The sequence below is a fragment of the Micromonospora sp. NPDC005324 genome, assembly GCF_040607155.1.
Classification (GTDB): Bacteria; Actinomycetota; Actinomycetes; order Mycobacteriales; family Micromonosporaceae; genus Micromonospora; species Micromonospora trifolii.
In genome coordinates this window covers 1-54,875 of sequence record NZ_JBEXGE010000001.1, presented here as the reverse complement: position 1 = coordinate 54,875, position 54,875 = coordinate 1, and the positions used below count along the sequence as shown (strand labels likewise).

General features: G+C 70.6%; 58 protein-coding genes, 2 tRNA genes, 1 other RNA gene and 1 pseudogene. 22 read left to right on the top strand and 40 right to left on the bottom strand.

Annotated features, from left to right (window positions below):
- Positions 1-378: 378 nt before the first annotated feature.
- From ABZS40_RS00310 to ABZS40_RS00300, 3 genes and pseudogenes are all read left to right on the top strand, one after another.
- Positions 379-948 (top strand): annotated as a pseudogene (locus tag ABZS40_RS00310) (hypothetical protein); the annotation flags it as partial.
- 26 nt (positions 949-974) lie between these two features.
- Entirely contained in the window at positions 975-1,952 is a 978-nt protein-coding gene (locus ABZS40_RS00305; RefSeq protein ID WP_354939993.1) for an ArsA-related P-loop ATPase, read from the top strand.
- 53 nt (positions 1,953-2,005) lie between these two features.
- A complete protein-coding gene (locus tag ABZS40_RS00300) occupies positions 2,006-3,157 on the top strand; it encodes an ArsA-related P-loop ATPase (protein WP_354939990.1) in 1,152 nt (383 codons plus the stop codon).
- Positions 3,158-3,163: 6 nt separating this feature from the next.
- Here ABZS40_RS00300 and ABZS40_RS00295 read toward each other — a convergent pair whose 3' ends face one another.
- Entirely contained in the window at positions 3,164-3,484 is a 321-nt protein-coding gene (locus ABZS40_RS00295) for a WhiB family transcriptional regulator (RefSeq protein WP_030328078.1), read from the bottom strand.
- 408 nt (positions 3,485-3,892) lie between these two features.
- Here ABZS40_RS00295 and ABZS40_RS00290 point away from each other — a divergent pair, with 408 nt between their 5' ends.
- The gene (locus ABZS40_RS00290; protein ID WP_354939987.1) at positions 3,893-6,310 is read left to right on the top strand and encodes a transglycosylase domain-containing protein; all 2,418 of its coding nucleotides are present in this window, start codon (positions 3,893-3,895) and stop codon (positions 6,308-6,310) included.
- 112 nt (positions 6,311-6,422) lie between these two features.
- On the opposite strand, the gene ABZS40_RS00285 is transcribed toward ABZS40_RS00290, so the two are convergent.
- Entirely contained in the window at positions 6,423-6,842 is a 420-nt protein-coding gene (locus ABZS40_RS00285) for a GatB/YqeY domain-containing protein (protein ID WP_354939985.1), read from the bottom strand.
- Positions 6,843-6,899: 57 nt separating this feature from the next.
- Between ABZS40_RS00285 and ABZS40_RS00280 the strand changes: the two genes are divergently transcribed.
- The 4 genes from ABZS40_RS00280 (at position 6,900) to ABZS40_RS00265 (ending at position 10,208) form a co-directional block, all read left to right on the top strand.
- Positions 6,900-7,793 carry a metallophosphoesterase gene (locus ABZS40_RS00280; protein ID WP_354939982.1) on the top strand — a complete coding sequence of 298 codons (894 nt, stop codon included), beginning with the start codon at positions 6,900-6,902 and terminating at the stop codon, positions 7,791-7,793.
- A gap of 104 nt (positions 7,794-7,897) precedes the next feature.
- Positions 7,898-7,974, top strand: a tRNA-Pro gene (locus ABZS40_RS00275).
- Between the two features lie 207 nt (positions 7,975-8,181).
- Complete coding sequence (locus ABZS40_RS00270; RefSeq protein ID WP_354939980.1) at positions 8,182-8,745, top strand: SigE family RNA polymerase sigma factor; 564 nt, start codon at positions 8,182-8,184, stop codon at positions 8,743-8,745.
- The gene (locus ABZS40_RS00265; protein ID WP_354939977.1) at positions 8,742-10,208 is read left to right on the top strand and encodes a hypothetical protein; all 1,467 of its coding nucleotides are present in this window, start codon (positions 8,742-8,744) and stop codon (positions 10,206-10,208) included. The genes ABZS40_RS00270 and ABZS40_RS00265 overlap by 4 nt, the downstream gene beginning before the upstream one ends.
- Before the next feature lie 103 nt (positions 10,209-10,311).
- On the opposite strand, the gene ABZS40_RS00260 is transcribed toward ABZS40_RS00265, so the two are convergent.
- Entirely contained in the window at positions 10,312-10,785 is a 474-nt protein-coding gene (locus ABZS40_RS00260) for a hypothetical protein (RefSeq protein ID WP_354939974.1), read from the bottom strand.
- 150 nt (positions 10,786-10,935) lie between these two features.
- Between ABZS40_RS00260 and ABZS40_RS00255 the strand changes: the two genes are divergently transcribed.
- Positions 10,936-12,219, top strand: coding sequence for an MFS transporter (locus ABZS40_RS00255; protein WP_354939972.1), 1,284 nt, complete (start codon positions 10,936-10,938; stop codon positions 12,217-12,219).
- Between the two features lie 247 nt (positions 12,220-12,466).
- On the opposite strand, the gene ABZS40_RS00250 is transcribed toward ABZS40_RS00255, so the two are convergent.
- A complete protein-coding gene (locus ABZS40_RS00250) occupies positions 12,467-14,173 on the bottom strand; it encodes a bifunctional metallophosphatase/5'-nucleotidase (protein WP_354939969.1) in 1,707 nt (568 codons plus the stop codon).
- 280 nt (positions 14,174-14,453) lie between these two features.
- On the opposite strand from ABZS40_RS00250, the gene ABZS40_RS00245 reads away from it, so the two are divergent.
- Positions 14,454-15,251, top strand: coding sequence for an alpha/beta hydrolase (locus ABZS40_RS00245; protein ID WP_354939966.1), 798 nt, complete (start codon positions 14,454-14,456; stop codon positions 15,249-15,251).
- Positions 15,252-15,286: 35 nt separating this feature from the next.
- Here the strand turns inward: ABZS40_RS00245 and ABZS40_RS00240 are convergent, their stop codons facing one another.
- Positions 15,287-15,937, bottom strand: coding sequence for a histone deacetylase (locus ABZS40_RS00240; protein ID WP_354939963.1), 651 nt, complete (start codon positions 15,935-15,937; stop codon positions 15,287-15,289).
- A gap of 9 nt (positions 15,938-15,946) precedes the next feature.
- The gene (locus ABZS40_RS00235) at positions 15,947-16,726 is read right to left on the bottom strand and encodes a phosphodiesterase (RefSeq protein WP_354939960.1); all 780 of its coding nucleotides are present in this window, start codon (positions 16,724-16,726) and stop codon (positions 15,947-15,949) included.
- Between the two features lie 199 nt (positions 16,727-16,925).
- On the opposite strand from ABZS40_RS00235, the gene ABZS40_RS00230 reads away from it, so the two are divergent.
- Entirely contained in the window at positions 16,926-18,335 is a 1,410-nt protein-coding gene (locus ABZS40_RS00230) for a sensor domain-containing diguanylate cyclase (protein WP_354939957.1), read from the top strand.
- 362 nt (positions 18,336-18,697) lie between these two features.
- On the opposite strand, the gene ABZS40_RS00225 is transcribed toward ABZS40_RS00230, so the two are convergent.
- Positions 18,698-19,759, bottom strand: a complete 1,062-nt coding sequence (locus ABZS40_RS00225) for an aspartate-semialdehyde dehydrogenase (protein ID WP_354939955.1) — start codon at positions 19,757-19,759, stop codon at positions 18,698-18,700.
- Between the two features lie 5 nt (positions 19,760-19,764).
- Positions 19,765-21,030 (bottom strand): aspartate kinase, encoded by a 1,266-nt coding sequence (locus tag ABZS40_RS00220; RefSeq protein ID WP_030489892.1) that lies wholly within the window; start codon positions 21,028-21,030, stop codon positions 19,765-19,767.
- Between the two features lie 259 nt (positions 21,031-21,289).
- Here ABZS40_RS00220 and ABZS40_RS00215 point away from each other — a divergent pair, with 259 nt between their 5' ends.
- The 3 genes from ABZS40_RS00215 (at position 21,290) to leuA (ending at position 24,752) form a co-directional block, all read left to right on the top strand.
- Entirely contained in the window at positions 21,290-22,078 is a 789-nt protein-coding gene (locus ABZS40_RS00215; RefSeq protein WP_354939952.1) for a hypothetical protein, read from the top strand.
- Between the two features lie 84 nt (positions 22,079-22,162).
- The gene (locus ABZS40_RS00210) at positions 22,163-22,696 is read left to right on the top strand and encodes a nitroreductase family protein (protein ID WP_354939949.1); all 534 of its coding nucleotides are present in this window, start codon (positions 22,163-22,165) and stop codon (positions 22,694-22,696) included.
- Positions 22,697-23,000: 304 nt separating this feature from the next.
- A complete protein-coding gene (leuA, locus tag ABZS40_RS00205; protein WP_354939946.1) occupies positions 23,001-24,752 on the top strand; it encodes a 2-isopropylmalate synthase in 1,752 nt (583 codons plus the stop codon).
- Positions 24,753-24,781: 29 nt separating this feature from the next.
- Here the strand turns inward: leuA and ABZS40_RS00200 are convergent, their stop codons facing one another.
- On the bottom strand, positions 24,782-26,275 hold the full coding sequence (locus ABZS40_RS00200; RefSeq protein WP_354939943.1) for an MFS transporter: 1,494 nt from the start codon (positions 26,273-26,275) through the stop codon (positions 24,782-24,784).
- 107 nt (positions 26,276-26,382) lie between these two features.
- On the opposite strand from ABZS40_RS00200, the gene ABZS40_RS00195 reads away from it, so the two are divergent.
- Together ABZS40_RS00195 and ABZS40_RS00190 are read left to right on the top strand one after the other, a co-directional pair.
- Entirely contained in the window at positions 26,383-27,039 is a 657-nt protein-coding gene (locus ABZS40_RS00195; RefSeq protein ID WP_238682364.1) for an HNH endonuclease family protein, read from the top strand.
- On the top strand, positions 27,036-27,404 hold the full coding sequence (locus tag ABZS40_RS00190) for a hypothetical protein (protein WP_354939939.1): 369 nt from the start codon (positions 27,036-27,038) through the stop codon (positions 27,402-27,404). Before ABZS40_RS00195 ends, ABZS40_RS00190 begins: the two co-directional genes overlap by 4 nt.
- 20 nt (positions 27,405-27,424) lie before the next feature.
- On the opposite strand, the gene ABZS40_RS00185 is transcribed toward ABZS40_RS00190, so the two are convergent.
- The 7 genes from ABZS40_RS00185 to ABZS40_RS00155 all read right to left on the bottom strand — a co-directional run bounded on the left by ABZS40_RS00185 (position 27,425) and on the right by ABZS40_RS00155 (position 34,616).
- Complete coding sequence (locus tag ABZS40_RS00185) at positions 27,425-28,528, bottom strand: oligopeptide/dipeptide ABC transporter ATP-binding protein (protein WP_354939936.1); 1,104 nt, start codon at positions 28,526-28,528, stop codon at positions 27,425-27,427.
- Between the two features lie 76 nt (positions 28,529-28,604).
- The gene (locus tag ABZS40_RS00180; RefSeq protein ID WP_354939933.1) at positions 28,605-29,618 is read right to left on the bottom strand and encodes an ABC transporter ATP-binding protein; all 1,014 of its coding nucleotides are present in this window, start codon (positions 29,616-29,618) and stop codon (positions 28,605-28,607) included.
- Positions 29,619-29,680: 62 nt separating this feature from the next.
- Positions 29,681-30,643, bottom strand: a complete 963-nt coding sequence (locus ABZS40_RS00175) for an ABC transporter permease (protein WP_272614100.1) — start codon at positions 30,641-30,643, stop codon at positions 29,681-29,683.
- Positions 30,640-31,644, bottom strand: coding sequence for an ABC transporter permease (locus tag ABZS40_RS00170; protein WP_354939929.1), 1,005 nt, complete (start codon positions 31,642-31,644; stop codon positions 30,640-30,642). The genes ABZS40_RS00175 and ABZS40_RS00170 overlap by 4 nt, the downstream gene beginning before the upstream one ends.
- 85 nt (positions 31,645-31,729) lie before the next feature.
- Positions 31,730-33,391: an ABC transporter substrate-binding protein gene (locus tag ABZS40_RS00165; RefSeq protein WP_354939926.1), complete on the bottom strand. Its 1,662-nt coding sequence runs from the start codon at positions 33,389-33,391 to the stop codon at positions 31,730-31,732.
- Positions 33,392-33,705: 314 nt separating this feature from the next.
- The gene (recR, locus tag ABZS40_RS00160; RefSeq protein ID WP_354939923.1) at positions 33,706-34,299 is read right to left on the bottom strand and encodes a recombination mediator RecR; all 594 of its coding nucleotides are present in this window, start codon (positions 34,297-34,299) and stop codon (positions 33,706-33,708) included.
- Positions 34,300-34,307: 8 nt separating this feature from the next.
- Positions 34,308-34,616, bottom strand: coding sequence for a YbaB/EbfC family nucleoid-associated protein (locus tag ABZS40_RS00155; RefSeq protein ID WP_007466279.1), 309 nt, complete (start codon positions 34,614-34,616; stop codon positions 34,308-34,310).
- A 201-nt stretch (positions 34,617-34,817) separates the two neighbouring features.
- Here ABZS40_RS00155 and ABZS40_RS00150 point away from each other — a divergent pair, with 201 nt between their 5' ends.
- Positions 34,818-35,498 carry a DUF998 domain-containing protein gene (locus ABZS40_RS00150; RefSeq protein WP_354939920.1) on the top strand — a complete coding sequence of 227 codons (681 nt, stop codon included), beginning with the start codon at positions 34,818-34,820 and terminating at the stop codon, positions 35,496-35,498.
- 80 nt (positions 35,499-35,578) lie between these two features.
- On the opposite strand, the gene ABZS40_RS00145 is transcribed toward ABZS40_RS00150, so the two are convergent.
- Positions 35,579-38,758 (bottom strand): DNA polymerase III subunit gamma and tau, encoded by a 3,180-nt coding sequence (locus ABZS40_RS00145; RefSeq protein WP_354939917.1) that lies wholly within the window; start codon positions 38,756-38,758, stop codon positions 35,579-35,581.
- 202 nt (positions 38,759-38,960) lie between these two features.
- Positions 38,961-39,050, bottom strand: an RNA gene (ffs, locus tag ABZS40_RS00140) — signal recognition particle sRNA small type.
- A gap of 82 nt (positions 39,051-39,132) precedes the next feature.
- Here ffs and ABZS40_RS00135 point away from each other — a divergent pair.
- From ABZS40_RS00135 to ABZS40_RS00125, 3 genes are all read left to right on the top strand, one after another.
- Positions 39,133-39,217: transfer RNA gene (locus ABZS40_RS00135), tRNA-Ser, on the top strand.
- A 431-nt stretch (positions 39,218-39,648) separates the two neighbouring features.
- Positions 39,649-39,894 (top strand): hypothetical protein, encoded by a 246-nt coding sequence (locus ABZS40_RS00130; RefSeq protein ID WP_354939915.1) that lies wholly within the window; start codon positions 39,649-39,651, stop codon positions 39,892-39,894.
- Between the two features lie 6 nt (positions 39,895-39,900).
- A complete protein-coding gene (locus ABZS40_RS00125; protein ID WP_354939912.1) occupies positions 39,901-40,410 on the top strand; it encodes a hypothetical protein in 510 nt (169 codons plus the stop codon).
- Positions 40,411-40,452: 42 nt separating this feature from the next.
- Here ABZS40_RS00125 and ABZS40_RS00120 read toward each other — a convergent pair whose 3' ends face one another.
- From ABZS40_RS00120 to ABZS40_RS00015, 22 genes are all read right to left on the bottom strand, one after another.
- A complete protein-coding gene (locus ABZS40_RS00120; RefSeq protein ID WP_354939909.1) occupies positions 40,453-41,664 on the bottom strand; it encodes a site-specific integrase in 1,212 nt (403 codons plus the stop codon).
- Between the two features lie 16 nt (positions 41,665-41,680).
- Complete coding sequence (locus tag ABZS40_RS00115; protein ID WP_354939906.1) at positions 41,681-41,890, bottom strand: helix-turn-helix domain-containing protein; 210 nt, start codon at positions 41,888-41,890, stop codon at positions 41,681-41,683.
- 480 nt (positions 41,891-42,370) lie between these two features.
- Positions 42,371-43,930: a hypothetical protein gene (locus ABZS40_RS00110; RefSeq protein WP_354939904.1), complete on the bottom strand. Its 1,560-nt coding sequence runs from the start codon at positions 43,928-43,930 to the stop codon at positions 42,371-42,373.
- Positions 43,927-44,901, bottom strand: coding sequence for a bifunctional DNA primase/polymerase (locus ABZS40_RS00105; protein WP_354939901.1), 975 nt, complete (start codon positions 44,899-44,901; stop codon positions 43,927-43,929). The genes ABZS40_RS00110 and ABZS40_RS00105 overlap by 4 nt, the downstream gene beginning before the upstream one ends.
- 31 nt (positions 44,902-44,932) lie before the next feature.
- Complete coding sequence (locus ABZS40_RS00100) at positions 44,933-45,232, bottom strand: hypothetical protein (protein ID WP_354939898.1); 300 nt, start codon at positions 45,230-45,232, stop codon at positions 44,933-44,935.
- Positions 45,232-45,525, bottom strand: a complete 294-nt coding sequence (locus ABZS40_RS00095) for a hypothetical protein (RefSeq protein WP_354939895.1) — start codon at positions 45,523-45,525, stop codon at positions 45,232-45,234. Before ABZS40_RS00095 ends, ABZS40_RS00100 begins: the two co-directional genes overlap by 1 nt.
- Complete coding sequence (locus ABZS40_RS00090) at positions 45,522-45,839, bottom strand: hypothetical protein (protein ID WP_354939892.1); 318 nt, start codon at positions 45,837-45,839, stop codon at positions 45,522-45,524. The genes ABZS40_RS00095 and ABZS40_RS00090 overlap by 4 nt, the downstream gene beginning before the upstream one ends.
- 147 nt (positions 45,840-45,986) lie before the next feature.
- Entirely contained in the window at positions 45,987-48,116 is a 2,130-nt protein-coding gene (locus tag ABZS40_RS00085) for an FtsK/SpoIIIE domain-containing protein (protein ID WP_354939889.1), read from the bottom strand.
- Between the two features lie 91 nt (positions 48,117-48,207).
- Complete coding sequence (locus tag ABZS40_RS00080; protein WP_354939886.1) at positions 48,208-48,402, bottom strand: hypothetical protein; 195 nt, start codon at positions 48,400-48,402, stop codon at positions 48,208-48,210.
- A 110-nt stretch (positions 48,403-48,512) separates the two neighbouring features.
- Positions 48,513-48,701, bottom strand: a complete 189-nt coding sequence (locus ABZS40_RS00075) for a hypothetical protein (protein WP_354939883.1) — start codon at positions 48,699-48,701, stop codon at positions 48,513-48,515.
- On the bottom strand, positions 48,698-48,850 hold the full coding sequence (locus tag ABZS40_RS00070; protein ID WP_354939880.1) for a hypothetical protein: 153 nt from the start codon (positions 48,848-48,850) through the stop codon (positions 48,698-48,700). Before ABZS40_RS00070 ends, ABZS40_RS00075 begins: the two co-directional genes overlap by 4 nt.
- 239 nt (positions 48,851-49,089) lie before the next feature.
- Positions 49,090-49,275 carry a hypothetical protein gene (locus tag ABZS40_RS00065; RefSeq protein ID WP_354939877.1) on the bottom strand — a complete coding sequence of 62 codons (186 nt, stop codon included), beginning with the start codon at positions 49,273-49,275 and terminating at the stop codon, positions 49,090-49,092.
- Positions 49,276-49,332: 57 nt separating this feature from the next.
- Positions 49,333-49,518: a hypothetical protein gene (locus ABZS40_RS00060; protein WP_354939875.1), complete on the bottom strand. Its 186-nt coding sequence runs from the start codon at positions 49,516-49,518 to the stop codon at positions 49,333-49,335.
- Positions 49,518-49,745 (bottom strand): hypothetical protein, encoded by a 228-nt coding sequence (locus tag ABZS40_RS00055; protein WP_354939872.1) that lies wholly within the window; start codon positions 49,743-49,745, stop codon positions 49,518-49,520. Before ABZS40_RS00055 ends, ABZS40_RS00060 begins: the two co-directional genes overlap by 1 nt.
- Before the next feature lie 83 nt (positions 49,746-49,828).
- Positions 49,829-50,296 carry a DUF3307 domain-containing protein gene (locus ABZS40_RS00050; RefSeq protein ID WP_354939869.1) on the bottom strand — a complete coding sequence of 156 codons (468 nt, stop codon included), beginning with the start codon at positions 50,294-50,296 and terminating at the stop codon, positions 49,829-49,831.
- A 90-nt stretch (positions 50,297-50,386) separates the two neighbouring features.
- On the bottom strand, positions 50,387-50,560 hold the full coding sequence (locus ABZS40_RS00045) for a hypothetical protein (RefSeq protein ID WP_354939866.1): 174 nt from the start codon (positions 50,558-50,560) through the stop codon (positions 50,387-50,389).
- Positions 50,557-51,723, bottom strand: coding sequence for a hypothetical protein (locus ABZS40_RS00040; RefSeq protein ID WP_354939863.1), 1,167 nt, complete (start codon positions 51,721-51,723; stop codon positions 50,557-50,559). The genes ABZS40_RS00045 and ABZS40_RS00040 overlap by 4 nt, the downstream gene beginning before the upstream one ends.
- A gap of 17 nt (positions 51,724-51,740) precedes the next feature.
- Positions 51,741-52,409, bottom strand: a complete 669-nt coding sequence (locus ABZS40_RS00035) for an NUDIX domain-containing protein (protein WP_354939860.1) — start codon at positions 52,407-52,409, stop codon at positions 51,741-51,743.
- Complete coding sequence (locus ABZS40_RS00030) at positions 52,409-52,720, bottom strand: hypothetical protein (protein WP_354940827.1); 312 nt, start codon at positions 52,718-52,720, stop codon at positions 52,409-52,411. The genes ABZS40_RS00035 and ABZS40_RS00030 overlap by 1 nt, the downstream gene beginning before the upstream one ends.
- A 26-nt stretch (positions 52,721-52,746) precedes the next feature.
- Entirely contained in the window at positions 52,747-53,121 is a 375-nt protein-coding gene (locus ABZS40_RS00025) for an RRQRL motif-containing zinc-binding protein (RefSeq protein WP_354939857.1), read from the bottom strand.
- The gene (locus ABZS40_RS00020; RefSeq protein WP_354939854.1) at positions 53,121-53,399 is read right to left on the bottom strand and encodes a hypothetical protein; all 279 of its coding nucleotides are present in this window, start codon (positions 53,397-53,399) and stop codon (positions 53,121-53,123) included. Before ABZS40_RS00020 ends, ABZS40_RS00025 begins: the two co-directional genes overlap by 1 nt.
- A complete protein-coding gene (locus ABZS40_RS00015; protein ID WP_354939851.1) occupies positions 53,399-53,644 on the bottom strand; it encodes a DUF6284 family protein in 246 nt (81 codons plus the stop codon). The genes ABZS40_RS00020 and ABZS40_RS00015 overlap by 1 nt, the downstream gene beginning before the upstream one ends.
- Before the next feature lie 615 nt (positions 53,645-54,259).
- Here ABZS40_RS00015 and ABZS40_RS00010 point away from each other — a divergent pair.
- Both ABZS40_RS00010 and ABZS40_RS00005 read left to right on the top strand, forming a co-directional pair.
- Positions 54,260-54,673: a helix-turn-helix transcriptional regulator gene (locus tag ABZS40_RS00010; RefSeq protein WP_354939848.1), complete on the top strand. Its 414-nt coding sequence runs from the start codon at positions 54,260-54,262 to the stop codon at positions 54,671-54,673.
- A 54-nt stretch (positions 54,674-54,727) separates the two neighbouring features.
- A partial coding sequence (locus ABZS40_RS00005) for a transposase (protein ID WP_354940824.1) occupies positions 54,728-54,875 on the top strand: 148 nt, incomplete at its 3' end.

The following is a 54,875-nucleotide window of genomic DNA, read 5'->3' as shown; positions in this document are numbered from 1 at the left end:
CAGGGGCGACACCGATGCGGTCATCGACCGCTACCCTTCCGGTCGGACGGTCGCGCTGCGCCCGGCCGCCCGCTCGATCACGCTCGGCGCCAGGGGTGGCGGCGGGCGCCGCACCCCTGGGGGAACGACATGACCCACCCGCCCAGCGGCGACCAGGCCGGCAAACCCGCTCACCCGCCGGCCCACCCGGATCCCGCCGGTCAGCCCGGCGCGCCGGGCATCCCCAGCCAGCCAACCCCCGCTCCACCGCCCGGGCAGCTCGCCCTCCCCGCCTCTTCCGCCCAACCGGCGCTCCCCGCCGCCCCCACCTCACCGGCCTTCCCCGGGCAGCAGACCGGCCCCGGCCAGCCAGCCTTCCCCGGCCAGCCCGCTGGCGCGGGGCAGCCGGAAGGGCCTGGCGGCCCCACCTCGGCCACCGCACCGACGCAGCCGGGCGCCCCGAACCCCTCGTCGATCCCCCCGGCCCCGCCGGCCTACCCGCCGTATCAGGGCGCGGCCGAGCCGAAGAAGAAGCGCGGTCTGCTGATCGCGGCGATCGCCCTGGTCGTGATCATGGTGCTCTGCGTGGGCGGCGGGGTGGTGGCCTTCTTGACCCTGCGCGATACCGAGACCGGCGAGGGCGCCAAGGAGCCGGCGGTCGCCGTCGACGAGTTCCTCACAGCGGTCTACAAGGATCGCGACGCGACCAAGGCGGCCAGTCGCGTCTGCGCCGCCTCCCGCGACGACGAGAAGATCGCCGCGAAGGTGGCCGAGGTGGAGAAGTACGCCTCCACCTACCAGAACCCGCGCTTCCGGTGGACCACCCCGAAGGTGGACAACCAGACCGGGGAACGGGCCACCGTCTCCACCCGGCTCACCATGACCACCGCCGACGAGAAGGTAGCCGACCAGGAGTTGCGCTTCACTGTGGTGCAGAAGACGGGTTGGTGGGTCTGCGAGGTCGCCTGACCGCCCAGCCTGGATAGGCTCGACGGGTGTGTGCAGCTGAGCGTCCGATCGATCCGGCCGGTGCCGGATGGCCCGCCCGTCTCCACGTGGTGACCGGCAAGGGCGGCACCGGTAAGACCAGCGTGGCCGCGGCGCTGGCCCTCGCGCTCGCCGCTGGTGGCCGGCGCACCCTGCTGGTCGAGGTCGAGGGGCGGCAGGGCATCGCCCAGCTGTTCGGCATCGAACCGCTGCCCTACGAGGAGCGGCACCTCGCCGACGCGTCGGACGGCGGTGAGGTGCGCGCTCTCGCTGTGGACGCCGAGGAGGCGCTGCTCGAGTACCTGGACATGTTCTACAAACTGGGCGCGGCGGGCCGGGCACTACGCAAGCTCGGCGCCATCGACTTCGCCACCACCATCGCGCCCGGCCTGCGGGACGTTCTCCTCACCGGCAAGGTGAAGGAGGCCACCACCCGCACCACCGGGCAGCGGCGCGCGTACGACGCTGTGGTGCTGGACGCCCCGCCGACCGGGCGGATCGGCCGGTTCCTCAACGTGACGGCGGAGACCGCCCGGCTGGCCAAGGTGGGCCCGATCAAGACCCAGAGCGAGGGGGTCGCCGCGTTGCTGCGGTCCCCGATGACATCGGTGCACGTGGTCACGCTGCTGGAGGAGATGCCGATCCAGGAGACGGTCGACGCGATCGCCGACCTGACCGCCCTCGGCTTCGGCGTCGGGAAGGTGCTCGTCAACGGAGTCCGACCCCCGCAGCCCGCAGGGCCTGCGGTCACCGCCGCGGAGTTGAAGCGCGGGCTGGTCGCCGCCGGGCTGCCGGCCGATCGGGACATCGTGGCCGGACTGCACGATGAGGCGCGTGACCAGCTCATCCGCCGCGAACTGGAGGATTCGCTCCGCGCCGACCTGGTGGAGTTGGGGCTGCCGATGATCGAGCTGCCGTTGCTGCCCGACGGGGTGGATCGGGCGGGGCTCGCGACGCTGGCCCAGGCCCTCGTCCGCGCCGAATGACTCACACCTGAGCGCAGCACGGGCGCGCGGACCCACCGGCCCGTTACGCTCGATTGGTGCCTTCCGAAGACGCGGCGCCGCAGCTGGACGTCGACCAGATCCTCGCCGACCCCGGCGTGCGGATCATCGTGTGCTGCGGTGCCGGCGGAGTGGGGAAGACGACCACGGCCGCGGCGCTGGCGCTGCGGGCTGCCGAGCACCACGGCCGGCGCACAGTGGTGCTCACCATCGACCCGGCCCGCCGGCTGGCCCAGTCGCTGGGCCTGACCGAGCTGGACAACACCCCTCGCCAGGTCAAGGGGATCGACGTCGAGAGCAGCGGCGGCGAGCTGCACGCCATGATGCTCGACATGAAGCGCACCTTCGACGACGTGGTGTTGCAGCACACCGACCCGACGAAGGCCGCGGAGATCTTCGCGAACCCGTTCTACCAGGCGATGAGCTCGACCTTCGCCGGCACGCAGGAATACATGGCGATGGAGAAGCTGGGCCAGCTGCACGCCCGGGGCGAGTGGGACCTGATCGTGGTGGACACTCCACCGTCCCGCTCGGCACTGGACTTCCTGGACGCGCCGGCTCGGCTCTCCCGTTTCCTCGACGGCCGGATGCTGCGACTGCTGCTGGCCCCGGCGCGCAGCGGTGGCCGGAGCATGTTCAGCCTGGTCACGGCATCGTTCGGAATGTTCTCGAAGGTGGTGCAGAAGGTGCTCGGCGCGCAGCTGCTCACCGACCTGTCCGGCTTCGTGGCCGCACTGGACTCGATGTTCGGTGGTTTCCGGCAGCGCGCCGAGCAGACGTACCGCATCCTTCAGGCCCGGGAGACGGCCTTTCTGCTGGTCGCGACGCCGGAGCCGGACGCGGTCCGGGAGGCCGCCTACTTCGCGGGCCGGCTGCGGGACGAGCGGATGCCGCTGGCCGGCCTGGTGCTCAACCGGGTGCACCGCCCGGCTGTCCCGGAGTTGGACGCCGAGCAGAGCCGGGTCGCCGCCGAGCGGCTGACCGAGCTGGGTGGGCATGAGGCCACCGCCGACGTGCTGCGGGCGCACGCGACGCTGGCTCGCCAGGCGGTACGCGAGCAGCAGGTCGCCGCGCGCTTCACCGAGGCGTTCCCGGCCGTGCCGGCGGTTTCGGTCACGGCGCAGCCCGCCGACGTCCACGACGTCGACGGGCTACGGACGATCGGCGCGGCGATCAGCCGGCCGTGACCGGCGTCAGTTGGCCGCGCTGACGAGAATCTTGTCCTTGCCGGCCTTGTCCTTGCTGTTCTTCTTCATCGCGGCCTCGAACATCTTGCGCCAGCTCGTCACCTGCGGGTGACGACGCAGGAGCGCCCGCCGTTCGCGTTCGGTCATGCCGCCCCACACACCGAACTCGATCCGGTTGTCCAGCGCGTCGGCCAGGCACTCGTACCGAACTGGGCAGCTCCGGCAGATCCGCTTCGCCACGTTCTGTTCGGCGCCCTGTACGAACAACGCGTCCGGGTCCCCGTTCTGACATGCCGCCAGCGACGGCCAGTCAGTGATCATGCCCATGTGTACACGTCCCCCCTTGCAGTACCTACCGACCTCGTCGATGCACGTCAGCCGGCAATTCCCCCCGATCGCCCGGCCTGCCTTCCCCAAGGCGGCGCGGACGACATTGTGGCGCTGTCGCCGCCCCCATCATGCTCTGTAGTCGACTGATTACGCAACGTTGTCGGCGAAATCCATCATTCCGGACACTCCCGGCTTCCCGGGCCTTCGACCGCCGGTTACCCCGCCGAGGTCGGCGGTAACGCTGCGCGGCCTCACCGAATCGGAGGAGACTCACGCCCTGTCACACGCAACCAAGTACCGGGGGTCGTGCGTTTAGCACAACGAGGGCAGCGCGCGCAGGAAATGGGGAAAGAACGCCCCAGCGCCCCTCGTTCCCTACTCGCGTACCCTGCTGAGGTGACCTGGATGCGGAAACGTGACCACAATGTGCTGACCAACGCCGCATCGCTACTCGTATGTGGCCTGCTGGCCGGCGTGGTGGTCGCTGCGGCGGCCTTCCCCGCGGTAGCGATGTCCGGCCTCGCCGCGAAGGCCGGCGCCGAGACATTCGGTGCCCTGCCCACGGAGCTGACGGTGGCCCGCGCGCCACAGATCAGCTACCTGCTGGCCTCGGACGGCAAGACACCGCTCGCGACGATGTACGACGAGAACCGACGGGACGTGAAGCTCCCCGACATCTCGGTGCCGATGCAGAAGGCCATCATCGCGGCCGAGGACCATGACTTCTACAAGCACAACGGCGTCGACATCAACGGTGTCGCCCGCGCGTTCGTCAACAACCAGAGCGAGGGCTCCGGCGGCCGGCAGGGCGCATCGACTCTGACCATGCAGTACGTCCGGCTGGCCATCGCCTACTCGGCCACCCACCCGGCGGACGTCGTCGCGGCGACCGAGGACACCAGCGCCCGCAAGCTGCGCGAGATGCGGCTGGCCCTCCAGGTCGACAAGGAATTCTCAAAGGACGAGATCCTCACCCGCTACCTCAACCTCGCCTCGTTCGGCAACGGCGCGTACGGCATCTACGCCGCCAGCCAGGTCTACTTCGGTAAGCCGCCGAGCAAGCTGAAGATCGAGGAAGCGGCGTTGCTGGCCGGCATGGTCAAGGCGCCGACGACGAACGACCCGACCACCGAACTCGGTTACCCGCTCGCGCTGGATCGGCGCAACTACGTCATCCAGAACATGGTCGACATCAAGGCCATCACGCAGCAGGAGGCCGACGCCGCCAAGGCCGTCGAGCTGAAGGTGAAGGACAAGCGCACCCCGAACGGCTGCGTCGCCGCCAACGTCAACGAGTGGGGCTTCTTCTGCGACTACTTCTACCGCTGGTGGCTGGATCAGGAGACGTTCGGCTCGACCCGCTACGACCGGGAACGCCGATTGAAGAGCGGCGGCTACAACGTCGTGACCTCGATCGACATCCAGGCGCAGCGCGCCGCGGACAAGGCGGTCCGTAAGGCCAAGAGCGTGAACAGCAAGGAAGCGGCAATGGTCGCGGTGATCGAGCCGGGCACCGGCCGGGTGCGGGCGCTCGCGGTCAACCGGCAGTTCAAGCTCGACGACCCGAAGAACCCGAAGAACAAGATCTCCAGCGATCCCGCGAAGAGCAAGAAGAAGATCCGGGGCAACTACCCGGCGACGGTCAACCCGCTGCTCACCGGCGGTGACGGCATCACCGGCTACCAGGCCGGGTCGACGTTCAAGATGTTCACCATCGTCGCTGCGTTGGAGAAGGGCATCCCGCTCGGCCACACGATCAACGCGCAGAAGCAGTTCCGGTCGGAATACATCATCCGGCCTGGCCCGGCAGCCTGTCCGGGGACCAACCTCTACTGCCCCACCAACTCGACCGAGAGCATGGCCGGCGTACACAACATGTGGAGCGCGTTCGGCCGGTCGGTGAACACCTACTTCGTGCCGCTCCAGCAGCAGGTCGGCGCCGAGAACGTGGTCAAGGCCGCCAAGCGGCTGGGCATCAACTTCCGCTCCGAGGAAGATCTGACCCTGGAGAAGGGCGCGCACCAGTGGGGCGCCTTCACCCTGGGCGTTTCGCAGACCACCCCGCTGGACCTGGCCAACGCCTACGCCACACTGGCCGCGGACGGCAAGTTCTGCGAACCGATCCCGGTGCAGGAGATCCGCGACCCGGAGGGCAACAAGCTGGACATCGCCAACCCGCGCTGCGAGAAGCGGTTCAGCACCGAGGTGGCCCGCGCCGCTGTGGACGCGGCCCGCTGCCCGGTCGGCGACAGGTCGTCGTCCACCCGGTGCGCGGGAGCCACCGCCCCCAACGTGCGCGGCGACGTCGGTTACCCGGTGGCCGGCAAGTCGGGCACCACCGACTCGGAGAAGACCGCCGCACTGGTCGCGATGACCAAGCAGTACGCGGTCGCGGGCATCATGGCCGACCCGGACTGGCCGCAGACCAACGTGAAGATGAAGCACGCGGAGAAGGACGGCATCAACCCGCCGGTCTGGGAGACGCTGCGGGACGCCATGAAGGGCAAGCCGAAGATGCAGTTCGAGCCGCCGGGCCAGAAGATCTCCGAGGGAGATCAGCGCAGCATCCCCGACGTGAAGTGCATCTCGGTGGAGCAGGCGAAGTCCCGGCTCAAGGGCGCCGGCTTCGAGCCGACCGTCTCCAGCGCGAAGGTGCCGTCCTCCTGCAAGGCCGGAGAGGCGGCCGGCACCAGCCCGGACGGACGCACGATCAAGGGTGGTGTGGTCACCATCGAGGTCAGCAGTGGCGGCGGCACGCCGGGCAACACCAACGGCACTCCGGGCGGCCAACCCGCCAGACCCGGCGGGCGTCCGAACGGCTGAGCCGACGGTTAGGACACAACGGGCGGGCACCCTCCTCGGGTGCCCGCCCGTTTCGTCTGTGCGGATCAGTGAGCGGCGGCAAGACGTCCTGCCGCGCCGCTGACCCGCAGGGTCAGAGACCGAGCTGTCGGCGTACCTCGGCGGCCACCCGGCCACCCTCGGCCTGGCCCGCCACCGCGGCCTGGGCCGCCTTCATCGCCGGGCCCATCTGGGCGCCGGTGAAGCCGCCCGCGGCGAGCGCCCCCGACACCAGCTCGGTCAGCTCGGCGTCCGAGAGCTGCTTGGGCAGGTAGCGGTCCAGCACCTCACCCTCGGCGCTCTCCTTCGCGGCCTGCTCGGCGCGCCCGGCGTCAGCGAAGGCGGTGGCCGCCTCCCGACGCTTCTTGGCTTCCTTGGTCAGCACCGCGAGCACCTCGTCATCGGTGAGCTCGCGCTTGACCTTGCCGGCGACCTCGGCGGTGCCGACGGCGGCCAGGGCCATCCGCAGCGTGGAGGTGGTCAGCTCGTCGCGCGCCTTGAGCGCGGAACGCATGTCGGCAGTGAGGCGGTCCTTCAGCGTCTCATGGACGGTCAAACTACCCTGAACGCCATGCGAAAGCGCACACTATTCCGGCTCGCCGCCGGAACCGCCACGATCGGCGCGGCCACCCTCGCGTACGCGTCGCTCGTCGAGCGCAACATGTTCACAGTGCGGCGGTACGACGTGCCGGTACTCCCGGCCGACGCGGAGCCGCTGCGCGTGCTGCACCTGTCGGACCTGCACATGATGCCCGACCAGGCGCGCAAGCAGCGCTGGGTGGCATCGCTGGCCGCGCTCGACCCCGACCTGGTGGTCGTGACCGGCGACAACATGGCGCACCCGGGCGCGGTGCCCGGGGTGCTGCGGGCCCTGCAACCACTGCTCGACTACCCGGGCGCGTTCGTGTTCGGCTCCAACGACTACACCGGGCCGGTGCTGAAGAACCCGTTCACCTACTTCCTGCCCGACCGGGAGTACACCGAAGGCGTCGAGCTGCCCTACGAGGAGCTGCGTCAGGTCTTCACCGGCGCCGGCTGGGCGGACCTCAACAACGCCCGGACCATGCTGAAGGCTGGCGGCCGACAGCTCGACCTGATCGGCGTCGACGACCCACACATCGACCGGGATGACTACCCCTCAGTGGCCGGCGCGGTGTCGTCCTCGGCGGATCTCTCCATCGCGCTGACGCACTCACCCGAGCCACGGGTGCTCGACCAGATGGCGGCGGACGGCTTCGGGCTGCTGCTGGCCGGGCACACCCACGGTGGTCAGGTCTGCGTACCGGGCTACGGGGCGCTGGTGACGAACTGCGGTCTGCCCCGCTCGATGGCACGCGGTCTGCACCGGTGGCCGGGCTCGGACTCCTGGCTGCACGTCTCCGCCGGCCTCGGCACCCACCCGACCGCCCCGATCCGCTTCGCCTGCCCCCCGGAGGCCAGCATCCTCACCCTCATCCCCCGCTGACCGTCCCGCTGCCCGCCCGCCCGGCCACGCCGGGCAGGGTCGGGGCGGCAGGGGTACCGAGTTTGACCATCGGGGCGGGTGGGCTACTATTTGTCGGCACGCCTCGGGGTGTGGCGCAGCTTGGTAGCGCGCTTCGTTCGGGACGAAGAGGTCGTCGGTTCGAATCCGGCCACCCCGACCAGAGGTAAGAGGGCACATCCGATTCATGGATGTGCCCTCCGGCATATCCACGGTCCGCAGCGGCTCCAGGCCCCAGCGGCGACCGCATCCCGTTGGGCGACCTGGCAGCGCCTCGATGCCCCTCGGCCCGGTACCACAGTCTGCTGCCGGCCTTCAACCTATCGGCCCTCGACGGAGTCGTGATGGGTAACCAACCGAGGCGGGGGCTATGGCAGTTGACGACGAGCGTTTTCGAGAGTTCGTCGAGACGCGCTACATGGATCTTTTGCGCGTGGCGTACCACCTCACCGGGTCGGCGCAGGATGCCGAGGATCTGGTGCAGACGGCGCTGGTGAAGGTGATGCGTCGGTGGCGTCGGGTCGACGATCCGATGGCCTACCTGCGACGGATCATGATCAACCAACACATCAGCAGCTGGCGACGCCACCGGGTGCACGAGGTGGTGACGTCGATCCTGCCGGACCGCCCCGGCCGGGACATGACGGAGGCGGTGACGGAACGGCACGCCCTGTACGAGGCGATGCGGGAGCTGACGCCCCGCACCCGGGCCGTGATCGTGCTCCGCTACGTCGTCGACCTGCCGGAGGTGGCGGTCGCGGCCGCCCTGGGCTGCTCGGTGGGCTCGGTCAAGAGCCGTGCGTCCAGAGGCCTGGCTCGCCTGCGTCTGGCACTGACGTCGGATACGTCGACGCCGAACCCGTCGCCAACGACGACCTCAGCGGCAACCGATCCAGCACCGACCGGGACGACGATGACGGGGGTAACACCATGACTGTCGACGAAGAAGTGGGCCGAGCGCTGGCCGAAATGGGCAGGACCCTGACTCCACAACCGGATCCGTACGGCCGGGCCAGGGCGCGTTACCGACGGGACCGGCAGCGCCGCCTCGGCGGGCTGGCCCTCGCTCTGGTGGTCTCCCTGGGCGGGGCGGCCCTCGCGATCGCCGACCCGGGCCGGACCACCCAACCACCACCGGCAGACTCGACCGAGTCCATCGCACCCGTGTTCGCCTGGTCGGACAAACTTCTCCAGTCACCACCGCGCGGCGTCATCGGCCAGGACGGCGACTACGTCCGCCAACTCTCCGATCTCCTGTTGGCCGCACAGCGTCGAGGAGACTTTCCCCGGCTGGCGGTGGCGGTGCCGGTGAACACGGTGAAGGTGCTGTTCGTCGACGACGTTGGCGGCCAGCGGATCGCACTCGCCGCATTCGTCCGCGACCAGCCCGACCCGGCCACCGGCTGGCCGAGTGCCGCGATCTGGCTGGTCGCCAAGGAGGGCGCGAGCGCCGAGAAGCTGGCCAGCACCGCCGCCGTTCAGGGCGTCGGCGACGGCCTGGAACCCTACGAGAGCTTCGCCGTGGACGACCCGTCCGATCCGGGAAAGGCGACACATGTAGCAGTCGCACCCGCCGGGTGTGTCTTCCTCACCTCACCGCTGCCCGACAACCGGGTGTTCCAGTGGGCCCCGGAGCCGACCGGGTCCTACTTGATCCGTACCCCGCAGACCCAGCGGCCCGAGTGGTGGCGGGTCGACTGCGGCACTGTGACGCGCAAGATAATCCCGGGCCCGGGTTCGCTGGCGCCGAAGCCGATCACGGACGCGCAACTCGCGACCGCGATGTCCCGCGTACGCGGCAGTGCCCCGGAACAGCGTGCCCGACTGTTGGTGTCGCAGTACGCCCAGTCGGAGGGATACCGACTCACCGCCCTGCCGAGCGCGGTGTGGGGCGGCAACGTCGGTGGTCTCCCCGCCCGTACCAACGACGGCTCGCCACCCGCCGGCGAGCCTTCGGTGGAGAGCGGCAAGACGATGATCCTGGCTGCTCCCGCGGCCGGCGGCGGGTGGCTCGGCGAGGTGACGATCGACCTCGACCAACCACGGCCCAACGGCGTGGTCGGCACCGGCACCTCCTTCAGCGTCGCGGCAGACCCGACCGACCCCGCGAGCGTCCTGGCGGTGTCGATCGACAACGGCGTCATCGGCGAAGGAGCCCAACGGTCCCTGCTCGTGGTGACGCCTGGGGCAGCCACCCAGGTACGGGTGGCGCAGAACGGGCGCGAGGTGGCGACGGCTGCGGTGAGCGGCTCCGGGGCGGTGGTGCGCGTGCCCCCCGACATGACGGACCTCGTCGTCGAGGCGCTCGACGCGTCCGGTCGTACGCTCGCCACCGCTCAGGTGGCCACCGACGGTGCGCCGTCGACACTTGAGTCGGACACCTGGAACCAGGACTGATCGTGGCACAACGGCTCGCCGAGTCGGATTGACGCGGCACTCCTCGCCGCCAGCGCCGTAGGTCGGCGGGGCGGCCACCACACCGAGGTGGCCGCCCCGCGGGTCAGTCCTGTCGTTCGGTGCGCTCGATCTCGGCGAACGCGGCAGCCAGGTAGTCGTCGAACGACACGCTTGTCGTCGCCAACAGGTCGGCCACCAGGAGCGGGGCATGCCGGGCCAGCGCCGACGCGTCCGGAGGCGACTCGTCGCCCTCGGGGTCGTACACGCCGAGTGCGCCGGCCAGCAGAACGAGCACCACGTGCGGGTCCACGTCCGAACGCCACCGCGTCGCGCCCTGCACGCAGCGGGTCAACACCTGGCGGATGTCGTCGCCGGTCAACCCGTCCGGATGGCTCTCCTCCAGCAGCAACCGGACCACCGCGCCGAGCACCAGGCCGGAACGCTCGTCCGCGGCGAGACCACCGACCGCCTCGTCGTACGCCTGACCGTCGCGTGCCTGGGCGGCGGCGACGGCCGTCGTTGCGGCCAACGCGATGGCGCGGGCGGTAGCGGGAAGATGTCGCCAGGTGCCGGTCATCGAGCCAGCATCGCAGACCCGGCGGACACCGAGCGGCCGCGATCACGGCCAGTGGATCAACGTGGGATTGGTCACCCGCCGGTCCCGGTGACCGCGAGGCGTGGCCAAAACGGTTCGCGCGGCGTCAGACGCACCGAACAGAATGCCGGCATGCTGCGTCGCGCCCTGCCCCGCCGTTCGGAAGCTCGCCGGATCCTCCTCGGCACCCTGCTGTCGGCGATCGGACGGGGCCTGACCCTGCCGTTCCTGTTCATCTACCTGACCGACGTACGCGGGCTCACCGACACCCGTGCCGGGCTCGTCATCGGCTGGTACGGCGTGGTCACCCTGGCCCTGTCGCCGCTGGGCGGGACGCTGATCGACCGGATCGGCGCACGCCGCGTGGTGGTGCCCTGCCTCCTGATCGAGGCCATCGGCACCGGCTCTCTGGCGCTGGTCCACTCGACCGGCTCGGCCCTGCTGGTGATGACGGTGATCGCCATCGGCAGCTCGGCGATCTGGTCCGGACAGAACACCATCCTCGCGTCGCTGACCGACGACGATGAGCGGCAACGCGTCTTCGGGTTGAACTTCGCCCTGCTCAACCTCGGCATCGGCATCGGTGGCATGACCTCCGGTGCGGTCGTCGACACCGCGCGGCCCAGCACTTTCCAGGCGATCTACCTGCTGGACGCGGTGACCTACCTGATGCCGGCGCTGATCCTGCTCACCCTGCCCGGCGTGGGCCACCGACTCGGCAAACGTCGAGGCGTCGACGAACCGTCGCCCGGCGGCTACCTGACTGTGCTCCGCGACCGCCCGTTCCGGCGGCTGGTGATCTTCGGGCTGATCCTCACCACCTGCGGCTACGCGCAGGTGGAGGTGGGCTTCGCCGCGTACGCGGTGCGGGTGGCCGAGGTGAACCCCCGGGTAGTGGCCTGGGCGCTCGCTGCCAACACCGTCATGATCGTGCTCGCGCAACTGCTGGTGATCCGCCGGATCGAGGGGCGCAGCCGCACCCGGGCGTTGGCCGTGGTGGGCGCGGTGTTCGCCGCCGCCTGGCTGGTCCTCGGCGCGGCCGGCCTGGTCAGTGGAGAGAACGCCGTACTGGCCGCCCTGTGCGTGGTGCTCTGCTCGGCGATCTTCGGCTTCGGCGAGACGATGCTGTCCCCGGTGATGCCCGCACTGACCAACGCTCTGGCCACCGACGAGCTGCGCGGCCGGTACAACGCGATGAGTTCGATGATCTTCGGGATCAGCGGTGTGATCGGCCCGGTGACCGCCGGCCCGCTCATCGGCGCCGCCAACGGCATGGTCTGGGTGGCGACGGTGGTCGGCGGCTGCCTGGTCGCCTCGCTGGTCGCGCTCTCCCTGCGCCGGCTGCTCACCACCGAGCAGGACGGCCTGGCGACGACCACCCCGGCATCCCCCACCCCCACGCCCGCCCCCGCCTGACCACGATCGCACCCCGCACCCCGCACCAAGGTCGCGCTCAATCCTGGATGTAGTGGCATCCCCGCGCGCCGATACCACTACGTCCATGTTCGAGCGCGATCTTGCCGGGAGGGGTGTGCGCGGGTGCCCGGGCAGGCGCGGGTGCCCGGGCAGGCGCGGGGGCCCAGGCAGGCACGGGCAGGCGGGTTCTGGACGGGTCGGGCCCCGGAGCTGGTGCTCCGGGGCCCGATGATCGCGGGGTCGGCCGTCAGGCGGCGGGGACCTCGGCGGTGGTGCGGATCCGGTCCAGCGTCGGCGCGGAGACCGGCGACTGGGCGGTCAGGTAGTCGACGAAGGCGTCCAGGTCGATCTGGCCGGTGACCAGGTTCGTGCCGCCGGTGAGGGCGCTGAACCCGTCGCCGCCGCCGGCCAGGAAGTTGTTCACCGTCACCCGGTAGGTGGCGGCGGTGTCGACGGCGGTGCCGCCGAGGGTGAGGCTGCCCCGGACCACGCGGGTGCCGGCGCACGGCTCGGCGACAGTGCCGGTGGTGCCGAACGGGTCGACCACGTAGCCCACAGTCGCCGACGGGTACAGGGTCCGAGCGGTGACGAACTGCTGTTCCAGGACGCAGTAGAGCTGCGCGCCGGTGAGGTCCAGTGTCACCAGGTTGTTGGCGAACGGCTGCACAGTGAACGCCTCCTCGTAGGTGACCGGGCCGGCGTCGAGGTCGGCCCGGACCCCGCCCGGGTTCATGAAGGCGGCGACGGCGTTCTGTTCGTCGTCGGTGGCGGCGAGCTGCGCGTCGGCGATCAGGTTGCCCAGTGGCGATTCGCCCAGGCTCGTACCGAAGAGGGTCTCCTGGCTCCGGGTGATCGCCTCGCTGGTCACGCCGACCTGGCGTCCGGCGACCGGGCCGAGCACGGTCTTGTACCGGTTGATCAGCGCCGTCTGCCGCGGGTCCTTGGCGACGTCGCGGGTGACCACCACGTTGTTCGCGGCTGCGGAGATCACGTCCCCGCTCCGGCGATCGATCTTCAGGTCGATGTCGGTGACCAGGCGACCGAACGAGCTGGCGCTGGTGACCAGCTTGCCGTTGATGTCGCAGTTGTACGCCTGGTGGGTGTGCCCGCTGACCACCACGTCGATCGACGGGTCCATCCGGTTCGTGATGTCCACGATGGGGCCGGTCATGCCGACGCAGTCGTTGATCCCGCCGGTCGCGGCCTGGGTGCCGCCCTCGTGCAGCAGGACGACGATTGCCTGTACGCCCTTGCGGCGCAGCTCGCGAGCGTACCGGTTGGCGGTGTCCGCCTCGTCGGCGAAGCTGAGGCCGGCGATGCCCTGCTGGCTGACGATCTGCGGGGTGCCCTCCAGGGTCATGCCGATGAAGCCGACCTTGACGCCCTGCACCTTGTGGATCGCGTACGGCGCCATCAGCGGCTTGCCGGTCGCGGTCTTGAAGGCGTTCGCGGACAGGTACTGGAAGCCGGCCCCCCGGTACGGGGTGCCGTCGATGCAGCCGTCCACCGGGTGGCAGCCGCCGTTCTGGATTCGCAGCAGCTCGGCGGCGCCTTCGTCGAACTCGTGGTTGCCGACGCTGGCGTAGTCCAGCCCGGCCATGCTCAGCGCCTCGATGGTCGGCTCGTCGTGGAACGCGGCCGAGAGCAGCGGGGACGCGCCGATCAGGTCACCGGCGGCGACGGTGATGGTGTTTTTCTTCTTGGCCGCGGCGCGCAGCTCGGCAAGGTGGGTGGCCAGGAACTCGACGCCGCCAGCGGTCTGCCCGGCGATGGTGCCGCTGGACCCGCTCGGCGGTTCGAGGTTGCCGTGGAAGTCGTTGAGGGCGAGCAGGGTGACGTCGACCGGCTTCGGCCGCGCGTCGGCTTGCTCAGGGCTGGTGGCGACCGCGCCGAAAGCGGCCACCGCGAGCGCGGTCAGGCCGACAGCGGTCCGACGCATCCCGGGTATGAACATGGATCTCCTCGTGAGAATCGGCGCGTACGGTGCCCGGACTCTGGGTCGACCGGGGCCGCCGACGGACGCCGTCGAAAGGGTCGCGGATGACGGTGGTTGAGCATGGCCCCCGCCCCGACAGCCTCTCATCCGGACGCCCACCGGTCGACCCGGGCAGCGCATCGGAGCAGCGCGTACATCGAGGCCGCAATCGATCAACGTTTAACACGGTCTGCCGGACAACGTCGGACCCAGGGTCTAGAAAGGACGGGACGACCAACGAGGAGTGGGGGGCGGCATCGTGAGCGGAACGACACCCGTGGCGGAGCAGGTGCGATCGGTCGACGGCACACCCATCGGGTTCGAGCGGTCCGGTGCCGGGCCGGCGGTCATCATGGTCGGCGGCGCGTTCAGCGATCGCAACGCGACCCGCGACCTGGGTGCCGCACTGGCACCGGACTTCACCGCCTTCAGCTATGACCGTCGGGGTCGGGGCTACAGCGGCGACACCGCACCGTACGAGGTCGGCCGCGAGATCGACGACCTGGCTGCCCTGATCGCGGCGGCGGGTGGATCCGCCGCCGTCTACGGCATCTCCTCCGGGGCCGTCCTGGCCGCCCTCGCCACCGCACAGGGCCTGCCGGTGACCACGTTGGTCATGTTCGAGCCACCGTTCCAGGTCGGCCCGCACGTGGGCGTCCGCAAGGACATCACCCCGCAGCTCATCGAGCTGATCGCCGCCGACGACCGGGACGGCGCGGTGGAGACCTTCCTCAGTGCCTCGGTGGGGCTGCCGGCCGAGCAGGTCTCCGGCATGCGGTCGCAACCGATGTGGGGTGGGTTGACGGCTGTCGCGCACACCCTGGTGTACGACGCGATCGTCACCGCCGGAGGGCGCCTCCCCGTCGAGCGGCTGGCGGCCATCACCGCGCCCACCCTCGCCGTGGACAGCACCGGCAGTCCACAGTGGCTGCGGGATGCGAGTCGGGCGGCGGCCGAGGCAGTGCCGGGCGGCCGGTCCGTGAGCCTCGACGGCGGTTACCACGACGTGCCGCCGACGACGCTGGCCCCCGCGCTGCGCGAGTTCCTGCTCGGTTGACAGCACCAGCGGCCGACGAGGCCCGAGCCGCTGGGTCAGCCGTCGACCAGCGCCTCGTCGACCAGGGCCGCTACAGCCTCCGGTGGCCAGGCGCCCGCCACGCCGGGCCGGGCCGCCAGGTAGGTGGCGATCCGTTCGGCGGGCCAGCCGTGCGACTCGCGCAGCCCTCGGGCGATCACGCGGAGATAGATCGGCGCGGGAGGTCGGCACGGCACGGCTGACGCCCCCTCGGGTGCGGTGAAGGTGAGCATCGGAACACCGTCGCGGCTGCCCGGGCAGATCAGCGTCTCGTACCGTCCCGGGCCGAGCGTGGCCCGTCCGTTGGCGACGGCGGCGTCGATGGCCGCGCCGGTCGCCGGGATCAGCTCGGTCGTATCGCCCGGCGGGCGGTACATCTCCTGGGCCGCGATGTCGGTGAACTGCTCCAGGGTGACCAGGTAGGCGCGGGCCGCGGCCTCGCCCGGCAGGTGCGGGTCGTAGAAGGCCATGCCGCCGGTCCAGGCGCCGGACTCGCCGGCGAAGTAGATGCCGCCGGGCAGCGACACGGGCGTCGACCGGCTGGGTGGGCGCCGGTCGCGGCAGCCCGGGTATGTCCGCTTACCGCCTGGTGGGCAGCCGCCACCGATGTACCAGCCCAGCCGGGGGGCGTGCATGTTCGAGCCGTACGAGACGTACCACGCCAGCATGACGACCCCTCAGAAGCCGCAGGTCTGCCCGGCGGAGTGGCTGACCTGCACGGTGTGGGTCACGCAGCCGCCGGCCTCGACCGAGTGCAGCAGGAAGGCGGTGGGCTCGTCGACCCAACCGATCTGCTCGTCGGTGCTCATGGTGAGCGTGCTCTGCTTCCACGTGCTGGGCGCCACGGTGAGGACCGTGCCCGCGTACGCCGTGGTGACCGGGCGGTGCAGGTGACCGGCGCCGACCCGTACGACGTGCCGGTGCCGGCCGATCACCTCGGCGAGCGCGTCACCGTCGGCGAGCCGGATGGAGTCCGCCGCGGGGATGCCGACCGCGACCGGCGGGTGGTGCAGGAAGATCGCGGCGGGCACCTCGGGCCGCCCGGCCAGCACCCCGTCGAGCCAGCCGAGCTGTTCCTCGCCGAGTTGGCCACCGTCGCTGCCGGAGACGGGCGAGTCGAGCACCACGACGGACGCCGCCTCGTGGTCGACGTGGTAGTAGGCGGAGAAGCCGCCGCCCAGCCACGGCGTGCCGCCGAACGCGTCGAGCAGGGACTCCCGGTCGTCATGGTTGCCGGTGGTCAGGTGCACCGGCAGCGGGAACCGGCCGATCACCTCGCGTAGCGCCGCGTACTCCTCGGGCTGGCCGTGGTCGGCCAGGTCGCCGGTGATCACCACGCAGTCCGGTCGGGGTCGCAACGCCAGCACCCGGCCGAGCGCTCGGTGCAACCCGGCGGCCGGTTCGGCGGCGAGCAGGCCGGTGGTCAGGTGTGGGTCACTGAGCTGGGCGATGAGCATGGGCTCGCCTCCTCGGCGCCGGGATGCTCCACGCTATCGCCGGTCGCGGCATCCTGCGGGGCCACGCGTCCACAGGCTGCGTCCACAGCCTGTGGATAGCACGTGTGTACGAAGCCCGGCCGGCCCAGCCACCGTGAGTACGCTTGATCGAGCGGTTCGGCGTCGGCCGGGCTCCTCCCCTACCTGGAACGACGTGCGAGTGGATCATCAGCGAGTCATCCGTGACGTCACCGTCCGCCTGCCGATGGCGTCGAGCACGCCGGAGGCGTGTCGGTGGACGGTCACCGCGCTGTCCCGCCACACCCCGGCGACCATCTCCGTGCTGCTCGCGGTCCACGACCGCCTGCGCTGCGTCGCGGCGACCGGGGCCTGGCAGGTCTTCGCCACAGTGCCGGCGCGGACCGGCATCGTCGGCCGGGTGTACGCGACCGGCGCTCCCGCCGTCGTCCCGGACGTCACCGCCGACCCGGACTACCTACCGGTACGCCCGGACGTGACCGCCGAGCTGTGCGTACCGGTGCTGGACCCGACGGGCCGCGCGATCGGCGTACTCGACCTTCAGTGGAGTGAGCCGACCGACCTGGAGCCGTGGCGGGATACCGCACAGCGGCTGGCCGACGGGCTCGGTGCGCGGATCGCCGCCCTCGGTGGACCGCCTGCGGAGAGCCGCAGCGAGAAGCTGCTCCGGCACGCGGCCGCGCTCTCCTCCGCGCCGACCGAGGGGGAGGTGATGGGGGCGGCAGCCCGCGCCGCCGGGGAGGTCTCCACGCTCTCCACCGCACTGCTGCTGATCGGCGGCCAGCTCGGCCCGTCCCCGGCGACGCCGAGCGACCTGGAGACCCGGATCCGCGCCGAGCTGGCCGGGGCGGGTCCGGCCGCCCTGGACCGGATGGTCGAGCGGGCACACCGGTACGGCGCCGGGTACACGCTGGGCGAGGCCGGGCATCCCCCGACCGAGGACTACCGTCCGCTGACCAGAGCGGGGGTACGCACGTTGGTCGCCGTGCCGGTCGGGCCGACGGACGCCGGTGGAGTGCTGCTGGTCGCCGACGAACGCGCGCTGCGTCCGGACCCGACCACTGTCAGCCTGATGGAGTTGCTCGCCGGGCAGGCCTGGACGTGCGTGGACCGACTGCGCACGCTGGCCCGGCTGCGGGAGCAGGCCAGCTCCGACCCGCTGACCGGGTTGCGGCACACCGGCCCGTTCGGGCAGCGGATCGCGGCGGCCACCCCCGGGCGTACGGCCCTGCTGGCGATCGACGTGGATGGCTTCAAGACCGTGAACGACACGTACGGCCACCAAGCCGGCGACCGGGTGCTGGTCGGGTTGGCCCGGGCGCTGGAGGGTGCGCTGCGGCACGGCGACGAGTTGTACCGGATCGGTGGCGACGAGTTCGTCGCGGTGATCGAGGTGAGCCGCCCGGAGGAGGCGGTCCGGATCGCCGAACGGCTCACCGAGGCGGCCCGACGCATCGGCCGCACGATCAGCGTGGGCGTCGCGCTGCCCCGCCCCGGCGAGTCCCCCGATCGCACCCTGCGGAGAGCCGACCAGGCCCTCTACGCGGTAAAACGCCAAGGCCGAGACGGCGTACACCTATCCGCCGCCTAACTCGAAAGTAGACCTACTTCCTCCCGATTAGGGCCGCTTCGCGTAGCGGAGCGACAACGACTAACCCCGCCCGCACTCGCTCCCCGACCTCTCCCGCACCCTCCCGCACTTCTCCCGGGGGTCGATCATGCAGTCGTGGTGCCCCCCAAAACGGGCATGACGCCATCCTTCGCCCACCACAACCTCATGATCGACCCACGCTCCTCACATCAGGCCCGCGATCTTGCAATTTGTGCTGCGGGCTCGTCACCCTGAGCCCCTTTTGTCGCGACAGGAACTGCAAGATCGCCGGGTCGGGGCGGGCGATCGCAGCGCACGGTTCGCGGCGAGCACGGCGCGAGCCGAGCACAGCGCGGGGTAGGTCAGGAGTTCTTCAGCTCTTTGGCCAGGAGTTCGGCGATCTGGGCGGTGTTGAGGGCCGCGCCCTTGCGCAGGTTGTCGCCGGTGACGAAGAAGTCGAGGGCGCGGGGGTCGTCCAGGGCGCGGCGGATCCGGCCGACCCAGGACGGGTCGGTGCCGACGGCATCGATCGGCATGGGGAACTCCCCGGCCGCGGGGTCGTCGACCAGGATCACCCCGGGTGCGTTGCGCAGCGCCTCGCGGGCGCCCTCGGCGTCGACCTCGGTGGCGAAGACCGCGTGCACGGCGACCGAGTGAGCGGTGACCACCGGCACCCGGACGCAGGTGGAGGAGACCTTGAGGTCGGGGAGGCCGAGGATCTTCCTCGACTCGTTGCGGATCTTCATCTCCTCCGACGACCAGCCGCTGTCCGCCAAGGAGCCGGCCCACGGGACCACGTTGAGCGCCATGGGTGCCGGGAACGGGCCGAGGTCGTCGCCGACCGCCTGGCGTACGTCGCCGGTGCGCGAGCCGAGCGCCCGATCACCGGCGACCTTGGTGAGCTGGTCGTGCAGGATGTCGACGCCGGACTTGCCCGCACCGGAGACTGCCTGGTAGGAGGCGAGCACCAGCTCTCGTAGGCCGTACTCGCGGTGCAGCGGCGCGACGGCGACGATCATCGCGAGGGTGGTGCAGTTGGCGTTGGCGATGATGCCCCGGGGCCGGTTGCGGACCTGCTCGGGGTTGATCTCCGGGACGACCAGCGGGACGTCGCGGTCCATCCGGAACGCGCCGGAGTTGTCGACGGCGATCGCGCCCCGGGCGACGGCGATCGGCGCCCACTCGGCGGAGACCTCGTCGGGCACGTCGAACATGGCCACCTGGACCCCGTCGAACGCCTCGGGGGTCAGCGCCTGGACGACGAGTTCCTCGCCCCGGCAGCGCACCCGGCGCCCGACGGAGCGTTCGGAGGCGAGCAGCCGGATCTCACCCCAGACGTTGCGTCGCCCGGTGAGCAGCTCACACATCACGGTGCCGACGGCACCTGTCGCTCCGACCACGGCGAGGGTGGGCAGCGCCGTCATCGGCGCTACCTACCCGTCCCCGCGTAGACCACGGCTTCGGTGTCGCCGCCCAGCTCGAACGCGTCGTGGATGGCGCGGACGGCGGCGTCGAGGTCGGTGTCCCGGCAGACCACGGAGACCCGGATCTCGGAGGTGGAGATCATCTCGATGTTGACCCCGGCGGCGCCGAGCGCGGCGAAGAAGCCGGCCGCCACCCCGGGGTGCGAGCGCATGCCCGCGCCGATCAGCGAGACCTTGCCGACGTGATCGTCGTAGAGCAGGCCCTTGAACTTGACCGGCTCCTGGATCTTGCTGAGCGCCGCCATCGCGGTGGGGCCGTCGGCCTTGGGCAGGGTGAACGAGATGTCCGTCCGGCCGGTGCCCTCGGTGGAGACGTTCTGCACGATCATGTCGATGTTGATCTCGGCGCCGGCGACGGTGTCGAAGATCCGCGCGGCGGCACCCGGCTCGTCGGGCACCCCGACGATCGTGATCTTGGCCTCGCTGCGGTCGTGCGCGACCCCGGTGATCAGTGCCTGCTCCACGGAAAGGTCCTCCATCGATCCGGTGACCATCGTGCCGGTGTTGGTCGAGTATGACGAACGGACGTGGATCGGCAACCCCGCCCGCCGGGCGTACTCCACGCTACGCAGGTGCAGCACCTTCGCGCCGCACGCGGCCAGCTCCAGCATCTCCTCGTAGGTGATGTGCTGGATGTGCCGGGCGTTGGGCACGATCCGCGGGTCGGCGGTGAAGATGCCGTCCACGTCGGTGTAGATCTCACAGACGTCGGCGTGCAGGGCGGCGGCGAGCGCCACGGCGGTGGTGTCCGAACCACCGCGGCCCAGCGTGGTGACGTCCTTGGTGTCCTGCGAGACGCCCTGGAAGCCGGCCACGATGACCACCGACCCCTCGTCGAGCGCGCCCTTGAGCCGCCCGGGGGTGACGTCGATGATCCGGGCGCGGCCGTGCACCGAGGTGGTGATCACGCCGGCCTGCGAACCGGTGAACGAGCGGGCTTCGTACCCCAGGTTGTGGATGGCCATGGCCAGCAGGGCCATGGAGATCCGCTCCCCGGCGGTGAGCAGCATGTCCAGCTCGCGGCCCGGCGGCAGCGGGCTGACCTGGTTGGCCAGGTCGAGCAGCTCGTCGGTGGTGTCGCCCATCGCGGACACCACCACCACCACGTCGTCGCCGGCCTTGCGGGCGGCGACGATGCGCTCGGCCACCCGCTTGATCCGCTCGGCGTTGGCGACGGAGGACCCGCCGTACTTCTGCACCACGAGTGCCACGACGGTGCACTCCCTCCCAGCGACCCTGAGCGTGCCGACGCCGCCGGAACCGGGGCCGGCGGCGCGTGTCAGACCTCATGAGGGTATCCGGCGGGTAACGACGCCGGGTCAGGTGATCCCACCATCCGGCCCGCCCGGGCCCGGCCGGGGCGGTCCCACCAGGTCGGACGGGTACGCCGGGACGCCCCGCCCGACACGCCGGAGCGGGCCCGGTACGCGCCGGCACCCGCCGACCGCCCGTACCCACCAGAATGGGCCGGTGCCCGTCCTCATCCGCTCGGCCGGCCGCGTGCTCGGGCCGCTCGTCCTCGCCCTGCCGGCCCTCCTGGTCGCCTGCACCAGTGAGCAGCCTCCGACTCCGCCGCCCGCCGATCCGGGGCCGGTCGAGGTGGAGGCCGCACGGGACGAGCTGGCCGCGCTGGCCGCGGCGGCTCAGGACCGTCACCTGGTGGCCCAGTACGTCTACAGCCAGGCGGGCCAACCGGATCGAACCATCGTCTTCACCAGCGCGAACGACGGCAGCTGGCGGGTGGACGTGCCGGGGGGCGCCCTGGGTGGCACCGCCGATGTCTCGGTGGCCAACACTGCCGACGGGCTGTTCCAGTGCGCCCTACCGTCGGCCGGTCATACCGGGTCGGCGAGCTGCGTACGCCTGGGTGATCGCGACGATGCGATCCCACGCCGGTCGGACCCCCGGGTCCAGCACCTGCTCACCGACTGGCTGTACGTGCTCACCGACCGCCGGGCGCCGTTGGCGGTCGCTCCGGCCAACCCGCCCGAGGGCCTCACCGGCACCTGCTACTCGGTGGATTCCACCTCGGCGTCGCTCAACGCCCCGTTGGATGTGGGCATCTACTGCTACGACCAGGACGGCACGCCGACCGGCGTCCGGACCGGGGTCGGGTCGCTGAGGCTGGCGGCCGCACCCGGCCCGGCACCGGCCACCGTGCAGCTGGCCGGCCCGGTGGTGGTCGACCGGGAGCCGCTCGACACCGCGGCGCCGCCGACCCCGGACCCGTCGGAGAGCCCGGGCGCGGGAACGCCCTGATCTTCGTCCCGATACGGGTGCTCTTGACCACATTCGGCAACCCCGTCCTGTTGGGCGAATCACCCATATAGGACGATCCGGGGTATGGCTGACCTCACCCCGCTGCTCGCCTACCGCTGGAGTCCACGAGCCTTCGACCCGAGCGCCGAGCTCACCCCGGAGGAGTCCGCCTCGCTGCTCGAGGCCGCGCGCTGGGCCCCGTCGGAGGAGAACGGGCAGCCCTGGCGGTTCGCCCTCGGCCACCGCGACGACGAGACCTGGAAACGGATCCTGACCAGCCTCCCGGTCGACGACCAGAGCTGGATCCGGCACGCCGCGACACTGGTGGTCGGCGCCCACACCGGCCTCGACACCGAGCGGGCCGCGTACGACCTGGGGCAGGCGATGGCCCACCTGACCGTGCAGGCCACCGCGCTCGGCCTGCACGTGCACCAGCTCACCCGGTTCGACCGGGCCGGCCTCTCCACCGAACTCGACCTGCCCGGAGGCGTCCGCCCGTTGGTGGTCGCCGCCGTCGGCCGGCTCGGGGATCCGTTCGCCCTCCCGGCCGACCTGCGCGCCCGCGAGACCGGCCTGCGGCACCGCCGCCCGGTCGCCGAGTTGCTGCTGCTGCGCTGACCGAACTCACCCGCCGCCGCGGCTGGGCGCCGAGGCTGCGGCACCGGCCATGACCCCGGTCCCATAGTCCGGACCTGTCTTTCCACCCCCCGTTCCATCACGTAGGGTGACCTGGTCATGTGGCAGGCGCTGCTCCTCCTTAGCCGCCGCGACGAGGCCTGACCGGCCGGCACCTCGTCGCGGAGTCGCATCGCGCCGTCCAGCACATCCGAGTTTCTTCTCGGCACCGCCGCGCACCGTCGCCCGGCATCTCGCCGACACCTTCCGATCTGCTGACGCCACATGTTCCAGGGAGCACTCTGAGATGGCTCAACCTGTCACCGACGCCGAGACCGATCCGATCGCCCGGCAGCGCCCCAGCCGGATGCCGTACCACCGCTACGAGCCGTACCGGGAGCAGTTCCGGGTCGAGCTGCCGGACCGCACCTGGCCGACCCGCACCGTCGAGGCCGCCCCCCGGTGGTGCGCCGTGGATCTCCGCGACGGCAACCAGGCCCTGATCGACCCGATGTCGCCGGAGCGCAAGCGCCGGATGTTCCAGCTACTGGTCCAGATGGGCTACAAGGAGATCGAGGTCGGTTTCCCGTCGGCCAGCCAGACCGACTTCGACTTCGTCCGGCAGCTCATCGAAGACGACATGATCCCGGACGACGTCACCATCCAGGTGCTCACCCAGTGCCGGGAGCACCTGATCGACCGGACATTCCAGTCGCTGCGCGGCGCGAAGCGGGCCATCGTGCACTTCTACAACTCGACCTCCACCCTGCAGAGGCGGGTGGTCTTCGGCCTGGACCGGGACGGCATCGCCGACATCGCCACCACCGGGGCGCGGCTCTGCCACAAGTACGCGGAGATCCACACCCCGGACACGGAGATCTTCTACGAGTACTCGCCGGAGTCGTACACGGGCACCGAGCTGGAGTACGCGCTGGAGGTCTGCTCCCGGGTGATCGACGTGATCGACCCGACCCCGGACCGGCCGCTGATCATCAACCTGCCGGCCACCGTCGAGATGGCCACCCCCAACGTGTACGCCGACTCGATCGAGTGGATGCACCGGCACCTGCCGCGCCGGGACAGCGTGGTGCTGAGCCTGCACCCGCACAACGACCGGGGCACCGGCGTGGCCGCCGCCGAGCTGGGCCTGCTCGCCGGCGCGGACCGCATCGAGGGCTGCCTGTTCGGCAACGGTGAGCGCACCGGCAACGTCGACCTGGTGACCCTGGGGCTGAACATCTTCTCCCAGGGCATCGACCCGATGATCGACTTCTCGAACATCGACGAGATCCGGCGAGCCGTCGAGTACTGCAACCAGCTGCCGGTGCACGAGCGCCACCCGTACGCGGGCGACCTGGTCTACACCGCCTTCTCCGGCTCCCACCAGGACGCGATCAAGAAGGGCTTCGACGCCCTCGCCGCCGACGCGAAGGCGGCCGGCGTAGGAGTGGACGAGCACACCTGGGCGGTGCCGTACCTGCCGATCGACCCGAAGGACCTGGGCCGCACCTACGAGGCGGTCATCCGGGTCAACTCGCAGTCCGGCAAGGGCGGCGTCGCGTACATCATGAAGAGCGAGCACCAACTGGACCTGCCGCGCCGGCTCCAGATCGAGTTCTCCGGTGTGGTGCAGCAGGTCACCGATCACGACGGCGGCGAGGTCGACCCGGCCGCCATGTGGGAGATCTTCGCGACGCACTACCTGCTCGACCACCAGCCCGACCCGACGGTCCGGCTGGCCGGCTACACGATCGGCACGGTGGACGGCAAGGTCGAGATCGAGGCCCAGGTCGGTGTGGGCGGCGAGCAGCGCTCGCTCGCCGCGGTCGGCAACGGCCCGATCGACGCGTACGTCAACGCGCTCCAGTCGGTCGGGGTGGGCGTACGGGTGCTCGACTACCACGAGCACGCGCTCTCCTCCGGTGGTGACGCTCAGGCCGCCGCGTACGTGGAGTGTGAGGTGGACGGGAAGACGGTCTGGGGTGTCGGCACCGACGCCAACATCGTCACCGCGTCGATCAAGGCGGTCACCAGCGCCGTCAACCGCGCCCGCCGCTGACCTGGGCGCGACACCCCCGGAGTGGTCTCCTACTTCGGGGGTGTCGCGGCGGGCAGTGAATGGCAGGGCTGGGACGGCGGGGCTTCCCGGGGCGGTCGGTGGACCAGCACGAGGGCCAGCAGCGCGCCGGCCACGAGCAGCCCGGCACACCACTCCATCGCGCCCCGGAACGCGTCGGTCAGCTCGGCCTTCTGCTCGTACCCTCCGCCGGAGAGCCCGACCAGCAGCGGCAGCGCCGCCACCGCGAGCAGGCCGCCGGCCCGGGACGCGGCGTTGTTGAACCCGCTGGCCACCCCGGAGAACCGGTCCTGCACGGCGGCCAGCACCGACGCGGTCAGCGGTGCCACCACAAGGGTCAACCCGATGCCGAAGAGGAGCACCCCGGGCAGCACGTCCCGCCAGTACGACGCGCCCGGTCCGACGCCGCGCAGCAGCAGCAGGCCGACCGCGGCGACCACCGGTCCGATGGCGAGCGGCAGCCGTGGGCCGATCCGCGCCGACAGCGCACCGGCGCGCGCGGAGCCGACCAGCAGCAGCAGGGTCATCGGCAGCAGCGCGATGCCGGTGCGGAAGGCCGACCACCCGACCACGTTCTGGAGGTAGACGGCGAAGAAGAAGGTGAAGCCGCCGAGCGCCGCGTAGACGACAACTGTGAACAGGTTCAGCACCGAGAAGAGTCGGCTGCCGAACAGCCCGGTGGGCAGCATCGCGGCGTCGCCACGCCGCCGCTCCAGCAGGACGAAGGCCACCGCGGAGAGCACCCCGACCACTGCTGCGATCAGCACCTCGGCGGAGTCGAACCCGCGGGCCGGCGCGTCGATCAGCGCGTAGGTGACGCCGGCGAGCGCGAGCGCTCCGAGCAGGGCGCCGGCGACGTCGAACCGCCGTCGGGTCCGACCCCGTCCCTCGGTGCGGGAGGCGCTCTCGTCCCGGCTCTCCGGCACCCAGCGCAGGGCGGCCAGCAGCACCAGCACGGCGATCGGCAGGTTGAGGAAGAAGATCCAGCGCCAGGAGAGCGCGTCGATCAGCCAGCCCCCGATGAACGGTCCCAGCGCGGTGGACACCCCGGACAGCCCGGCCCAGGCGCCGATCGCTCGGCCCCGGTCGTCGGGATGGAAGCTCGCCTGGAGCACCGACAGCGACCCGGGCGTGAGCAGCGCGCCACCGGCGCCCTGGAGGAACCGGGCCGCGATCAGCATCCCGGTGTCCTGGGCCAGCCCGCAGAGCACGGAGGCGGCGGTGAACCAGACCACGCCGATGAGGAAGATGCGTCGCCGGCCGAAGCGGTCGCCGAGCGCGCCGCCGAGCAGCACGAACGCCGCGAGCATCAGCAGATAGCCGTTGATGGTCCACTGGAGATCGGCCACGTTGGCGCCGAGGTCCTGCCCGAGCTTCGGCAGCGCCACGTTGACGACGGTGCTGTCGAGGAAGACCATGCCAGAGGCGAGTACGGCGGCGAGCAGCGTGCCCCGGCCGGCGGTGGTGCCCATCCGGAGGGCGGTCGCCGGTACGGGTGCGGTCATCCCACCAATCTGCCTTGCATCATGTGGGAGACGCCACGAAACGCCGAAACCGTGCCCGGGTACTGTGCGCAATCGCCGGGAGCCCCCAAGCTGGAGAGGTGTCGTCTGTGCGTACCAGATCAGGACCGCGAGCGGCGGTGGCCGCGCTTGCCGCGGCGCTGGCGCTCGGCGTGGCCGGTTGCGTCCCGCAGGATGAGCCGACCACACCGCCGTCGAGCGACGGCGGCAACGCCGCTGAGCAGCTGAGCCAGCTCACCGTCGCCACCGCCGGCTCGATGAAGGGCTACAGCCGGGAGCGTTTCCCGCACTGGCGGGACACCGGCAAGAACTGCGATATCCGGGACAGCATCCTCCAGCGCGACGGCAAGGACGTGAAGCTCTCCGGCTGCAACGTGGTCGGTGGGCGTTGGGAGAGCGTGTACGACGGTCGCAGCTTCTCCGATCCCTCCGACGTGGACATCGACCACATGGTGCCGTTGGCCAACGCGTGGCGCTCGGGTGCCGACGAGTGGGACAACGCGAAGCGCGGCGATTTCGCCAACGACACCACCCGTCCGCAGCTTTTCGCGGTTTCCGCCTCGTCGAACCGGGCAAAGGGTGACCAGGACCCGTCCCAGTGGAAGCCGGCGAACCGGTCTTACTGGTGCAAATACGCTCAGGACTGGGTGACCGTCAAGCACTACTGGAAGCTGACGGTGACCAGCGCCGAGAAGGCCGCCCTGACCGACATGTTGGAGGGCTGTTCAGTGGGGAGTGACTCGTGACCACCGCCGGGGAGAGCGGCCCGTCCGCCGCCGGCATGACCGCGGACGGCGCCGCCGAGACTCCCGCCGCCGTGCCGGGTGCCGGCATGGTCGCGGATTCGGGCGGGGCGGCCGGCCCGAAGGCCCGCACCACCGACATCGTGCCCGGCCCCGGCGGCGTGATGACCGACGAGGTCGGCGTCGTCACCGGTGACCTGACGCTGCGCACCGAGTACGCCGACGGCAAGGTCACGCTGCGGGTGCAGTACAAGGACGCTGACGAGTGGTACGCGGTGACCGGCACGTCGGTCACGCTGGCCGACCCGGCTGGGCTGGACGCGGTGCACGGCGTCGCGGTGGGGCTGCTGAACCGCCCCGAGGGCTGACGCCGGCACCGCGTCCAGTCTCAGACGTACGAACCGGGCTCGGTGGGCGCGGAGACCACGCCCGGCGCGTCCCCCTCGCCCTCGGGCCGGACGATCTGCGCTCTCACCCCGTGCGGGCGCAGCTCGCCGCTGGCGATCTGCTCCGCGAAGTGGCAGGCCACCCGGCTGGCGCCGATCTCCCGCAGCACCGGTCGCTCGTCGGCGCAGCGGGTGGGCTGCGCCCACGGGCAGCGGGTGTGGAAGCGGCAGCCGGACGGCGGGTTGGCCGGCGACGGCAGGTCACCGGCGAGCAGGATCCGCTCCCGACGGTCCTCCACGTCCGGGTCCGGCACCGGCACCGCCGACATCAGCGCCCGGGTGTACGGGTGCAGCGGCTCGGTGTAGAGCCGGTCGCTCGGCGCCTCCTCGACCAGCGCGCCCAGGTACATGACGCCGACAGTGTCGGAGATGTGCCGGACCACGGCGAGGTCGTGCGCGATCACCAGGTAGGTCAGCCCCAGGCTGTCCTGGAGTTCGTCCAGCAGGTTGACCACCTGGGCCTGGATCGACACGTCGAGCGCCGAGACCGGCTCGTCGGCGACGATCAGCTCCGGCCCGAGCACCAGCGCGCGGGCGATGCCGATGCGCTGCCGCTGCCCGCCGGAGAACTCGTGTGGGTAGCGGGACAGTGCCCAGCGCGGCAGCCCGACCGCGTCCAGGGTCTCGCCGATGATCCGCCGACGGTCGGTGCGGTCGGTGCCGATTCCGTGGGTCTGGAGGCCCTCGGTCAGGATCGACTCGACGTTCTGCCGGGGATCGAGGCTGGACATCGGGTCCTGGAAGATCATCTGCATCCGGCGACGCATGCTGCGCAGCTTGCCGGACGGCAGTGTGGTCAGCTCGACGCCGTCGAAGCTGACCTCGCCGGCTGTCGGCGGGGTGAGCTGGAGCAGCGCCCGACCCAGCGTGGACTTGCCACAGCCGGACTCACCCACCAGGCCGTACGTCTTGCCCCGCGCGATGCTCAGGTCGACCCCGTCGACGGCCTTCACCTGGCCGATCACACGGTCGAAGAGCACCCCCCGCTTGATCGGGAAGTGCACCTTCAGGTCGCGCACCTCGACGAGGATGTCGTTCTCGCTCACGCCAGCACTCCGCTTCGCTCCGCGCCGGCGCGAGACGCCACGCCGCTGTGCCTGATGGTTCGCTCGCTACGCTCGCTCACGCTGACTCCTCCTCGCGCGGGGCGGGCACCATGCCCGGCAGCGGCTCCGGGTTGACGCACCGGTAGCTCCGTCCGTCGTGCGCGTGCACCAGCTCCGGCGGCTCACCCACACACTCGTCGATCCGGCGGGCGCAGCGCGGGGCGAAGGCGCAACCGTCCGGCCAGGGCAGCAGGTCGCGGACCGAACCGGGGATCGGGTTGAGCTTCTCGCCCCGCCCGGCGTCCAGGCGCGGCACCGAGCCGAGCAGACCCACTGTGTACGGGTGACGAGGCTGGCGGAACAGCGGACGACGGCGGGCCGTCTCCACCACCCGGCCGCCGTAGAGCACGTTGACGGTGTCGCACATGCCGGCCACCACGCCCAGATCGTGCGTGATCATCAACAGTGCGGTGCCAGAGTCCCGGACCAGCTCCTTGAGCAGCTCCAGGATCTGGGCCTGGATGGTGACGTCCAGCGCGGTGGTCGGCTCGTCGGCGATCAGCAGCCGAGGCTGGCAGGCCACCGCCATCGCGATGAGCGCACGCTGGCGCATTCCACCGGAGAGCTGGTGCGGGTACTCCTTGAGCCGCCGCTTCGGGTCGGGAATGCCGACCCGGTCCAGCAGCGCCGCCGCCTCCTTCGCAGCGGCCGCACCCTTCATCCCCCGGTGCCGGGTGAGCACCTCGGTCACCTGCAACCCGATCGGGATCACCGGGTTCAGCGAGGAGAGCGGGTCCTGGAAGATCATCGCGATGTCCCGGCCCCGGATGTCCCGCCGCGACCGGTCGTCGAGCTGGAGCAGGTCGGTGCCGTCGAAGACGGCCTTCCCGCCGACCTGCAGGCCGGGCTGCTTGGGCAACAGGCCCATGATCGCGAGCGAGGTGACGCTCTTGCCGCAGCCGGACTCGCCGACCAGGCCGACCACCTCACCGGCGTCGACCGAGAAGGACACCCCGTCGACCGCGTGCACGGCCCGCTGACCGCGGCGGGCGAACGTGACGGAGAGATCTTCAACTTCGAGCAGTGCCATGCTGGACCGGCCTTTCGTTCGCGACTGCGGGGCTCGCAAGCTCACTCCTCGCGCTCACGGCACTACTTCCGCAGCTTCGGGTCGAGGGCCTCGCGCATCGCCTCACCCAGCAGGGTGAAGCCGAGCGCGGTGATGATGATCGCGACCGCCGGGTAGATCGCCAGTGACGGTCGGATGCCGAGGTACTGCTGCGCGTCGGCGAGCATGACCCCCCACTCCGGCACGGCGGTGTCCGGGTTGCCGAGGCCGAGGAAGGAGAGCGCCGCGGCCTCGATGATCGCGGTGGCCAGGGTCAGCGTGGCCTGCACGATCACCGGGGCGAGCGAGTTCGGCACCACGTGGGTCAGCGCGATCTTCGACTTCTTCACGCCGAGCGAGGTCGCCGCCAGCACGTAGTCGCTGTTGGCCTGAGAGATCATCGAGCCGCGCAGCAGCCGGGCGAACACCGGCACCGAGACCACGCCGACCGCGATCATGACCGTGGTCAGGCTGGCCCCGAGCAGGGCGGCGATGCTCACCGCGAGCAGCAGGCTCGGCATCGCCAGCAGCATGTCGATGAAGCGCATCAGGGTGGTGTCGATCCACCGTCCCCAGCGGCCACCGAGACCGGCCGCCGCGCCGGAGACGCCACCGATCAGCGCGCCGATCGCCAGACCGATCAGGGTGGAGACCACGCCGACCAGCAGGGTCTGCCGGGCACCCACGATCATCCGGCTGAACTCGTCCCGGCCCTGGTGGTCGTAACCGAACCAGTGGTCGCCAGTCGGACCGGGAATGACGCCCGGCCTGATCAGCCCCTCCCGGATGCCGATGGTGTCCGTCGCCGCGTACGGCACGAGGAACGGGCCAATCACCGCGACCAGCACGAAGAGCGCCAGGATGACCGCGCCGACGATGGCAGCCGGGTTACCGCGCAGCCGGCGGAACGCCTCCTGCCAGAGGCTGACCCCCCGCTCGTCGTCACGGGCGGCCAACTCGGCGAGCCGGTCGATCTTTTCGCGCTTCTTGCCCGGGCTGAGCGTCATCGCACCCTCACCCTCGGGTCGATGAAGCTGTAGGAGAGGTCGACCAGCAGGTTCACCAGCACGTACACCACCGCGATGATCAGAATGAAGCCCATCAGCACCGGATAGTCGCGCTGGCCGATGGCCTCGGCGACGAATGCTCCGATGCCACTGAAGGCGAAGACGGTCTCGGTCAGCACGGCGCCGGAGAGCAGGCCGCCCGCGAGCAGACCGATCGAGGTGGCGACCGGCAGCATGGCGTTGCGCAGGACGTGCCGGCGACGGACCGTCTGCTCGGTCAGGCCCTTCGCCTCGGCGGTCCGGACGAAGTCCTCGTTCAGCACCTCCAGCACGCTCGCCCGGGTGATCCGGACGATGATCGCCAGCGGAATGCTGGCCAACGCGATGCTGGGCAGCACCAGGTGCCAGAGGGCGTCGGCAACGGCGTCCCACTCACGGGTCATCAACCCGTCGAAGACGAAGAAGTTGGTGATCCGGGTCGCCCCGAGGGTCGGGTCCTGCCGGCCGCTGGACGGGAACCAGTGCAGGTTCTCCGAGAAGATCGCTTTGAGCACGTAGCCCAGGAAGAAGACCGGGATGCAGATGCCGATCAGCGAGCCGCCCACTGACGCGTGGTCCAGGAAACGGCCGCGACGACGGGCGGCCAGGTAGCCCAGCGGGATTCCGACGCCGATGGCGATGATCATCGCGGTGATGGTCAGCTCGACGGTGCCGGGGAAGCGCTCGATGAACTCCGTGGTGACCGCTCGCTTGGTGGAGGTCGAGGTACCCAGGTCGAGCTTGATCATCCGCCGTACGAAGCGGCCGTACTGCACCAGGATGGGCTCGTCGAGCCCCATGTTGCGGCGGATCGCGGCCCGCATCTCGGGTGTGCCGCGCTCGCCGAGAATGGCGGTCTCGGGGCCGCCGGGGAGTCGGCGGAGCCAGATGAAGAGCAGGAGGGAGAGCCCGAACAGCGTGGGTATCAGCTGAAGCAGGCGCCTGACGATGAACCGGAACACGGCGGCCTCGAAGGGGTGCGGAGGGTTGCGGGCGGGCGCTGTGCGACAGCGCCCGCCCGCGTTCCTTGCTGCGTCAGATCAGGACTTACTTGAACTCGGCGGTCGCGTACCGCTCGTCGGTGAGCGGGCTCGCCTTGACGCCGGTCACGTCCTTGCCGAACACGATCGCCGGCGGCGAGTGCGAGATCGGCACACCGGGCAGGAAGTCCATCACGGACTTGTTCAGGGCCTTGTACTTCTCGGTCCGGGCCGCGATGTCGGCGGTGCTGTCCGCGTCCTTGAACTGGTCGAACAGGGCCTTGTTGTTGAAGCCCCACTCGTCCTTCGGCCGGTCGAAGAAGGTGCCGATGAAGTTGTAGGCGTCACCGTAGTCACCGGTCCAGCCCAGGAAGTGGATGTCGTGCTTGCTACCCGAGGTGGTGGCGTTCAGGTAGTCCGGGCTCCACTTCAGCGGGATCGCCTCGACGGTGATGCCAACGGCCTTCAGGTCCGCCGAGAGCAACTCGAAGATGTCCTTCGGGTTCGGCATGTACGGCCGGGTGACCTCGGTCGGGTAGTGGAACTTCAGCGTCAGGTTCGACGCGCCGGCCTCGGCCAGCAGCGCCTTCGCCTTGGCCGGGTCGTAGGTGTACTTCGTGACGTCACCGTTCCAGCCCTCGACGGTGTCCGGCATGAAGTTGTCGGCGACCTTGGCGCCCGGCGGCAGCTTGGAGGTGACCAGCTGCTGACGGTTCAGGGCGTACGCGATGGCCTGCCGAACACGGATGTCGGCGAGCTTCGGGTTGCCCTTCTGGTTCATCGCCAGGTAGAGCACGTTGAACGCCGGGCGCGTGAGCATGTTGAAGCCCTCGCTCTTCAGCGGCTCGACGTCCGCCGGGCCAACCAGGTCGTAGCCCTGGATGTCACCGGAGCGCAGCGCCTGCTTGCGAGCGTTCTCATCCGAGATGGTCTTGAAGATGAGGGTCTTCAGCTTGGCCTTGGCGCCCGAGTAGTCCTCGTTGCGCTCCAGGGTCAGCGTCTTGTTGGCGACGTCCCAGGTCTTGAACTTGAACGGGCCGGTGCCGGTCGGGTGCTCCGTCGCGTACGCCGGGTACTTGATGTCCTCGGCGGTGCCCGCGACGTTGCTCGCGTCGAACTCCTGCAACGCCTTCGGGCTGTGGATGGAGAACGAGGGGAGCATCAGCGCGGCCGGGATCTTGCTGGAGACCCGGGTGAACGCCAGGTCCACAGTGGTGGCGTCTTTGGCGGCGCAGGACTTGAAGAGACTCGGCGGGAGATCCGCGTTCTCGTTCTTGGCGAAGCCGCCCATGACGTCCTGCCAGTACGCGGTCACGTCCGGGCTCTGCATGAGGCCCTTGGCGTTGTACCAGCGGTTGAAGTTGACGCAGACGGCCTCGGCGTTGAAGTCGGTGCCGTCGTGGAACTTCACGCCCGAGCGGAGCTTGAAGGTCCAGGTGGTGCCGGCGGCGTCCGGAGTCCAGGACTCGGCCAGGCCGGGGGTGACCTTCGTGCCACCCTCCTCCGGTCGGACCAGGGTCTCGAAGACCTGACGCGCCACGCGCAGCGACTCACCGTCGCTGGCGAAGCTCGGGTCGAGCACCTTCGGGTCTCCGGCGACGCCGAAGACGAGGGTGTCCTTCTTGCTACCGCCGGATTTGTCGTCGCGGTTGCTCTCGGCGCAGCCTGCTACCGCGAGGGCCGCGACCGCGATGGCCGCGATCGCGACCTTCGGCCTGGGTGCACGCATGTGTGCTTCACCTCGTCCTTGGGGGTACGGACAACGTGGTGACAGGGGTCACCGATGGCGGTGACCATAGCTCCCGAGGCGACCACCCGGAAACCGCCGAGTGGACGGTTGGTATCGGATCGTGCCCCAACCGCCGCTTGACATTCGATTCGTAGGTAAACAGCGGCAAAAACCGATCAATCAGCACCCGCGATGCCAAACTGTTACGTCGAACAGCCCCGATGAGGGCACAGGTGTCAGATCATTTCCGGGCAGACACGCAGCGGTGGCCGGCACCCGGCGCGGGTGCCGGCCACCGGCCGTACGTCAGGGAATCAGACCGCGCGGCGCCCCTCGAAGGCCCGACCAAGGGTGATCTCGTCGGCGTACTCCAGGTCGCCGCCGACCGGCAGCCCGCTGGCCAGTCGGGTCACCGAGATGCCCATCGGCTTCACCATCAACGCCAGGTAGGTGGCGGTCGCCTCGCCCTCGGTGTTCGGATCCGTGGCCAGGATCAACTCCCGCACCCCGCCGCCACCGAGCCGGATCATCAGCTCCCGGATGCGCAGATTGTCCGGGCCGATGCCCTCCAGCGGATTGATCGCGCCACCCAGCACGTGGTAGCGACCGCGGAACTCACCCGTCCGCTCGACGGCCACCACGTCCTTGGGCTCCTCCACCACGCACAGCACCTCCTCGGTGCGGCGCGGGTCGCGGCAGATCCGGCACTGCTCGGACTCGGCCACGTTGTAGCAGGTCGTGCAGAACCGCACCAGCTCCTTGACCTTGCGCAGCGCGCCGGCCAGCCGGTTGACGTCGGCCGGGTCCGCCGAGAGGACGTGGAACGCGATCCGCTGAGCGCTCTTCGGACCCACGCCCGGCAGCCGACCCAGCTCGTCGATCAGATCCTGGATGGCACCTTCGTACATCTGCCGGCTCAGAAACCGGGCAGGCCGAGGCCGCCCATGCCGCCAGCGACCGGGCCCATCTTGCGCTCGGTCAACTCCCGGGCCGCCTCGGCGGCGTTGTGCACGGCCGCGACGACCAGATCTTCCAGCGTCTCCACGTCGTCCGGGTCGACGGCCTTCGGGTCGATCTTGATGGCCTTGAGCTCACCGGAGCCGGAGACGGTCGCGGTGACCAACCCGCCGCCGGCGGTGCCGGTCAGCTCGGCCTCGGCCAGCTCGGCCTGGGCGGCGGCGATCTGCTGCTGCATCTTCTGCGCCTGCTTCAGCATCTGCTGCATGTTCGGCTGTCCACCTGGGCGCACGGGATGGCTCCTTCTCGCACTCGTCTGCTCGACCGCCGCTCAGCCTATCCGCTGGGACCGACCTCGCCCCGCCCGGTGCGTCCGCCCGCGCCGAGCCTCCGGGTACGGCTAGCCCTACCCCGAACCGGCCATCTGCTGGTAGTGCGCCCATAGCCGTCGCACTGGTCTGCTCATGGCATGAATCTCCACCGCACCGGCCGGGTCGGCGCACTGTGCTGGCTCGCGGCCGCGCCCATGTTCCTCGTCGCCAGCCTGGTCACCGGGCTGCGGTGGCGCGAGCCAACCTACAGCTGGGCCACCCACAACATCAGCGACCTCGGCAACGCCCACTGCGGCATCTGGGACACCACCCGCCCCCGCTACGTCTGCTCGCCGTGGCACCCACTGATGAACACCGCGACACTGGCCACCGCAGTACTGCTCGCCGTCGGGCTCCTGCTGACCTGGCGCATCCTCGGCCGCGGCCCGGTGGTGCGCACGACCCAGACACTCCTGCTGCTGGCCACCGGCGGATACGCCCTCGTGGCCCTCTACCCGGCCGACATCGACGAGAACCTGCACGTCCTCGGCGCATTCCTGATCATGGGACTGGGCAACGTCGGCCTGCTCCTGGCCGGCTTCGCACCACGCACCACGACGCTGGGCCGGTGGCGACGGCTGACCCTCACCGCCGGGCTGATCGCGCTGGCCGGAACGGTGCTGTTCTTCAGCCAGCAGGGCGTCGGAATCGGCGTCGGCGGCATGGAACGCGTCGCCGTACTCCCCTTCCCCCTCTGGGTCTGCTGCCTAGGCGTCCTACTAGCCGAAGCCCCCGCCGCCCCCGCCGCCGTCGATCAAGGAGTTGTGGTGCCTGAATAGATCGGCGGCGGGTGTTTTGTCACCCACCACAACTCCATGATCGGCGGGAGCGGGAGCGGGAGCGGGAGCGGGAGCGGGCTTCAGCGGGCGTCGACTTCGTTGATCTTTTCGGCGCCGAAGGTTTCCCGGAGCAGCCGTACCGCCTGCTCCTCGCTGGACTCCCGTGCGGTCTTCTCGTCGATGATCTCGTCCAACGGCTCGTCGCCCGGGTCGAACCCCTCGAAGGCCGGGGCCGCCGCCGGTGCCGCGCCGCCGGGCCGGCCGGCCCGCGCCGGGCCGTCGAAGTCCGGGTCGTAGGGCGGCTCGCCGGCCCACTCGGCGTCCGCGACGGGCCGGGCTGCCGCTCCGGTACGCGCACCGCGCCCCGCCGCCGCCGCGCGAGCCGCGGCGATGGCGCTGCTCACCGGCGCGCCACCGGCTGTCGCCGGCTGCCGGGCCGCCGGTGTCGCGTTACCCCGCCCGCCCGGCTTACCGCCGCCGGCCGCTGACCCGGGACCGCCCGAACCGCCTGGTCCGTTGCCGTTCGCGCCACCGCCGTTGGCGCCGCTGCCGTTGGCGCCGCTGCCGTTCGGGGCGCTCCCGCTACCGGCGCTGCCGTTCGCGCCAGTAGCGGCCAGTGCGGAGTGGGCGCTCGACTCGTTTCCGGCCGACGCTCCGCCGGGTCGGGCGGCCTCCGGCCAGTCCTCGTCATCCGTAGCCTCGGCGGCCAGGGCGCCGCCGCCGGGGCGGGCCGCCTCCGGCCAGTCACCGTCGTCCGCCGCCGGGGCGGACGGCGCTGAGCCCTGGCGACCAGCACCGTGACCGGCGGAACCCGCACCGGCACCGCGACGCGAAGCCGAGCCGGCAGCGCCGGTCGGGTTCAAGGCGCTCGTCGGGCCGGCGGCGGTCGGGGCGTTGGGTCCCGCAGTCCCCGGCCCGGCGGTGTTCGCACCTGTCGCGGCGTTCGCGCCTGACCCAGCGGTCGAGCCATGCGCACCGTTCGCGCCGGCCGCGGTGCCGAAGCCAGGTGCCGCGCTCGAACTTGGCGCAGCGTTCGAGCCAGACGTGCTCGAGCCGGGCGCACCGTTCGAGCCAGGCGCACCGTTCGAGCCAGGCGCGGGGTTCGAGCCTGATGCGGGGTTCGAGCCAGGCACGGCGTTCGAACCAGGCACGGCGTTCGAACCAGGCACGGCGTTCGAACCAGGCACGGCGTTCGAACCAGGCACGGCGTTCGAACCAGGCACGGCGTTCGAACCAGCCACGGCGTTCGAACCAGGCGCACGGTTCGAGCCTGGCGCGGGGTTCGTGCTTGGCCCGGCTGGCGGCGCGCTCGTCGGGCCGGCGGCGGCAGTCGGGGTCGCGGCGTTCGTCGCGGCGGCGGGCGTGTCCGACGTGGCGGGTCGGGCCGGTGCGGTCTGCTGCGTGCGCGGTGAGCCGGGCAGCGACACGCCACCGCGCTCGCCGGCCACCTCGCACCGGATCTGCCAGCGCCCGCCCAACTCCTCGTAGAGCGCGTCGGTGAGCACCGCCGCGTGGTCGGCCATCATCTTGGCCAGCACTGTGGACTTCACCGTCAGCACCAGCATGTCGCCGTCGAGTTCGCGGACGACGGCGTCCCGCATCAGGGCGGCGATCCGCTTGTTGGTCCGGTTGACCTTGCCGACCACGTCGGGCCAGACGCGGCGGACCGCGACCGCGTCCAGCGCGGCGGCCGGCGCTCCCGGTCGGGGCGGCGCGGGGGTGGCCGGGTCGGGAAGCACCGCCGACGGCGGCACCACGCGACGCGGGGCCGGCCCGGCGGGCGAGACGGGTACGGCCTGGTCAGCGGTTGACGCGCCGGGGGAAGCCGGGATCGGCGAGTCGGCCGCCGAGACGGACGAGGCCGGTGCACCGGAGGTCGGAGCGGGCACCTCGGTGACCGGAGCAGCCGGGGTGGGAGCACCAGCAGTGCCCCGGGTCGGGGGCGCTGCCAGGTCGACCGCCCACGGCGGCGCGGAGGTGGGGGCGTTCGCGGGTGCCGGGGTGGCGGCAGCCGGGACCGGGGTGGCTTGCTGTGGGCGTACCCCTTGGTGGTTGGTTGGCGCGGAGCCGGCGGCGGCCGACGGCGCGTCGGTGGCACCCACTGTGAGCCGGCGTTCCATCCGCTCCAGGCGCTGGAGCAGGCCGCCGGTGGAGTCGTCAGCGCCGGGCAGCAGCATCCGGGCGCAGATCAGCTCCAGCAGCAGGCGGGGCGCTGTGGTGCCGCGCATCTCGACCAGCCCGTTGTGCACGATGTCGGCGCAGCGGGACAGGGTGGCCGAGCCGAGCTGCGAAGCCTGGGCTGCCATTCGCTCGATCTGGTCGGCCGGGCCGTCGATCAGACCCTTCGCGGCGGCGTCCGGCACCTGCTGGATCACGATCAGGTCGCGGAGCCGTTCCAGCAGGTCGGAGGCGAACCGGCGCATGTCGTGCCCGGCCTCGGCGACCCGGTCGACGGTGGCGTACGCGGCCGCGCCGTCCCCGGCGGCCAGCGCGTCGCACATCTCGTCGATCAGCGCCGAGTCGGTGACCCCGAGCAGCGCGACGGCCCGGGCGTAGCTGACCCCCTCCGCGCCGGCGCCGGCGATGAGTTGGTCGAGCACCGAGAGGCTGTCCCGCATGCTGCCGCCACCGGCGCGAACCACCAGCGGAAAGACCGCCGGCTCGACGGCGACGCCCTCGGCCTGGGTGAGCTGCTCCAGGTACGGGCGGACCACCTTCGGCGGAAACAGCCGGAACGGGTAGTGGTGCGTCCGCGACCGGATCGTGCCGAGGACCTTCTCCGGCTCGGTGGTGGCGAAGATGAACTTGACGTACTCCGGTGGCTCCTCGACCAGCTTGAGCAGGGCGTTGAAGCCCTGGGTCGAGACCATGTGCGCCTCGTCGATGATGTAGATCTTGAAGCGGCTGCTGGCCGGCGCGAAGAATGCGCGCTCGCGCAGCTCGCGGGCATCGTCGACACCGCCGTGGCTGGCCGCGTCGATCTCGATCACGTCGATCGAGCCGGCACCGTCGGCGGCCAGCGAGCGGCAGGAGTCACACTTGCCGCACGGCTCGGGAGTGGGGCCCTGCTCACAGTTGAGCGAGCGGGCCATGATCCGGGCGCTGGTGGTCTTGCCGCAGCCACGGGGGCCGGAGAAGAGGTAGGCGTGGTTGAGCCGTCCGCTGCGCAGCGCCTGCGACAGCGGCTCGGTCACGTGCTCCTGACCGATGACCTCAGCGAAGGTACGCGGCCGGTACTTGCGGTAGAGCGCCAGCGTCACTCGTCCCGCCTCCTCTCGACCGAGCCATTCTGCGCCGGTCGGGCGCGGGTGACCACCCACCACCCCGGGGCGCCTGGGCCTGCGGGCTCGACTTCCAGGCCGCCGGGCTTGATCGACTCGGCTTCCTGGAAACCGCTTTGTCCGCGTGGCCGGGACACCGCGACATCACGGATGCCGAGTGGATCAACCAGCCCACAGACAAAAAGGCCTCCCGTGCACCCGGCAGAGCTCGCTTATCCTTGCTGCCTTCCGGCCCTGGGGAGGTTCACGAGATACCGCCGCACGGGAGGTGCCGCCCAGCCTACCCGACCGCCAGTCGATCTTCAGGGGGTGGTGGGGTGGCCCGGCCGACACGGGCCTGTATCCTGGCTCGCGGAGGATTCGCCTAGAGGCCTAGGGCGCACGCTTGGAAAGCGTGTTGGGTTTACACCCTCACGAGTTCGAATCTCGTATCCTCCGCTCGCTGAGCAGCACGAACGCGAGGGTCGGCCCCAACACGGGTCGACCCTCGCGTCGTTCTGACGCCGCCCGTCTCAGTTGCCGTCTCAGTTCCCCTGCTTGCCCTCTGAGCGCGCCGGATGCCACAAGATCACTCGACGCGCGGGAAAGCTCCCGCGGGCAGTCACCCGGTGGGGCGCAAGACGCCTACCCACCCCACCGCTGAGAGCGTGGATCCTCAGCTGACCCGAAGCGATTGTCAGTGACAATACTTTTCTTGTCAGTGACAAGGGCCGCGACCTCTTTTACCCCGCAGTCCTATAGGCAAGACACCCAAGTCGCACATTCGGTCCGGCACCCAGTAAAAAGTTAGCCCACGATATGCAACGGCGCCCGAGCTCGTCCCTCGGGCGCCGCCATGCTCCCTACCCTCCAACAAGCAAGGAGCCGCTATGAAGCGTAGCGATTTTGACCCGCAGCCGGAAGAGCGCTGGCACGAAGCGAATGTGAGCCTCCGGCGGCGGATAACCGTCCGACACTTCGTCATCGCGGCTACAGCCATCGCAGCGGCTTACTTTGTTCACCAACGCACCAACGATGCACTCATCACCTTTCTCAGTCTGCCAGTAGTGCAGGGATTCCTTTGCTACTGGCTGACCGAGACAAGCGACGCGCGCAAGCAGCCAGGAAGTTGTTGAGTCCCCGTGAGCGATTGGACTGTTCGGATCTTCTTCGCGAAAACCGCCGCGACAGTTAGAGCATCCAAGGTTCAAAGTGATCGATTGGCCCTGGATTGGAAGATGATCGAGCGTCGCACAGGCGCAACTCTTGCGGCAACACAAACAGTAAGGCACGGGACGGTATCTTCCGCATTGTTGAGTGCCGCACGGACCGTGCAGTGGATCCAGAAGGCGGCAGAAGAGGAAATTGAGCCTATTTCTGTGTCGATTCACCGAGACGGGGAGGCTGAACAACTTCCGGAGCTCGTAACCCTGGCCGAAATTGCCGTCCAGCTAGGGGTTTCGAGGCAGAGAGTGCAGCAGTTGTCGCGCCAGCCATGGTTTCCGTCGCCCGCAGCAAGAACGAGAAACGGTCCCATCTACACCCTGGCGGATGCGCAGCAGATGCAGCGCCAAAGAGAGGCTAAGTTGGGCAAGGACTACACGCGTCAGCGACTGGTTGATGCGATCACAAGTCAAGATCAGCGGCTTTGAGCGCAACCGGGGGCCGGCTACAACCCGGCCCCCGGTCGATGGCTATGTTTTACTTTTTCCCCAAAGCAGCCCTCCGAGTTGCTGCGCGATGTCCCGGCGCACCTGGTCCGTCATGTGCTGATACCGGACCGCCATCGCCGAGTTTGACCAGCCCATGATGCCCATCACGGCGCGGCCGGAGACGCCGAGGACCAGGAGCGCGGTAGCGGCGGTGTGCCGAGCGTCGTGTAGCCGGCCGTCCCGGACTCCGGCGAGCTTGAGCAGTCGTTTCCACTCGTCGTAGTCCGTCGCCTGGTGGATCGCCTGGCCGGTCGGTGAGGCGAACACCCAGCCCTCATCGCGCCAGATCTGGGCGGCGGTTTCGCGCTCAGTGCCTTGTTCCTTCCGGTGCTGTCGCAGTAGGCCGACCAGGGCATCCGGCAGGCCGATGGAACGACGGCCGGCGCGGGATTTGGTGTCTGCCGCTACCGGCCGCTCATTCACCCGGTCAGGACACTGACCGGGTAACTTTTGCTCGCACTTCCCGTCGCAGCCGTGCCGCCATTTCGGGCGGAGTAGCGCGCGGCGCACGGTAAGCGTTCCGTTGTTGAGATCCACGTCCGGCCATTTCAGGCCGAGCGCTTCGCCCTGGCGCAACCCGAGGGCGAGCGCTACCGCCCACCGGGCGCTGTTCCTACGCGATTCCGCCGCGCGGAGGATCGCCTGCACCTCGGGCACGGAGTACGGCTGCACCTCGGAATCCGGGAGGCGGGGCGGCTTGGCCAGTGCGGCGGGATTCCGCGCAAGGTGCCCGCGGCGCACTGCCTCGCCGAGCGCAGTGCGGATCGTCCGGTGCGCCTGGTGGGCAGTTCCGGCCGCGCTGCCGCTGGCCAACATCCGGGCGTACAGCTTCTCCAGGTGCTCCGGCTCCAGGCGGTCGAGGCGGTGGGCGCCCACGCCCGGGATCAAGTGCCGACGGACGGCCACCCGGTAGCCGTCGAGGGTGTTCGTACGAACCACCGGGCCGGCGATATTCTCGACCCAGTGCGTGAGCCACTTCTCGACCGTCCAGCGCTGCCCCGGCTTCCGTATATTGCCGTTGTCCCGCTCCCGTTCGAGGGCGCGAACCTTGCGGATCACCTCGGCCTCAGTCTTCGCCTGGACATGCCGCCGGTCCGGCTTCCCGTTGTCCTTCACGCCGATCGTCACGCGACCGTGCCAGTAGCCGTCACCGCCCTTGTAGATGCTCGATGCGCCGTTTGGCTTGCGTCCCATTGGCTGGCTCCTTTCGTCAGGCAGCGTGATCGAGGTGGGTCGGCTGGGCGAGCAGGTTCCGCACGTACTCGTCGAGGCAAAACGTCGGCACCCGGCGGAGACGGCCGATGGTGACGGTGCGAATCTGGCCGGTCTTGATGAGGGCGTACATGGTGGTGCGGCCGATCCCGAGTTGTTGGGCGGCTTCTTCGATGGTCAGGACGACGCGAGTTCCTGGCGTGGGCACGGCTTCTCCCCGTGGTTCCGATGGTTTGAGAGCGCCGGTGGTGGGCGTTCTCGTCGGTCGAGGGTCAGTTGCTAGGTGCGGCAGGTGTATCGATGGCGGCCGTTAGAGCGGGCCGCTGAGATCGCCGCAGGGCCAAGATTCCGAGCGGGCCGGAGTGACGGCATGCGCCGGTCCGGCTCAGGGGCTCTCAGCGGGCCGGTCTGCGCGGGTCGGTCGCGGTGGTCGGCGCTCGTTGCGGGAGGGGCTGAACCATCTCCGCATCTCCGCATCTCCGCAAACATGGCTGTGAGCTGGGCAAATGCTTGCGGAGATGGTCGGAGGTGGTGAGGGGTCATCTCCGCAAAGAGGTGGGATCTCCGCAGTTGGTTGCGGAGATGCGGAGATTGATGTTCCTCTTGGTTCTGATCTCCGCAGGGTGTTTTCCCTGGTAGAGCGGGGTTGGTGCGGCGTTGCGGAGATGCGGAGATGGTTCAGCGGGTTTTACCCCTCGTGGTGCTCGACCCAGAACACGGAGCGGTCGCCGCGGTCGTTGCGGCCGGCGCGGACGACGTGCTCACCGCGCCACCGCCCGGCTTGCCCGGTGAGCAGCCGGCCGAGTTGCAGTGGGTTGGGTAGCCGCCCGTTGTGGGTGGTGATGAACTGTCCGTCCCACGGGTCGTTGACGTCGCTGCCGAGGTGCATGGGTTCGCCGTCTTGCCGGAGTTCGGCGGCGGTCATCGCACGGCCGCCGTGGCGGTCGTGCCAGCAAGTGAGGAACGCGCGCCAGCGCGTTTCGTCTTCATCGATCTCACGGATATCGGCCGCGTTGGTCAGGAACCCATCGATCCCGTGATGCGCCAGGAACCCGCCCAAAGCTTGCGCCCACGGCGAGAACTGCCGCATCGACAACCCCGACACCCGCGGTGCACCCCGCCGCGTCCAGTCGAGCACCAGCACGAGCAGGTGCCACAGGACGGTGAGTTGGTTCGCCGGGTCGGTGATCCACTGGTCGAGGTGGGGGATGCCGAACCCGCGTTGGTCTCGCAGTTCGGGGCGGGGCATGTCCGGGTCGAGGCGCACCCGCACGGTGCGGGATGCCATGTCCCCGCCAACCTGAAGGTTGTTGCCGGTGGCCATCCACAGCCGGTCGTTGACGGTGGCGACGTTGCGCGACGCGCCTAGCTGCCGGTCGGACCAGACGCCGGAGGTGACGAGTTGAGCGAGGACGGCTGAGTCGATGACGGTTCCCTCGGCCAGGTTGTCCCAGATGACCACGCCCACCTGCTCGGCCAGCACCGCCGTGATGGACTTGCGCAGTTCCTCGTCGGAGTAGGCCCAGGTCATGACGCGCTGGCCGTAGAGCATCCCCGGCCCGGCCGTGAGGATCGTCTTACCGCTGGATGGCATGGTCGCGTCGATCAGAGCGAACGGCGTCAAGCTGCGGGTGAAGTGCCGCAGGATCGGCGTGGCCAGCAGCGCCACGTAGTTGGCCCGGTCAGCGGCGGATGCCCATGGGAAGTCCCGTAGGAACCGGCCGAGCAGGAACGTGCGCGCCTCCGCGACCTGCTCCGGGGTCGGCTCGTCCGGCACCGGGGGAAGCGCCACCTTGGACGCGAGGTAGAGGCCGGTCACCGGGTCGTAGCCGGGCTGTTGCAGCAGGGTGCCGTCACGGCGCAGCACCGGGGCACCGATGATCCCGCGCAGCGGCGGCACGCCCGGCCACGTCTTCCCGGCCAGCACGGACGACAGGATGTCGCGAGGTGGGGTGACTTCGTCTTCGTAGACCTCGGGGTCGCCGGTGTCGCTCTTGCGGGTCTTGAGCCGGTACACGTAGGCGTGCTCGGCCAGCAGCCCGGCCAGCCCAGCGGGGTTGACCATGCTGGCCGACACCGGCAGCGGCGAGTCCTCATCAGCGGCGGTCGCCAGCCCGCCGGACACGGCTTCCATGTGCACGAGCGCTCCGGCGGACACGTAGGTGTCGGGTAGCAGCCCGTCGACCAGCGCGGCTTTGAGCACGCGGATCGTTTCGGGGCCGGAGCCGATCTGCAACCGGGTGCTCATGCCGCCGCCATGCCGACCCCGGCGAGGGTGCGCGGGTTGTTCGCCCCGGTCCGCAGCCCGGACGCGATCGTGCGGGCGACCTCCCCGGCGGGCAGGCCGAGCGACAGCGCGGCGGGTTCCAGGACGGCGGTCACGTCGGCGTCGGTGAGCGCTCCCCCGGCGACGAGCTGCCCGAGCGCAACGGCCGAGGCGAACAGGGCGTGGTTGCGCTGGCCCTCCGGTGCGGCGGTGAGGTGGTCGACCTGCCGGCGGATCGCTGCCGCGAGGTATGCGCCGCGTCGGTCCGGCGGCAGCGCCACCGGGGCGGGCCGGTGCGCGGGCCGGTGGGCGGGGGCAAGTAGCCCGGCCAGCCACGCGGGCAGCGGCGCCGGGTCGCAGTCCAACGCCACCGTGTACGGGTGCCCGGCGACGGTGCTGCCGGCGGCGACGACGTAGCCACCGTGAGCGCGGGTGTCGACCTTCCAGCCCATCCCGCCTCGGTCGCCGGTCGTGTTGCGCAGCGCCGGCCCGGCGGGGTGGCGGTAGTAGAGGTGACTGCCGCCGCTGGCCGTGGTCACTGTGTACGTGGCGTCGATGCCGCCGTGCCGGTCGGCGAGGGTGCCGAATACGTCCAGGCCGTCACATGCCCCGGCCCACCGGGGCGGCGGGGTGTCGTCGGGGTGCTTGGGCACGTCGAGGTCGACCACGACCAGCCCGGACGGGCCGCATGCGATGCCGATGCCGTAGGGGCGGGTCGACCATGCCCGGCGGATACGGTCGGGGTCGGTGGTGGCGCGTTCCTCCCACCCGACGTGACGGCCGGCGGCGCGGCAGCGCGGGTCGGTGCGGGGGCAGTGCTCGGCGGTGCAGCGGTTGGGAAACGCGGGCCGCTTGGCGTGGTCCGGGTCGTCGGGTTGGTCGTCGGGACGCAGCGGGAAGACGTGCCAGCCGCGCGCAGCGTGCGCGAGCGCGGCCGTCAAAAGGTCAGGCATGGGACATCTCCCAAGGCTCGGGGGAATCGGGTCAGGCCGGGCGGCGCTGGACGCGAGCGGCGGCGAGGTCGATCAGCGCACCACCGGAGGTGTCCGGGGTGCGGTTGGGCCGCTGCCGCCCGGCGATGACGCTCAGGCGTAGATAGAGCCGGTAGCGGCCGGCGTCAGCACCGGTCAGCGGCCGGCGGGTGCCGTGCTGCGTAAGGTGCCCGGCATCGACCAGCGCGGCAGTGACGGCATCTAGCTCGGCAGGCGTGCCGCTGAGCCAGACCTCTAACCCGGACAGCCGGGCGTCACGCGGGGACGGGCCGTCGCGACGCGCGCCGGGCATCAGGTTGCCCGCCTCGGCCGGGGGCGACCCGCGACGGCCGCGCGGGTCACGGTTTCCCGCAGGTCACTAAGCAGCCCGAGCATCTGCCGCCGCGCCGCCAGCTCGGATGGGGCGAGCGCAACCCTGACGCGGACCTCGGCGTGCTCCCGCCCGGTAGCGCTGCGCACCCGCACCAGCACGGCGCGGGAGCGGCCGGCGACGTCGACCACGATCTCGTCGGAGCGGTGCTCACCGAGGCCGCAGCGGTGGTCCTTGCCGCACCAGTCGGTGTGCCCGGCGGCGCGGCGGTTCATCGGCCCGCGTGCCGGCGTAGCCGGCGGAAGTGGTTGAACGTGCGGCGACCGATCCGCAGTCGCAGACCGGTGCCGGTGCAGCGGCGGCAGTCGTGCCGTCCGCGCAGCGCGCGGGGACTGGTCGTGCGGCGCAGCAGCCGTCGCCACATCGGCGGCGGGGCGGTACCGGTGCCCTTGCAGCGGTGACAGGCCGTGAACGGCTTGACGTAGCACGCTCCGGCGTAACCGACAGCGACGATCAGGGCAATTCCGGCGAACCAGACTGCGGACATTCCGGGCGTGTTTGTGCTGGTAGCGGCCACGGTCAGGGTCATTGGATGCTCCAAACAGGGGGTTACCGGCGGTAGGCGGGATGCGCCGCTACCGCTACCGGTGAAGATCGGTGCTGGTGGGGCGGGTAGCGGCCCGGGTAGCGGTGCCGCTACCCCTCATCGGTGCGCTACCCACCCCCGCTACCGGCGTCAGCCGGCGTCGCCCTCGCGCTGTTGCGCGGCGGCGGTGATGTCCGCGAGGTACGTGCCCTTGCGGGTCGCACCGCCGGACTTCACGTTGCGTGACTCGACTCCCTTGCCCCGCACGAGCGCGGACAGCGCCTCCGGAGTGACGGCCGAGTACGCCTCGGGGAACCGGTCGGCCAGCCTGCCGGCCAGGGTGTCCCAGTGCTGACCACGCTCGGCCGGCACCCACACGGCCCGTAAGTCGTCCAGCACGTCCCGCGCGGCCGGAAGGTCGGCCGGCCCGGTGGTCCCGCCGCGCAGGGCCACGCCCCGGGCGCAGATCCTCTCCACGGCGGCCCGGTCGAGGTACGCGGCGCGGACGGCGGACATCTGCCCGTAGCCCACCCGCACGCCCCAACCGGCGTCCACCCCGATTTCGAACTGCGTCGGCCGGGCACCCTGCCGGTACGCGCCCGTCCCTAGGGCTAGGTCCGTCTCGACGTGCGACGGAACAGCCAGGCACGTCCGGATAGCGATGTTCGACGTGACGCCCTTGGGCAGCGACTGGTTGTCGATGCGCTGGGTCATGAGCACGAGGTGGATGCCCAGCGCCCGACCGCGCTTGACGATGCTCGTCATCGCGGCCGTGGCCGATTTGCCGATCTCCGGGTCGGTGATCAACTCTTGCACCTCATCGATCGGGGCCACGATCGGGCGCAGCCGGGCGTCCTTCTCAGCGATGGCCCGGTTGAGCTTGTTCTCCGTGTTGAGCCCCTGCTTGGCGTAGTGCTTGATACGCGGGCCGCGCTCGTCGCACTCCTTGAGCAGCCACATCAGCATCCGGTACGCGTTGGCCTTCGTTCCCTCGTCCGCACCGGAGCCGAACAGCCCCGGCGGGCACAGCGGCTCGAACGCGTCGAAGTCCCCGCGCCCTGCCAGGTCGAACACGGCGAACTGCACCAGCGGGTCGAGGGCCATGCCGGCGAGCACCACCCGCGCCGACAAGCTCTTGCCCGACCCGGGGAACCCGGCGAACAGGCTGTTCCGCTCGTCCATGCGGTACTCCACGGGGCGCATGCGCGGGTCGAAGCCGTAGACGAACGGCTTGAAGTAGTCCGTCTGCCCACCTCGCAGCAGCGGCCAGGGCGGTTGCTTCATGGCCGACACCGGACGGTCGGCCACCCACAGCGCCAGCCGTGAGGGGTGCTCGCGAGGCATGACATCCGGCCACACCTGATCCATCGGCAGGCGCAGCCCACCGGCCAACTTGGGCCGTTCCTCCACCACGTCAACCGCGATCACCCCATCCGGGAGGTCCACGATCGCCAGGTAGCCGGGACCGTCCCGGCGGATCTCCCCGACCCCGGCGGGGAACACGATGTCCTCCGGGCGCTTGACCAGGCCGGTGGCCATGATGCCCTTACGGGTCAGCTCCGCGGTGAGCTTGCGGTACACCGGCCGCACGACGGTGCGGGCCAGGATCGGCTTATCCAGCGGGCGGCCGTAGCGGGCCAGGCCGATCAGGGCGGCGGCCAGGATGGGTAGCTTCACCGACCACGGGGTGACGTCGGCGGCGAGCAGCATCCCGCCGCTGCCGGTGGTGAGAGTGGCGGCGCCGGTGACCCACCACCGCCACGACGCCTGCCGCATCCGGTGCCGGTCCAGGTCCAACCACGTCTTCGGGTCGTTGCGGTTCGCCGCATCCTGCCGCAGGTGCCAGTTCCCCGTCTCCGCGCTGGTCCAGCCCAGCACCCGCGAGAACAGCCGCGCCGCACCCTGAGGCGCGTACCAGGCGACCTTTCCCGCGTAGACCGGCGACAGCACCACATGCGTGCCGACGTGATACCCGGCGGCGCTCACCGCACGGCGCAGCATGTCGCGCCGCTGGTAGCGGTCGGTCAACCACACCGGCAGCACCGGACCGGACCGCCGATCCAACACCTCAGCCAGGTCCGGGCGGCGCTCCGGCGGGTCGACCGGCCCACCCACGATCACCGGGTCAGGGGTGACGGTTTCGGCGTCCGTCGCGTCGGCGGCGGACAAGCCCTGCGCCGCGGCGGCGCGGTCCGCCCGCCGCTGCGCCAGATCCACGATCCGGGCAGCCTTCTCATCCGGCGGCGGTTCGGTGGGGTTGGTGATGGGATCGCTGGTCATGATGGGGGTTCCTCCAACGGTCGGGAGATCGGTAGGGGGCCGGCGGCGCGGCGCAGGTTGGTAGCCAGATGGCCGCGCCGCCGGGCAGGGGTTACCAGCGGATGGTGAAGTCGCCCCGGATCTCGTCGACCTGCCGGCCGACCGTGGCGTTACCGGAGCGGATGTTCTCCGTGCGGGCGGGCGTGTCCTTGCCGGTCGGGGCGGGCTTGGGGGTCTTGCTGCCCTTGACCTCGCCGACCTGGATGGCAACGCGGTCGTTGCCGGATGCGCGGTTGGTGCGTCCCACGGTGGTTTCCTTCGGGGGTTGTGCCGTCCAGCGGGTCTGGCGGCCACCGGACGCCACCGGGTGATGAGCCGGTGGCGGCGGAAGCGGTCAGCGGTGCCAGGTGGGGAAGGTCAGCGGCGGTCGCGGGGTGCGGCGCGGCCGTTGAGCTTCTGCCGGGCGTGCTGCGCTTCGCGGCTGTCGTGCAGGGCCTTGCGCTGCCGCTCGGCCTCCGCGCGAGCGGCCTTGCTGCCGGTGGCGGTCGCGGCGGCGTCGGTGTCGCGCCACCGCTCGTACGCGTCGGTGAACCGGTCGGCGCTCACCGCTTGCGGCCCTGCTCGGCCTGGCGGGCGGCGCGGGCGCGGTTGCGCTCGTCGGCTTGGCGCTGCGCCTCACGCATCTGCGCCTGACGGGCTTCACGGTTGCGAGCGACGATCCGGTCGTGGTGCTCGCGTAGTTGACGGTCAGACATACTGGTGGTCCTCCCGAGATCCCAGGCGGGTTGAGGGGTTGGACCGGCGGCACAGCACTGGTTTCTGAGGCCGTAGGGCTGTGCCGCCGGGCGGGGCTACTTTCCGGTGGCGCCGCAGCAGCGGCACGTCTTGCCACGGTTGAGCGGGGCGCACGCGCACCCGCAGGACAGGCACCCCCGACCGGGGATGCCGCCGGAGTTGGCGTGCAGGCAGCCGCACCGGCCGCAGCGGTGCGCCATCAGCGGCGACCCTTGCCCTGCTGGCTGAGCCGGCCGAATCGGATGCGCTCGTCTTCGTCGAGGACGGTCGGGGTGCGCCCGGCGGCCCGTTCTTCGCGGATCTGCCGGTCGAGGTGCTTCGGGTCGACTTTGATTTCACGGGAGCGGCCGTTGCTGTCCTCGCTGAACAGGTACTTCTTACCCACGGTGGTTCCTTCCGGGTTGTACTGGCAGGCTGGTAGGCGTCGATCTGCGCGCCGGGGTCAGCGGCGTTTCGGGGTGGGGCTGAGCAGCCGCGACAGCAGACCCTCGCGGATGGTTCCGGTGCTGTACTCGTCGTGGCCGCGTAGGTGGCGAGGCAGGGTGACGTTCTTGGCGAGCGGCTGGCCCTTGGCGTCGAGGTAGGGGCGTCCGTCGCGGTCGAAGTGGCTGTACTCGCGGCGGGCCATCAGCGCTTGCCCTTGCGGCCCTTGATGCCGCTGATGGCGACCGCGCCGTCACCGATCGCGGACTGGCCCTTGACCTTCACCGAACCGGTCGTGATCGATCCGTTGTCGGAGCGGCTGCCGGGGTCGAAGTTGTAGTGCCCGGCGGTGCAGATCGCGAGGGTGCCGGTGCTGTCGATCGAGACGGACCGGAAGCCTTTGCCGCAGGTGGAGCAGGACGACTTCGCCACGGGGTTCCTCCTTGCCATGGCTGCCAGCGGGTCTGGCGGCCTCCGCGCACCACCGGGTAATGGGCCGGTGGCGACGGGGGCGGTCAGGCCGCGATGAGCAGGGCGGAGACGAACAGGAACCCGATGTGCCAGGACTGATCCAGGGCGTACGCGCCGGTCCCCAGGGAGGGGTTGTCGTCGTGGCCGGGGCGGGGCGCGCCGAGGGCGTGGAAGCGGGCTGAGCCGAGCGCTTCGGCGATCCGGCGTAGCGGCTCGCGCCGGTCGGCGATGTAGTGCGACACCCCGGAGACGGTCAAGCCCACGCCGAGCGCCCACGGGTCGAGCCGCAGCCCGGTGCCGGCGATCAGGAACACCAACGCGGCCAGGGCCGTGGCGGTGTAGGTGGCGACGTGGGCGGCGCAAGCGATGCGGCCGGGCCAGCCGGGCTGGCCTTTGCAGTCGGCTTGGTGCTGGGTCTGGATCCAGTGGTCGCCCAGCTGGTGGGCGACGTAGAGGGCGGCGAACACTGCGGCGAACGTGGCCGCGTGGGCGCCGGTGGGGTCTGCGAACATGAGGGGTATCTCCCGAGGTCGGTTCGGCTGAGGGGGTGGGCCGGCGGCACGGCTCAGGTTGCGAGCCGGTGGCCGTGCCGCCGGGCGGCGCTACTTCTTGTGGGGCTTGCGGACCTCGAACGTGTCCGATGAACCGCGTGGCAGCTTCTGCCGCTTCGCGTCGGCCGCGTGTCGGGCCTGCTCGGCGCTGCTGGGTTGGCTCACCGAGCGGGTCTTGCCGGTCTGCCCGGACCGGCGGAACGCCTGGACGTTCTCGTCGCTCATGCGGCCATCTCCACGGGGGTGCCGTTGACCGGCGTCGCCGCAGCGTCCGGGCGCAATGGTGACCCGATCTCGGGGTGGGGGCGGTGGCGCTTGACGGTGCTCACGCTGACGTTCGCGGCCCGTGCGATCTGGCCGTGGGGTGCGCTCGGGTCGGCGACGTGGGCGACGACGACCCGCTCACTGGCGGTCAGGGATCGAGCCGTGACCCGCGCCGGGCGGACCGGCTCACGAACCGGCGCGACCGGGGTCGGGGTGACCGGCTCAGCGTGCTCCGGCACCTCCGGCGTCGGGTCCGGCGTTTGCGGTGCGGTGGGCTTCTCCGCCCGGGTGGCCTTGTCGGCTTGGCGAGCGGCCCGTTCGGCGTTGTAGCCGTCCCATGCCTTACGCGGGTCGCGCTCGTTGTGCTCGATCGACCAGCGGGCGGCCATCAGGGAGCGGATCGGGAACATGCGGCGGCGCTTCGGGGAGAACTCCACCCCGGCGGTGTCGATCAGGCTCGCGTCCTCGGCCAGCAACTGCATGTGCTGTGCGCGGCGGGTGTGCAGACCCCACAGCCACGGGGAGAGCAGCGACAGCAGCGCGAACGCGACCGCCGCCGCCGTAGGCGTGATGCCGTTGGCGAAGTGGGCGTAGTTGATGGCAGCGACCACGGCGGCGATGCCCCACGCGGCCCGTCGCAGGGATGCGGCGGTGGCGTGGGCCTTGAGCATCAGCGCGTCGTGGGCGTGCCACTGGACGTAGACAGCGATGGACTCCAAAGCGAGCGAGAAGGCCACCGCGAACGCCACCCGAGACGGGCCGTTCCACGCGGCCGGGGCGATCTCGGAGTAGGCGTAGGCGGCCTGTGCGTAGGCCGCGCCGCCGTTGATGAGTAGCAGCGGCAGTACCGGGCGCAGCTTCGTGGTGAACTCCGCGCGGGCTTTGCGGCGCCGGGCGGCGGCCTCGGCGCGGTCGATGCGGCGGGCGGTCTGCCGGCGGCGGTGTTCCTGCTCGTCGGCGATGGTCTGCCGGCGGGCGTGCTCGGCGTTGGCTTCTTGCTGCTCCCGGTCGAGCTGCGCCACCAGTCGGGCGCGCGCCACCTCGGCGGCGGCGGACTCACGGTTGGCCGCAGCGCGGGCGGCCAGGATCGCCGGGTCTTCCGGCGTACGACGGAACATACCCATCAGGGGTGACCTCCCGGTCAGTCGTTGAGAATGTCGGCGAGCAGGTCTCGGTGAGCGGGGAAGACGGTGCCGGCGTAGACCTCGGCCAGGTGACGAACCACGCAGGCGAAGTCCACGGCGGGCACCCAGACCGCGCGGCGGGCGTCGTCGCTGCCGACCACGTCGGGCAGCACGAGGAAGCCTCTGCCGAGGTCGATGCGAACGGGGGTGGTGACCATCCACGCCTCGTCGGAGGCGCGGGGGTCGGGCACGTAGCGGGCCGGCAGCGTCGTCACCCGCGGGTCGGTGGGGTCGGCGGTCAGGCTGGTTTCCTCGGCCAGCTCTCGGAACGCGGCGGCGGTGGGGTCCTCGCCGGGGTCGACGTGACCGCCGGGCAGCGCCCATCCGTGGTTGTCGTCGCGCTCGATCAGCAGCAGCCACCGCCACCCGTCCGGGTCGGAGGCGGTGACAATCGCGTCGGCGGCCTGCGCCTCGCCCCAGTGGCCTAGCTCGTTGCGCCCGTAGCGGATACCGGTGGGCGCGTACGGGTTGACCGGTCGGCCGTCGACGAGGGGGAACGGGATCGCGGCGGCGGTCCGGCGGGCAGTCCAGTCGATGTCGGCGGGGTTCATGGTCGGGTCGGCCCAGCCCGCCCCGGCGGCGATGCCGGCCAGCACGGTCGGGTGGGTGAAGGTCCGGTCGGTCATCAGGCCACCGCCAGCGCGGCAAGCTGATCGGCGGTCGTCGGGTCGAGGGTTGCGCCGCTGTCGGTGTACTCGGTGGCGGTGGCGTAGAACTCCCAGCCGTGCCACGTCGGGTACGCGTTCATCTGCCGGTACGGGCGGCCGTCGTCGGCGGTGCCCTGGTGCTCGCCGATCAGCATGTCCGGGTCGTTGAGTCCGGCCAGGTGCAGCCACGACTTGATTTCGGCGATGCTGTCGAAGGTGATCGACAGCGAAACGTCGGGGGTGTGGACGTGGATGGCGGTCGGGTTGGCCAGCAGGATCAGTTCGGCCATGACGGCGCGGCGGTTCTTCCGTGCGCTCAACGGGACTCCTTCAGCAGCGGGGAACAGGCCAGGCACTCGCCGAGCGAGCGCGGAATGACGTAGGGCCGCACCAACCGGCAGGTCGGGTAGGTGCGGCGGGCCGTGAGGGCTTTGCCGATCGCGACGCGCTGCGCCGGGGTCGCGGTGCGCTTCGGGGCGGCCAAGTCGACCCGGTAGAGGTACGCGGTGCGGGTGCCGCCGACGCCGCGCCAGAGCACCTGAGCGGCGACGGGTTGACCACCGGGGCGCAGGCCGGCGGCGGTCAGTTGACGGCGGGTGGCGTAGCCGGGCGGGGCACCCTTCCACCAGTAGGTGGGGATGCCGTACCGCGTGCCGTCCGGGTCGAAGTAGGCGGCGCGGATGCGCGACATCAGGTCACGTCCCGGCGCACACGGTGAACGTGCATGGTGTCCGGGTTGACGAACTCCTGCTCACCCCACGGGCTGCGGTAGCGCACCCGCCAGGTGTCAGCGCCCCAGAACCGCGACCAGCCCGCCCAATCGACCGCGATTACCCGGTCGGCGGCGTGCCGTGCTGTCCCGGGCGGTCCGGCGCTGGCGAGCAGGTCCCCGGCCCGCAGCCGGCTTGGTGGCAGCGATTCCAGGTCGGCGCTCGTGTAGCGGTAGCGGGTGAGGTCCACCTCGTTCATCAGGCGGCCGAACGGTGGACAACCGATCGCACGGCCAGCAGCGCGCGGGCCTCGCGCAGCACCTGCCGCCGCGCCCGACGTACCCGCTGCCAGTCCAGATCAGACGGAGCAGGCTCGGCGCAAATGATCGTGATTTGCGCGTCCAGCAACAGCACCTCGGCGTCAATCAGCGGCATCTCCCGCTCAATCGCTGCCAGGTCATCGAGGCTCGGACCCTGCGGCTCCGTGTGAAGGTCGTGGATCACTTGGGTTTCCTCCCGGAACGACGCTTGCCGGCCACCGGACGGCGGCGGGCGGTGGTGGACTGACCGCACGAGCGGCAGCAGTCCTGATCAGGAGCGAGGGGGGCGAGGGAGCCGCAGACGCGGCAGTCGCGCCACACGGCGTTGCTCTTGGTCGTAATCCGCACGGCGGCGGCGATGCTCACGGACATGACGGCTCACCTCTCCCAGCTCGAATGAAGTCGGAAAGCCGAGGAGCGCGCCGCAGCCGGCAGCGTTCCCCGGACGAACACGGCGTGCCACGCAGGCACGCCCGGCGACCCTCGGTTGAGCAAGCGAGCGGACACGTCTTGCAGCCGGACACGTCAACGGCTGACACCCGCAGCTACCCCTAGGTCGCATGCATCGGGGCCAATGAGGAAGACGGATCTCCCTGCGCCCCGGACCTCTGTTCAGTTCTCAATGAACGGCTGCGCGGAGGCTCGTGGGCGCGCAGCTCCGTGAGGGGCTGCCTTCCCCGGCGGCCTGCCGGCTGTTGTAGCTGATTTCAGCGCTAAAATTAGCGCCGAAGTTGTGCGATGTCAACGAGGTGAGGGGACTAGGATCAGCGGATCAAGCAGTCAGACAGGGAGGCATCGGGTGGAGGATTGGCAGGCTGTGGCCAGCGCAATCAACGGCCGGATGGCCGATTTGCCGCTGTCACAGCAGGAGTTGGCCGAGCGGTCCAAGGTGTCGGTTGCCACCCTGCGTGAGCTGCAAAAGGCGACCGCGACGCGCAAGCGGTCGGCGCGCACGCTCGCCGCGATTTCTCAGGCTCTCGGCTGGCCGGACGACTACCTTCGTGCCGTGCTGACCGGGGCCACGCCGCCGAACAGCGGTGGGGGCGTAGGGCGGGCGGACAGCTCGTCGCTGGTACTCGCGCGGTTGGACCAGCTTCACGCCGAGGTGCGGCGGCTCGCGGATGCCGTAGAGCGGATGGCAATCGATGTCGGTCATGGCGATAAGGACACCAGTTCCGAACGCGCATCCGAACGCCGTTCACCAGCCGGGTAACCACCGCCCACTAGGCATCGACTAGGGCGTGTCCTGCCGATCTTGTAGCGGTCGATCGTTGACGATGTGCCGGTGGTACGTCGTGGTGAACTGACTGACGAGGCGTGGGCGGTGATCGCGCCGCTGCTGCCCGAGCCTGGTGGTGCGCGGGGGCGGTGGCGGGATCACCGGCAGGTCATCAATGGGATCTTGTGGAAGCTGC

Bases quoted from the DNA above. Each gene is read 5' to 3' on its own strand.
- ABZS40_RS00110 (WP_354939904.1), bottom strand. From the start codon at position 43,930: ATGAGCACCCGGTTGCAGATCGGCTCCGGCCCCGAAACGATCCGCGTG.
- ABZS40_RS00280 (WP_354939982.1), top strand. From the start codon at position 6,900: ATGCGAAAGCGCACACTATTCCGGCTCGCCGCCGGAACCGCCACGATC.
- ABZS40_RS00045 (WP_354939866.1), bottom strand. From the start codon at position 50,560: ATGAGCGACGAGAACGTCCAGGCGTTCCGCCGGTCCGGGCAGACCGGC.
- ABZS40_RS00035 (WP_354939860.1), bottom strand. From the start codon at position 52,409: ATGACCGACCGGACCTTCACCCACCCGACCGTGCTGGCCGGCATCGCC.
- ABZS40_RS00295 (WP_030328078.1), bottom strand. From the start codon at position 3,484: ATGGGCATGATCACTGACTGGCCGTCGCTGGCGGCATGTCAGAACGGG.
- leuA (WP_354939946.1), top strand. From the start codon at position 23,001: ATGGCTCAACCTGTCACCGACGCCGAGACCGATCCGATCGCCCGGCAG.
- ABZS40_RS00285 (WP_354939985.1), bottom strand. From the start codon at position 6,842: ATGCGTTCCGCGCTCAAGGCGCGCGACGAGCTGACCACCTCCACGCTG.
- ABZS40_RS00020 (WP_354939854.1), bottom strand. From the start codon at position 53,399: ATGAACGAGGTGGACCTCACCCGCTACCGCTACACGAGCGCCGACCTG.
- ABZS40_RS00070 (WP_354939880.1), bottom strand. From the start codon at position 48,850: ATGTCTGACCGTCAACTACGCGAGCACCACGACCGGATCGTCGCTCGC.
- ABZS40_RS00180 (WP_354939933.1), bottom strand. From the start codon at position 29,618: ATGGCACTGCTCGAAGTTGAAGATCTCTCCGTCACGTTCGCCCGCCGC.
- ABZS40_RS00105 (WP_354939901.1), bottom strand. From the start codon at position 44,901: ATGCCTGACCTTTTGACGGCCGCGCTCGCGCACGCTGCGCGCGGCTGG.
- ABZS40_RS00060 (WP_354939875.1), bottom strand. From the start codon at position 49,518: ATGGCCCGCCGCGAGTACAGCCACTTCGACCGCGACGGACGCCCCTAC.
- ABZS40_RS00235 (WP_354939960.1), bottom strand. From the start codon at position 16,726: ATGCTCATCGCCCAGCTCAGTGACCCACACCTGACCACCGGCCTGCTC.
- ABZS40_RS00225 (WP_354939955.1), bottom strand. From the start codon at position 19,759: ATGACGGCGCTGCCCACCCTCGCCGTGGTCGGAGCGACAGGTGCCGTC.
- ABZS40_RS00240 (WP_354939963.1), bottom strand. From the start codon at position 15,937: ATGCTGGCGTGGTACGTCTCGTACGGCTCGAACATGCACGCCCCCCGG.
- ABZS40_RS00155 (WP_007466279.1), bottom strand. From the start codon at position 34,616: ATGCAGCAGATGCTGAAGCAGGCGCAGAAGATGCAGCAGCAGATCGCC.
- ABZS40_RS00255 (WP_354939972.1), top strand. From the start codon at position 10,936: ATGCTGCGTCGCGCCCTGCCCCGCCGTTCGGAAGCTCGCCGGATCCTC.
- ABZS40_RS00150 (WP_354939920.1), top strand. From the start codon at position 34,818: ATGAATCTCCACCGCACCGGCCGGGTCGGCGCACTGTGCTGGCTCGCG.
- ABZS40_RS00120 (WP_354939909.1), bottom strand. From the start codon at position 41,664: ATGGGACGCAAGCCAAACGGCGCATCGAGCATCTACAAGGGCGGTGAC.
- ABZS40_RS00210 (WP_354939949.1), top strand. From the start codon at position 22,163: ATGGCTGACCTCACCCCGCTGCTCGCCTACCGCTGGAGTCCACGAGCC.
- ABZS40_RS00290 (WP_354939987.1), top strand. From the start codon at position 3,893: ATGCGGAAACGTGACCACAATGTGCTGACCAACGCCGCATCGCTACTC.
- ABZS40_RS00250 (WP_354939969.1), bottom strand. From the start codon at position 14,173: ATGTTCATACCCGGGATGCGTCGGACCGCTGTCGGCCTGACCGCGCTC.
- ABZS40_RS00165 (WP_354939926.1), bottom strand. From the start codon at position 33,391: ATGCGTGCACCCAGGCCGAAGGTCGCGATCGCGGCCATCGCGGTCGCG.
- ABZS40_RS00095 (WP_354939895.1), bottom strand. From the start codon at position 45,525: ATGAACCGCCGCGCCGCCGGGCACACCGACTGGTGCGGCAAGGACCAC.
- ABZS40_RS00030 (WP_354940827.1), bottom strand. From the start codon at position 52,720: ATGGCCGAACTGATCCTGCTGGCCAACCCGACCGCCATCCACGTCCAC.
- ABZS40_RS00200 (WP_354939943.1), bottom strand. From the start codon at position 26,275: ATGACCGCACCCGTACCGGCGACCGCCCTCCGGATGGGCACCACCGCC.
- ABZS40_RS00175 (WP_272614100.1), bottom strand. From the start codon at position 30,643: ATGACGCTCAGCCCGGGCAAGAAGCGCGAAAAGATCGACCGGCTCGCC.
- ABZS40_RS00085 (WP_354939889.1), bottom strand. From the start codon at position 48,116: ATGACCAGCGATCCCATCACCAACCCCACCGAACCGCCGCCGGATGAG.
- ABZS40_RS00025 (WP_354939857.1), bottom strand. From the start codon at position 53,121: ATGTCGCGCATCCGCGCCGCCTACTTCGACCCGGACGGCACGCGGTAC.
- ABZS40_RS00265 (WP_354939977.1), top strand. From the start codon at position 8,742: ATGACTGTCGACGAAGAAGTGGGCCGAGCGCTGGCCGAAATGGGCAGG.
- ABZS40_RS00090 (WP_354939892.1), bottom strand. From the start codon at position 45,839: ATGACCCTGACCGTGGCCGCTACCAGCACAAACACGCCCGGAATGTCC.
- ABZS40_RS00100 (WP_354939898.1), bottom strand. From the start codon at position 45,232: ATGCCCGGCGCGCGTCGCGACGGCCCGTCCCCGCGTGACGCCCGGCTG.
- ABZS40_RS00270 (WP_354939980.1), top strand. From the start codon at position 8,182: ATGGCAGTTGACGACGAGCGTTTTCGAGAGTTCGTCGAGACGCGCTAC.
- ABZS40_RS00260 (WP_354939974.1), bottom strand. From the start codon at position 10,785: ATGACCGGCACCTGGCGACATCTTCCCGCTACCGCCCGCGCCATCGCG.
- ABZS40_RS00130 (WP_354939915.1), top strand. From the start codon at position 39,649: ATGAAGCGTAGCGATTTTGACCCGCAGCCGGAAGAGCGCTGGCACGAA.
- recR (WP_354939923.1), bottom strand. From the start codon at position 34,299: ATGTACGAAGGTGCCATCCAGGATCTGATCGACGAGCTGGGTCGGCTG.
- ABZS40_RS00040 (WP_354939863.1), bottom strand. From the start codon at position 51,723: ATGGGTATGTTCCGTCGTACGCCGGAAGACCCGGCGATCCTGGCCGCC.
- ABZS40_RS00050 (WP_354939869.1), bottom strand. From the start codon at position 50,296: ATGTTCGCAGACCCCACCGGCGCCCACGCGGCCACGTTCGCCGCAGTG.